General features: G+C 36.5%; 59 protein-coding genes, 2 pseudogenes and 1 other annotated feature (1 of these 62 only partly in view). Of the genes and pseudogenes, 7 read left to right on the top strand and 54 right to left on the bottom strand.

Annotated features, from left to right (window positions below; translation table 11 throughout):
* Window positions 1-15: 15 nt before the first annotated feature.
* Genes remA through F9U64_RS03415 form a run of 3 tightly spaced genes read right to left on the bottom strand, consistent with a single transcriptional unit; the run spans window position 16 to window position 1,204 of the window.
* Window positions 16-276 (bottom strand): extracellular matrix/biofilm regulator RemA, encoded by a 261-nt coding sequence (remA, locus tag F9U64_RS03425; protein ID WP_153401616.1) that lies wholly within the window; start codon window positions 274-276, stop codon window positions 16-18.
* Window positions 277-325: 49 nt separating this feature from the next.
* Window positions 326-646, bottom strand: a complete 321-nt coding sequence (locus F9U64_RS03420; protein WP_153401961.1) for a DUF1732 domain-containing protein — start codon at window positions 644-646, stop codon at window positions 326-328.
* 3 nt (window positions 647-649) lie between these two features.
* The gene (locus tag F9U64_RS03415) at window positions 650-1,204 is read right to left on the bottom strand and encodes a YicC/YloC family endoribonuclease (RefSeq protein WP_153401615.1); all 555 of its coding nucleotides are present in this window, start codon (window positions 1,202-1,204) and stop codon (window positions 650-652) included.
* A 258-nt stretch (window positions 1,205-1,462) separates the two neighbouring features.
* On the opposite strand from F9U64_RS03415, the gene F9U64_RS03410 reads away from it, so the two are divergent.
* Window positions 1,463-3,178, top strand: coding sequence for an Rqc2 family fibronectin-binding protein (locus F9U64_RS03410; protein ID WP_153401960.1), 1,716 nt, complete (start codon window positions 1,463-1,465; stop codon window positions 3,176-3,178).
* 59 nt (window positions 3,179-3,237) lie between these two features.
* On the opposite strand, the gene F9U64_RS03405 is transcribed toward F9U64_RS03410, so the two are convergent.
* Complete coding sequence (locus F9U64_RS03405; protein ID WP_153401614.1) at window positions 3,238-3,585, bottom strand: hypothetical protein; 348 nt, start codon at window positions 3,583-3,585, stop codon at window positions 3,238-3,240.
* A 153-nt stretch (window positions 3,586-3,738) separates the two neighbouring features.
* Here F9U64_RS03405 and F9U64_RS03400 point away from each other — a divergent pair, with 153 nt between their 5' ends.
* Window positions 3,739-5,031: a DUF2254 domain-containing protein gene (locus F9U64_RS03400; RefSeq protein WP_153401613.1), complete on the top strand. Its 1,293-nt coding sequence runs from the start codon at window positions 3,739-3,741 to the stop codon at window positions 5,029-5,031.
* A 125-nt stretch (window positions 5,032-5,156) separates the two neighbouring features.
* On the opposite strand, the gene pyrE is transcribed toward F9U64_RS03400, so the two are convergent.
* The 20 genes and pseudogenes from pyrE to F9U64_RS03300 form a co-directional block, all read right to left on the bottom strand.
* Window positions 5,157-5,744: an orotate phosphoribosyltransferase gene (gene pyrE, locus F9U64_RS03395; RefSeq protein ID WP_153401612.1), complete on the bottom strand. Its 588-nt coding sequence runs from the start codon at window positions 5,742-5,744 to the stop codon at window positions 5,157-5,159.
* Window positions 5,737-6,441 carry an orotidine-5'-phosphate decarboxylase gene (pyrF, locus tag F9U64_RS03390; RefSeq protein WP_153401611.1) on the bottom strand — a complete coding sequence of 235 codons (705 nt, stop codon included), beginning with the start codon at window positions 6,439-6,441 and terminating at the stop codon, window positions 5,737-5,739. Before pyrF ends, pyrE begins: the two co-directional genes overlap by 8 nt.
* Window positions 6,434-7,351 (bottom strand): dihydroorotate dehydrogenase, encoded by a 918-nt coding sequence (locus F9U64_RS03385; RefSeq protein ID WP_153401610.1) that lies wholly within the window; start codon window positions 7,349-7,351, stop codon window positions 6,434-6,436. Before F9U64_RS03385 ends, pyrF begins: the two co-directional genes overlap by 8 nt.
* Complete coding sequence (locus F9U64_RS03380; protein WP_153401609.1) at window positions 7,348-8,109, bottom strand: dihydroorotate dehydrogenase electron transfer subunit; 762 nt, start codon at window positions 8,107-8,109, stop codon at window positions 7,348-7,350. Before F9U64_RS03380 ends, F9U64_RS03385 begins: the two co-directional genes overlap by 4 nt.
* Window positions 8,106-11,262, bottom strand: a pseudogene (gene carB, locus F9U64_RS03375) (carbamoyl-phosphate synthase large subunit). The gene F9U64_RS03380 and the pseudogene carB overlap by 4 nt, the downstream one beginning before the upstream one ends.
* Window positions 11,262-12,359, bottom strand: coding sequence for a carbamoyl phosphate synthase small subunit (locus tag F9U64_RS03370; protein WP_153401608.1), 1,098 nt, complete (start codon window positions 12,357-12,359; stop codon window positions 11,262-11,264). Before F9U64_RS03370 ends, carB begins: the two are co-directional and overlap by 1 nt.
* Window positions 12,356-13,636, bottom strand: a complete 1,281-nt coding sequence (locus tag F9U64_RS03365; RefSeq protein ID WP_153401607.1) for a dihydroorotase — start codon at window positions 13,634-13,636, stop codon at window positions 12,356-12,358. The genes F9U64_RS03370 and F9U64_RS03365 overlap by 4 nt, the downstream gene beginning before the upstream one ends.
* On the bottom strand, window positions 13,596-14,525 hold the full coding sequence (locus F9U64_RS03360; RefSeq protein WP_153401606.1) for an aspartate carbamoyltransferase catalytic subunit: 930 nt from the start codon (window positions 14,523-14,525) through the stop codon (window positions 13,596-13,598). The genes F9U64_RS03365 and F9U64_RS03360 overlap by 41 nt, the downstream gene beginning before the upstream one ends.
* A 44-nt stretch (window positions 14,526-14,569) precedes the next feature.
* Complete coding sequence (locus F9U64_RS03355; protein WP_153401605.1) at window positions 14,570-15,952, bottom strand: solute carrier family 23 protein; 1,383 nt, start codon at window positions 15,950-15,952, stop codon at window positions 14,570-14,572.
* A gap of 175 nt (window positions 15,953-16,127) precedes the next feature.
* Window positions 16,128-16,673, bottom strand: a complete 546-nt coding sequence (pyrR, locus tag F9U64_RS03350) for a bifunctional pyr operon transcriptional regulator/uracil phosphoribosyltransferase PyrR (protein WP_153401604.1) — start codon at window positions 16,671-16,673, stop codon at window positions 16,128-16,130.
* 169 nt (window positions 16,674-16,842) lie between these two features.
* Window positions 16,843-17,757 carry an RluA family pseudouridine synthase gene (locus F9U64_RS03345; RefSeq protein WP_153401603.1) on the bottom strand — a complete coding sequence of 305 codons (915 nt, stop codon included), beginning with the start codon at window positions 17,755-17,757 and terminating at the stop codon, window positions 16,843-16,845.
* On the bottom strand, window positions 17,754-18,227 hold the full coding sequence (gene lspA / locus F9U64_RS03340) for a signal peptidase II (RefSeq protein ID WP_153401602.1): 474 nt from the start codon (window positions 18,225-18,227) through the stop codon (window positions 17,754-17,756). The genes F9U64_RS03345 and lspA overlap by 4 nt, the downstream gene beginning before the upstream one ends.
* Before the next feature lie 330 nt (window positions 18,228-18,557).
* Window positions 18,558-21,320, bottom strand: a complete 2,763-nt coding sequence (ileS, locus tag F9U64_RS03335) for an isoleucine--tRNA ligase (protein WP_153401601.1) — start codon at window positions 21,318-21,320, stop codon at window positions 18,558-18,560.
* Between the two features lie 64 nt (window positions 21,321-21,384).
* Window positions 21,385-21,606, bottom strand: a binding site (T-box leader).
* Between the two features lie 102 nt (window positions 21,607-21,708).
* Complete coding sequence (locus F9U64_RS03330) at window positions 21,709-22,218, bottom strand: DivIVA domain-containing protein (RefSeq protein WP_153401600.1); 510 nt, start codon at window positions 22,216-22,218, stop codon at window positions 21,709-21,711.
* Window positions 22,219-22,301: 83 nt separating this feature from the next.
* A complete protein-coding gene (locus tag F9U64_RS03325; RefSeq protein WP_153401599.1) occupies window positions 22,302-23,075 on the bottom strand; it encodes a YlmH family RNA-binding protein in 774 nt (257 codons plus the stop codon).
* Between the two features lie 18 nt (window positions 23,076-23,093).
* Window positions 23,094-23,360, bottom strand: coding sequence for a YggT family protein (locus tag F9U64_RS03320; protein WP_153401598.1), 267 nt, complete (start codon window positions 23,358-23,360; stop codon window positions 23,094-23,096).
* A gap of 4 nt (window positions 23,361-23,364) precedes the next feature.
* Window positions 23,365-23,784 (bottom strand): cell division protein SepF, encoded by a 420-nt coding sequence (locus F9U64_RS03315; protein WP_153401597.1) that lies wholly within the window; start codon window positions 23,782-23,784, stop codon window positions 23,365-23,367.
* 12 nt (window positions 23,785-23,796) lie between these two features.
* The gene (locus F9U64_RS03310) at window positions 23,797-24,474 is read right to left on the bottom strand and encodes a YggS family pyridoxal phosphate-dependent enzyme (RefSeq protein ID WP_153401596.1); all 678 of its coding nucleotides are present in this window, start codon (window positions 24,472-24,474) and stop codon (window positions 23,797-23,799) included.
* 21 nt (window positions 24,475-24,495) lie between these two features.
* The gene (gene pgeF, locus F9U64_RS03305; protein ID WP_153401595.1) at window positions 24,496-25,287 is read right to left on the bottom strand and encodes a peptidoglycan editing factor PgeF; all 792 of its coding nucleotides are present in this window, start codon (window positions 25,285-25,287) and stop codon (window positions 24,496-24,498) included.
* A gap of 85 nt (window positions 25,288-25,372) precedes the next feature.
* Entirely contained in the window at window positions 25,373-25,648 is a 276-nt protein-coding gene (locus F9U64_RS03300; RefSeq protein ID WP_153401594.1) for a YlmC/YmxH family sporulation protein, read from the bottom strand.
* Between the two features lie 158 nt (window positions 25,649-25,806).
* Between F9U64_RS03300 and F9U64_RS03295 the strand changes: the two genes are divergently transcribed.
* Complete coding sequence (locus F9U64_RS03295; RefSeq protein ID WP_153401593.1) at window positions 25,807-25,983, top strand: YfhD family protein; 177 nt, start codon at window positions 25,807-25,809, stop codon at window positions 25,981-25,983.
* A 35-nt stretch (window positions 25,984-26,018) separates the two neighbouring features.
* Here F9U64_RS03295 and sigG read toward each other — a convergent pair whose 3' ends face one another.
* The 22 genes from sigG to F9U64_RS03185 all read right to left on the bottom strand — a co-directional run bounded on the left by sigG (window position 26,019) and on the right by F9U64_RS03185 (window position 49,292).
* Entirely contained in the window at window positions 26,019-26,861 is an 843-nt protein-coding gene (gene sigG, locus F9U64_RS03290; RefSeq protein WP_407647287.1) for an RNA polymerase sporulation sigma factor SigG, read from the bottom strand.
* Between the two features lie 21 nt (window positions 26,862-26,882).
* A complete protein-coding gene (sigE, locus tag F9U64_RS03285) occupies window positions 26,883-27,602 on the bottom strand; it encodes an RNA polymerase sporulation sigma factor SigE (protein ID WP_153401591.1) in 720 nt (239 codons plus the stop codon).
* A gap of 20 nt (window positions 27,603-27,622) precedes the next feature.
* Window positions 27,623-28,519: a sigma-E processing peptidase SpoIIGA gene (gene spoIIGA, locus F9U64_RS03280; protein WP_153401590.1), complete on the bottom strand. Its 897-nt coding sequence runs from the start codon at window positions 28,517-28,519 to the stop codon at window positions 27,623-27,625.
* 307 nt (window positions 28,520-28,826) lie between these two features.
* Window positions 28,827-29,966, bottom strand: a complete 1,140-nt coding sequence (ftsZ, locus tag F9U64_RS03275; protein WP_153401589.1) for a cell division protein FtsZ — start codon at window positions 29,964-29,966, stop codon at window positions 28,827-28,829.
* A gap of 70 nt (window positions 29,967-30,036) precedes the next feature.
* Complete coding sequence (gene ftsA, locus F9U64_RS03270; RefSeq protein ID WP_153401588.1) at window positions 30,037-31,329, bottom strand: cell division protein FtsA; 1,293 nt, start codon at window positions 31,327-31,329, stop codon at window positions 30,037-30,039.
* A gap of 160 nt (window positions 31,330-31,489) precedes the next feature.
* The gene (locus tag F9U64_RS03265; protein WP_153401587.1) at window positions 31,490-31,843 is read right to left on the bottom strand and encodes a small basic family protein; all 354 of its coding nucleotides are present in this window, start codon (window positions 31,841-31,843) and stop codon (window positions 31,490-31,492) included.
* Window positions 31,843-32,568, bottom strand: coding sequence for a DUF881 domain-containing protein (locus F9U64_RS03260; protein WP_153401586.1), 726 nt, complete (start codon window positions 32,566-32,568; stop codon window positions 31,843-31,845). The genes F9U64_RS03265 and F9U64_RS03260 overlap by 1 nt, the downstream gene beginning before the upstream one ends.
* A 5-nt stretch (window positions 32,569-32,573) precedes the next feature.
* Complete coding sequence (locus F9U64_RS03255; RefSeq protein WP_153401585.1) at window positions 32,574-33,260, bottom strand: DUF881 domain-containing protein; 687 nt, start codon at window positions 33,258-33,260, stop codon at window positions 32,574-32,576.
* Window positions 33,257-34,045 (bottom strand): cell division protein FtsQ/DivIB, encoded by a 789-nt coding sequence (locus F9U64_RS03250; RefSeq protein WP_153401584.1) that lies wholly within the window; start codon window positions 34,043-34,045, stop codon window positions 33,257-33,259. The genes F9U64_RS03255 and F9U64_RS03250 overlap by 4 nt, the downstream gene beginning before the upstream one ends.
* A gap of 272 nt (window positions 34,046-34,317) precedes the next feature.
* On the bottom strand, window positions 34,318-35,421 hold the full coding sequence (gene spoVE, locus F9U64_RS03245) for a stage V sporulation protein E (RefSeq protein WP_153401583.1): 1,104 nt from the start codon (window positions 35,419-35,421) through the stop codon (window positions 34,318-34,320).
* Window positions 35,422-35,519: 98 nt separating this feature from the next.
* On the bottom strand, window positions 35,520-36,866 hold the full coding sequence (murD, locus tag F9U64_RS03240; RefSeq protein WP_153401582.1) for a UDP-N-acetylmuramoyl-L-alanine--D-glutamate ligase: 1,347 nt from the start codon (window positions 36,864-36,866) through the stop codon (window positions 35,520-35,522).
* Window positions 36,863-37,849 carry a phospho-N-acetylmuramoyl-pentapeptide-transferase gene (gene mraY / locus F9U64_RS03235; RefSeq protein WP_153401581.1) on the bottom strand — a complete coding sequence of 329 codons (987 nt, stop codon included), beginning with the start codon at window positions 37,847-37,849 and terminating at the stop codon, window positions 36,863-36,865. Before mraY ends, murD begins: the two co-directional genes overlap by 4 nt.
* 184 nt (window positions 37,850-38,033) lie before the next feature.
* Window positions 38,034-39,491, bottom strand: a complete 1,458-nt coding sequence (locus F9U64_RS03230) for a UDP-N-acetylmuramoyl-L-alanyl-D-glutamate--2,6-diaminopimelate ligase (RefSeq protein WP_153401580.1) — start codon at window positions 39,489-39,491, stop codon at window positions 38,034-38,036.
* Between the two features lie 99 nt (window positions 39,492-39,590).
* Window positions 39,591-41,516: a stage V sporulation protein D gene (locus F9U64_RS03225; RefSeq protein ID WP_153401579.1), complete on the bottom strand. Its 1,926-nt coding sequence runs from the start codon at window positions 41,514-41,516 to the stop codon at window positions 39,591-39,593.
* A gap of 76 nt (window positions 41,517-41,592) precedes the next feature.
* Entirely contained in the window at window positions 41,593-43,743 is a 2,151-nt protein-coding gene (locus F9U64_RS03220) for a penicillin-binding protein (protein WP_153401578.1), read from the bottom strand.
* A gap of 10 nt (window positions 43,744-43,753) precedes the next feature.
* Entirely contained in the window at window positions 43,754-44,137 is a 384-nt protein-coding gene (gene ftsL / locus F9U64_RS03215; protein ID WP_153401577.1) for a cell division protein FtsL, read from the bottom strand.
* The gene (rsmH, locus tag F9U64_RS03210) at window positions 44,137-45,114 is read right to left on the bottom strand and encodes a 16S rRNA (cytosine(1402)-N(4))-methyltransferase RsmH (protein WP_194287270.1); all 978 of its coding nucleotides are present in this window, start codon (window positions 45,112-45,114) and stop codon (window positions 44,137-44,139) included. Before rsmH ends, ftsL begins: the two co-directional genes overlap by 1 nt.
* A 38-nt stretch (window positions 45,115-45,152) precedes the next feature.
* On the bottom strand, window positions 45,153-45,584 hold the full coding sequence (gene mraZ, locus F9U64_RS03205) for a division/cell wall cluster transcriptional repressor MraZ (protein WP_153401575.1): 432 nt from the start codon (window positions 45,582-45,584) through the stop codon (window positions 45,153-45,155).
* A gap of 234 nt (window positions 45,585-45,818) precedes the next feature.
* On the bottom strand, window positions 45,819-47,441 hold the full coding sequence (bshC, locus tag F9U64_RS03200) for a bacillithiol biosynthesis cysteine-adding enzyme BshC (protein ID WP_153401574.1): 1,623 nt from the start codon (window positions 47,439-47,441) through the stop codon (window positions 45,819-45,821).
* 391 nt (window positions 47,442-47,832) lie between these two features.
* Entirely contained in the window at window positions 47,833-48,285 is a 453-nt protein-coding gene (locus F9U64_RS03195; RefSeq protein ID WP_153401573.1) for an RsfA family transcriptional regulator, read from the bottom strand.
* 297 nt (window positions 48,286-48,582) lie between these two features.
* Entirely contained in the window at window positions 48,583-48,756 is a 174-nt protein-coding gene (rpmF, locus tag F9U64_RS03190; RefSeq protein WP_153401572.1) for a 50S ribosomal protein L32, read from the bottom strand.
* Window positions 48,757-48,779: 23 nt separating this feature from the next.
* Window positions 48,780-49,292 (bottom strand): YceD family protein, encoded by a 513-nt coding sequence (locus F9U64_RS03185; protein WP_153401571.1) that lies wholly within the window; start codon window positions 49,290-49,292, stop codon window positions 48,780-48,782.
* Between the two features lie 184 nt (window positions 49,293-49,476).
* Between F9U64_RS03185 and F9U64_RS03180 the strand changes: the two genes are divergently transcribed.
* Window positions 49,477-50,676 (top strand): nucleotidyltransferase, encoded by a 1,200-nt coding sequence (locus F9U64_RS03180; RefSeq protein WP_153401570.1) that lies wholly within the window; start codon window positions 49,477-49,479, stop codon window positions 50,674-50,676.
* A 17-nt stretch (window positions 50,677-50,693) separates the two neighbouring features.
* On the opposite strand, the gene F9U64_RS03175 is transcribed toward F9U64_RS03180, so the two are convergent.
* A complete protein-coding gene (locus F9U64_RS03175; protein WP_153401569.1) occupies window positions 50,694-51,716 on the bottom strand; it encodes a SepM family pheromone-processing serine protease in 1,023 nt (340 codons plus the stop codon).
* Between the two features lie 140 nt (window positions 51,717-51,856).
* On the opposite strand from F9U64_RS03175, the gene ylbJ reads away from it, so the two are divergent.
* Window positions 51,857-53,050, top strand: coding sequence for a sporulation integral membrane protein YlbJ (gene ylbJ / locus F9U64_RS03170; RefSeq protein WP_228275576.1), 1,194 nt, complete (start codon window positions 51,857-51,859; stop codon window positions 53,048-53,050).
* On the opposite strand, the gene coaD is transcribed toward ylbJ, so the two are convergent.
* From coaD to F9U64_RS03135, 7 genes and pseudogenes are all read right to left on the bottom strand, one after another.
* A complete protein-coding gene (coaD, locus tag F9U64_RS03165) occupies window positions 53,041-53,526 on the bottom strand; it encodes a pantetheine-phosphate adenylyltransferase (protein WP_153401568.1) in 486 nt (161 codons plus the stop codon). The two genes, ylbJ and coaD, sit on opposite strands and share 10 nt — an antisense overlap.
* A gap of 6 nt (window positions 53,527-53,532) precedes the next feature.
* Window positions 53,533-54,090: pseudogene (gene rsmD, locus F9U64_RS03160) on the bottom strand (16S rRNA (guanine(966)-N(2))-methyltransferase RsmD); the annotation flags it as partial.
* A 250-nt stretch (window positions 54,091-54,340) separates the two neighbouring features.
* On the bottom strand, window positions 54,341-54,616 hold the full coding sequence (locus tag F9U64_RS03155; protein ID WP_153401566.1) for a YlbG family protein: 276 nt from the start codon (window positions 54,614-54,616) through the stop codon (window positions 54,341-54,343).
* A 24-nt stretch (window positions 54,617-54,640) separates the two neighbouring features.
* Window positions 54,641-55,081 (bottom strand): YlbF/YmcA family competence regulator, encoded by a 441-nt coding sequence (locus F9U64_RS03150; RefSeq protein WP_153401565.1) that lies wholly within the window; start codon window positions 55,079-55,081, stop codon window positions 54,641-54,643.
* A 64-nt stretch (window positions 55,082-55,145) separates the two neighbouring features.
* Window positions 55,146-55,379, bottom strand: a complete 234-nt coding sequence (locus F9U64_RS03145; protein WP_153401564.1) for a YlbE-like family protein — start codon at window positions 55,377-55,379, stop codon at window positions 55,146-55,148.
* Between the two features lie 10 nt (window positions 55,380-55,389).
* Window positions 55,390-55,800 carry a spore coat protein YlbD gene (ylbD, locus tag F9U64_RS03140; protein WP_194287269.1) on the bottom strand — a complete coding sequence of 137 codons (411 nt, stop codon included), beginning with the start codon at window positions 55,798-55,800 and terminating at the stop codon, window positions 55,390-55,392.
* Between the two features lie 92 nt (window positions 55,801-55,892).
* Window positions 55,893-56,918: a CAP domain-containing protein gene (locus F9U64_RS03135; RefSeq protein ID WP_194287268.1), complete on the bottom strand. Its 1,026-nt coding sequence runs from the start codon at window positions 56,916-56,918 to the stop codon at window positions 55,893-55,895.
* A gap of 151 nt (window positions 56,919-57,069) precedes the next feature.
* On the opposite strand from F9U64_RS03135, the gene F9U64_RS03130 reads away from it, so the two are divergent.
* The gene (locus tag F9U64_RS03130; RefSeq protein WP_153401561.1) at window positions 57,070-57,435 is read left to right on the top strand and encodes a YugN family protein; all 366 of its coding nucleotides are present in this window, start codon (window positions 57,070-57,072) and stop codon (window positions 57,433-57,435) included.
* Window positions 57,436-57,529: 94 nt separating this feature from the next.
* Window positions 57,530-57,671, top strand: the start of a protein-coding gene (gene ytvI / locus F9U64_RS03125) for a sporulation integral membrane protein YtvI (RefSeq protein ID WP_153401560.1). 908 nt of this gene lie beyond the right edge of the window; the window shows 142 of its 1,050 coding nt (coding positions 1-142); it begins with the start codon at window positions 57,530-57,532; the stop codon falls past the right edge of the window.

Raw genomic sequence — 57,671 nt, 5'->3', positions numbered from 1 at the left:
AGCATTTCCTCCTACTTATTCTTCACTAATCTCTTCATGACTTATTACACGCTGACCAACAGTTTCCGGCTGAACTGCCGACAGGACAACATGGTCACTATCGGTAATGATAACGGCGCGTGTTCTTCTTCCATATGTTGCATCAACTAATTTATTATTATCTCTCGCCACGGTAATAATTCTTTTGATTGGTGCAGATTCTGGTGACACAATCGAGATAATTCGATTGGCAGAAACTACATTCCCAAAACCAATATTGATTAACTTTAAACTCATTCAGAGTTCCCCCTTAGTGATTTAAAAGAACATTCTCTATGTAAGACATCTATTCTATGTTTTGCACTTGTTCTTTTAATTTTTCTACATAGCTCTTTAGTGGAATGACTTGTGTATTTATAGCTGCATCATTTGATTTTGAACCAATAGTATTGCTTTCCCGATGCATTTCCTGAACCACAAAGTCTAACTTTCTCCCAATTGCACCTGATTCCATCATAATGGACCGGAATTGAGAAATATGGCTATGTAATCTTGTTAATTCTTCTGTAATATCACCTTTTTCAGCTAAGATAGCAATATCCTGTTGTAATTTCGTCTGGTCAAAAATTGGATTATCCTCGAGATAATCCCTGATCCGTGCTGTTATTCTCTACTGATACTCTATTATAACAATATTTCGTCTTTCACCCAACCATTTTAATATATTTTCTATCTTTTGCAGATTATCTTCTAAATCTGTCTGGAGGTTAGCCCCTTCTTGTGCACGCATATTTATTACATGGTCCAATGCGTCCTCAATCAAGGTTATGATAACACCCTCGATTTCTGAAGGATCATTCACTTCTTGCACAATTTCCATAATAAGAGGATTTTGAGCAATCATCTCCATTGCTATATCTCCAGATAAATTATATTTCGTTTTTATCTCTTTAAGATTAGCAATATATTGCTCAACTACATTCCAATTAGTCTGCAGTTTCTTTTGCTCCACTTCTTTACTATTAATATAAATCGTAATCTCTGCTTTGCCGCGATAAAGATATTGTTTCACAGATTTCTTCACTGCATCTTCTTTATACAGCATATAGGAAGGAATTTGTGTGGTAATATCAAGAAAACGATGATTAACTGTACGAATTTGAACAGTAATTAACAGATCATCAGATTTATACTCGGCCTTACCAAAGCCGGTCATACTTCTCATAGGATCACATCCAATTACATTTCAAGTATTAACTTGTTATAGAGTCATTAAACACGTGGAGATAAGAACAACCGTATATATAATTATATGTCATTCCTATAGTATAGCAAATGACAGTATTTAATCACAAGCTATTTTCCATTAGAAAGCAAAAAGCCATCCGTCCTCCTTTGTAATTTCAGTAAGATTTCGCCTTAATTTATTCTGTTTAATAAATATATGTATTCCGTGTTATAATGGGGAAACGAGGTGATTAAGATGGTTTTTGATGGTATTGTAACAAGAGCGGTTGCTCATGAATTAAACACAAATCTTTCCTCTGGAAGGATAATAAAAATATATCAGCCAACTGATTCGGAACTTTTGTTTACAGTGAGACAATATGGTGAGAATAAACAGCTGTTAATTTCCGCTCACTCCAGTTATGCACGGATTCATCTTACCAATGACCGCTATGAGAATCCGACAGAACCAACCATGTTTTGTATGATGTTAAGAAAATATTTAAACGGAAGTTTTATTAAATCTGTTCAACAATTGGAAAATGAGCGTATTTTGCATATACATTTCCAAACAAAAAACGAAATCGGTGATGTAAGTTTAAAGACACTTATCATTGAACTAATGGGGAAACACAGCAATATTATCTTAGTTGATGATGAAAGACAAGTTATTCTGGACAGCATTAAACATGTGTCACATGCACAAAACAGACACCGCTCCATTTTACCTGGCAGCAGTTACATCTCCCCGCCTAATCAGGATAAAATCAATCCATTAACAATCGACGGAGACACTTTTATCAGAAAACTGGACTTTAATGCAGGGAAACTGGATCAGCAAATGGTGAGAACGTTTATGGGTGTTTCTCCGCTTCTAGCTAAAGAGATTATCCATTTAGCAGGTCTCAGCAATTCAACTGCATATAAAAATGCATTTGAAACAATACAGACAACGATTAATGCTAACAAATTTGAACCCCATATTATTCAAGGGAAAAAGAGCTTATTTTATGTTCTGCCTCTTAACACAATAGCTGGAGAAAGAGATGTATTTAATACGATAAGTGAAATGCTGGATACATTTTATTCTGGTAAGGCTGAGCGCGACAGAGTTAAACAAAGAGCAGGTGACCTGCTAAGATTTTTAACAAATGAAGTAAAGAAAAACCAGCGAAAGTTAACGAAACTTGACAAGACATTGGAAGAAGCAAAAGATGCAGATAAATTTCAACGGAATGGTGAGTTATTAACTGCACATATGCATCTGGTAAAACAAGGCGATAAGCAGGTAGAAGTGATCGATTATTATGATCCTGAACAAAGCACAAGGATAATTAAGCTAAATGAAAACAAATCTCCTAGTGACAATGCTCAAGCATTCTTTAAAAAATATCATAAATTAAAGAAATCCAAACAAATGGTAGAAGCAGAAAAAAAGAAGGCAAATGAAGAAATCAAGTATCTTGAAGAAATTATTGAGCAGATTGAGAGTGCCAGAGAACAAGATATTGAAGAGATACGAGAAGAATTACAAGAGCAAGGTTACTTAAAGAAAAAGGTTGGGAAAGGAAAACAAAAGAAAAAGGTTTCCAAACCAGAACCTGAAACATTTTATGCAACAGATGGAACGATCATCCTTGTTGGCAAAAACAATAAGCAAAACGAATTTTTAACAAATCGTTTGGCCAGAAAGGACGAAATATGGCTTCATACCAAAGATATTCCCGGATCTCATGTTGTTATACGGTCCACTGAGCCGAGTGAAGAAACGTTGTTAGAAGCAGCACAGCTTTCAGCTAATTTTAGTAAATTTAAGAACTCCTCATCTGTGCCTGTTGATTATACACTGATCCGACATGTCAGAAAGCCAAATGGTGCCAAACCAGGGTTTGTGACGTATGATAATCAAAAAACGTTATTTGTTACACCTGATGAGAATTATGTGACGAAATTAAAGAGAGAACCTGAATAGGTCCTCTCTTTTTAATTGTAAAAATGCTCTTTTGATGAAAGTGTCCGTTCCAGCCTTTATTACGATAAATGCCATGCGGGTATAAGGGAATGAAATTGAAAAAAATAACTGACAATAATATGGATAATCGTATATAAAAACAAAATAAACAAATATGTTCCTAACCACCTGATCAGGGTAGTTTTCAAAAATATGTAAGACAATATCATCCCGACTGGAAATGGCATTAATACAATTAACCAGATTTGCGCTCCTAAAAATTCAGTTAGTGCCCCTACGGAGACCACTGAGGTCCCAATGATAAGGGCTTGCAAGACAGTCATTTCTTTTTTCACTATTTTACTTCCAGTATAGTAAGACAGAGCTGTTAAGAGAATTGCAATAATATAACTGATCCAATAGTACATATAATCACCTTTAGTATTTATTGATTAGTAAATTATAGCATAAGAATTGTAAATAAAGACGAGGGAATTTGTTAATTTATTGTTAAGTATTAATGCTTGATTTCAAAACTTTTGGGTATATGTAATAGAAATGCTTTCCAACGGGGGATCAAGATGAAAAATAAGATTCGGTTAAAAACACGAGACAGCTTTTGGTTTCTTCCGGCAGTTTACATTACTTGCTCAATTTCCGCTGTTCTGATAATAGTTTTGATTGAACAAAGTATTGTAGATACTTTCCAGAATAATATCCCATCTATTTTATTAACTGAAAAGAAAATTGCGATAGAATTATACGCTTCGTTGGTTACAGCGATCCTCACAATGACAACACTCAGTTTCTCTGTCATTATGGTTGTATTGACTACTTTCAGCACACAGTTTTCACCGAGAACATTACAAGATTTTATGAGAAGCAGGACTACTCAGCATATTTTAGGTGTATATTGCTTTGGTTTTATTTTCGCCTTACTGAATTTAATCATTACCGGAAAAGAAAATTTATTACTTGGACCAAATCTGATGACTATCATTGCCATTATCGAATTGGCTTCCTTTGTTTATTTTATCCATCATTCAGCAAGGTGGATTCAGGTTAATAATCTAATCACCTGGATTGAAGAAGACGGAATTAAAATTATAAAAAAATACAAAAAGAGGGCACATTACCAAAGTTTAAGGACAATAAATAAAGATCAGCTGAATTTTGAGAGGAAAAGAGAAATTTATCCACTGAAATTGAAAAAATCCGGTTACGTTCAGGATATTAACTGGGATCTATTAGTGGAATGGGCAAAAACGAATAATGCTGTTATTGAGATGGATATACAAGTTGGTGACTATGTCCAAAAGAACATAAGCATTCTGGCTATCTACACAGATAATAAATTAGACAGTTATGATAATCTGACTGAATTTATTTTTATCGGAAATGAACGTACAGACCTCCAGGATGTAGAATTTACGATTCAGAAATTGGTCGAAATTGCCTTGCGTGCTATCTCACCAGCTATAAATGATCCTCATACAGCAATAAATTCGCTATATCGTATCGGAAGCCTGTTAACAGATGTAGCAAATATAAATCAGAACGGGACATATATCATTGACAATAGGAAACAGTTAAGAATTGTGAAAAGGATTAAGACTTTTTCGAACTATCTGTTTAAAAGCTTTTATCAGATCAGACATTATGGAAAAAATGATCTGTCAATTATATACAGCATGATAGAAGTTTTGGCAAATGTCGCAATGGCAAGTGATAAAGAAATCAGAAAAGAAATATGGCAATTTCATTTCTATATTTTAGAAATAGTAGTTTGGGATGAGCTTTCCGGTATAGAAAGAGATTACTTATCATCCATTTATGATAGACTTAAGTCAAGTTGTTCAATTAATGAGTCGTGAAAAAAATAAAGTCAGGTTTGCAACTTATTTCGTTTGTAAACCTGACTTTTCATCAAAAATTTCCTAACTCACGGTCGATTTATAGCGAAAAAATAAAAATTCTGCGGTTGCCCGGGAAATAGTAGTTATTTATTACCCAATTCATCGCGCCATTCTAACAGGCTCAACTTCTCTTCACTTGTTATTTCTTTCTTTTCTACCAAGGCTTCTGCCAAAATATCAAAATTAGTAATTGTAGAAAAAGGAATATTTGCATCGTTAAATTGCAGATCTGCTTTTTTCAGACCATAGCTGAAAATTGCCAGAACACTTAATACTTCAGCACCTGCTTCACGTAAAACTAAAGCACTGTCAAGGGAAGATCCGCCAGTAGAAATCAAGTCTTCAATGACAATTACTTTGTCTCCTTGTTCAATCTTTCCTTCAATTTGGTTCTGTTTCCCATGTCCTTTTGGTTTGGAGCGTACATACACCATTGGTAAACCTAAATATTCTGCAAGCCAAGCTGCATGAGGGATTCCTGCAGTAGCACAACCCGCAATCACGTCAGGTTTTTTTTCACTTGCTTTTATTATCTCAGCAAATTGTTGTACAATTTTCTTCCTCACATCCGGATAAGACATTGTCAGACGATTATCACAATAAATCGGTGACTGAATACCTGATGTCCACACAAATGAACGATCTGGACGAATTTGAATTGCATTATGCATTGTTCCACTCCTCTAGTACACGATAGTAATTATGTTTCGGATTGTCGGCTTTAGTAATACTGCGGCCGATAACTAAATAGTCAGCACCATTTTGTTTGGCAAATGCAGGAGTTGCAATTCGCTTTTGATCATCTGCTTTACTGTCAGCTAATCTTATTCCAGGTGTTACTGTTAGAAAGTCTTTTCCACAAACTTCTTTAATCATTGCTGCTTCATGTGCTGAACAGACAACACCATCCGCTCCACTATTTTTAGATAGTTTCGCTAAACGATTGGCAGCTTGATTTATTTTTTGTTTAACATATATTTCTTCTTCTAATACCTGTTGATCCATTGAAGTTAATATAGTTACAGCGATCAATTTAGGCAGATAATCCTTTGCGCCAGCTTCTAATCCTCTCTTCGCTGCACGAATCATTTCACTTCCTCCACTTGCATGAACATTAACAATATCTACACCTAAATCAGCAAGATTATACATTGCTTTTTCCACTGTTGTAGGAATATCATGTAATTTCAAATCAAGAAAAATCGGATGATGATGATCCTTCAGCCATGAAATCATCTCTTTACCTTCTCGATAAAATAACTCCATTCCTACCTTTACTGGGACACCGTAAAAATCATTTTGTTCAATAAAATGCTTAACATCTTCACTTGTACGAAAATCAAGTGCTAAAAAAAATGGTTTATCCATGAACATGCCCCTTTCCAATCGCTTCTTCGACAGATTCAAATCCATATTTCGACAATATTCCAGGCAATTCTGCAATTATTTCCGGACATGCATGAGGATTTTGAAAATTAGCTGTTCCTACAGCTACCGCATTTGCACCAGCAAGTAAAAATTCGAGTACATCCTCTGCCGTCATGATTCCTCCCATTCCTATGATAGGAATATCACTTAACGCTTGACGCACTTCATAAATCATTCGAATTGCGACTGGTTTTATCGCAGGGCCAGACAATCCCCCTGTTTTATTAGCAATAATTGGTGCACGCTTTTTTAGATTTATTTGCATACCTGTTAATGTATTAATCATTGATAAGCCGTCGGCACCGGCATCAACAACCGCTTTTGCCATTGTAGTGATATTGGTGACATTTGGAGATAATTTTACATAGACAGGATAATTACTTGCCTGCTTTACTTTATAGGTTACTTCTTTTGCTAATTCGGGATCTGTTCCAAACTGGACGCCACCCTCTTTTACATTAGGACAAGATATGTTCAATTCAATTGCCGAAAGATCATTTGATTTGTTGAGCGTTTCGGCAACTTTTACATATTCCTCTACCGTACTTCCGGCTATGTTTGCGATCACTGGTGTATCAAATCGGGACAGGAATGGTAATTCATCTGCAATGATGTTATCAACACCAGGATTCTGCAGACCAATAGCATTTAGCATCCCGCTTGATGTTTCTGCAACCCTTGGTGTGGGATTTCCATACCTAGCCTCACCTGTTGCAGCTTTAACAATAATCGCCCCCAGCTCATTTAAATCGAAAAACTGGCTGTATTCTTTGCCAAAACCAAAGCATCCTGATGCTGGCATAACTGGATTTTTTAATGCTAATCCAGGTAAAGTCACTGCTAAACTCATGCTAGATTCACCTCGTTCGCTGGGAAAACTGGTCCATCCTTACAAATTTTCTTATTTTTTGAAGGGTCTGCTTTTAATGGAACAACACACGCATAACAAGTACCTACACCGCAGCCCATCCGCTCTTCTAATGAAATATAACCTTTCTGATCTGCTAATTGGCTTGTCACCGCTTGAAGCATTGGGGTTGGCCCACAAGAAAAGTAATAATCAATTGGTTTATCTAACTTGCTAATAATATCTGTAACAAAACCTTTTTGGCCGTATGTCCCGTCATTAGTAGCAATAAATGTCTCACCTAACTGCTGGAATTTTTCCTCATAAAAGACATGGGAAGCTGATTGAAATCCTAGTACACTGGTCACTTTTACCCCTTTTTCCTTTAACTTGGTCCCAAGGTAGTAAAGGGGAGGAACTCCAATTCCTCCACCAACTAACAGAGCGTGTTCAAGTGATAAATCTTCAATTGGATAATGAGTTCCACAAGGTAAGATCACATCAAGAAACTCTCCAGCTTGATATTTACTAAGATTGCGAGTCCCTTCACCAAAAATCTTGAAGATCATTGTAAATGTTTCTGCTTCCGGATTAACATTTGCAATAGAGACCGGACGTCGCAGCATATGTCCAGGTAACTGGATATGGACAAATTGTCCAGGTTTCAATTCCTTGCTTAATGAAGATTGTAATACAACTTCAAAAGTATCCTCCGCAATCTGGATATGGCTATTGATTTCTAATGATTGTTTGGTAATCATAGCACAACTGCCTTCCCTGATACTGCTGGTCTTGCTGTAAATGTAGTCGAATCAATTACATTGACAATGGCTTCTGCCGTGTCAAGGCTTGTTAAACAAGCAATTCCGTGTTCTACTGCTTCACGGCGAATTCTAAATCCGTCAGAACGTGGTTTTTTACCAGAAGTAAGCGAGTTGACAACAACCTGCACTTCCCCTTTTTCGATGATTGAAAGAACATTCTTACCTTCTGCATCAATTTTGCCCACAGTTGTAACAGGTAACTCTAAACCTTGTAAATATTCTGCTGTTCCTTCTGTAGCATATAAGTGGAAGCCCAGTTCAAAGAATCGTTTGGCAATTTCTCCTGCTTCCTGTTTATCTTTATCGGCAACTGTAATTAGAACAGCACCTTCCATTGGAATTTTGAGACCAGAAGCTGTAAGACCTTTATACAATGCTTTCTCTAATGTACGGTCGCGACCAATTGCTTCTCCTGTTGATTTCATTTCAGGTCCAAGCATCGTATCAACACTGCGTAACTTTTCAAAAGAGAACACCGGTACTTTTACAGAGACTGTTTTCGGTTCAGGTAATAATCCCCTTTGATAACCCATCTCCTGTAAGGATTGGCCAATAATACAGCGTGTAGCTAAATTTGCCATCGTTACACCTGTAATTTTACTCAGGAATGGGATTGTACGGCTCGCTCTTGGATTCACTTCCAAAACATACACTTCATTGTTGTGGACAACAAATTGGATATTGATTAATCCTTTCACACCTAATTTCTCAGCAATTTTTATCGTAATATCCACACACTTTTGTTTGATTTCTGCTGAAAGGCGCTGTGTCGGATAGACAGCAATGGAATCACCTGAGTGAACACCAGCACGTTCAATATGCTCCATTACACCAGGAATGATCGTTGTCTCACCATCACTGATTGCATCAACTTCCACTTCAATCCCTGTTAAATATTTATCAATTAATACAGGGTGTTTATGTTGAATATGATTCGTCTTAGCTAAATAATTTTCTAATTCCTCTTCACTATAGACAATTTCCATCTGGCTTCCGCCGATAACATAGGACGGGCGGACAAGTACAGGGTAACCAATCGATTCAGCAGCTTCTTTCGCCTGGTCCAGTTTGCGGACACTTTTTCCTTTTGGCTGCGGAATATTCAATTCTTGTAATAATTGTTCAAATTTATCTCGGTTTTCTGCAGTATCAATTGCTTCTAATGATGTACCAAGAATTTGGACGCCTCTTCTTTCTAAACCTTCTGCCAGATTAATTGCTGTCTGTCCGCCAAACTGTACAATTACCCCTTCAGGCTTCTCTAATTCCACGACATGCATAACATCTTCTAACGTTAATGGCTCAAAGTACAATTTATCTGAGACACTAAAATCTGTTGAGACTGTTTCCGGGTTACTGTTCATTATAATAGCTTCATAGCCTGCTTCCTTTAATGCCAGAACTGAGTGAACTGTTGCATAATCAAATTCAATCCCCTGCCCGATCCGTATCGGTCCTGATCCAATAACGATAACTTTCTTACGGTCAGTAACGACTGACTCATTTTCTTCTTCATAAGCACTATAGAAATATGGTGTTTCTGATTCAAATTCAGCTGCACAGGTATCTACCATTTTGTATACAGGTAATAATCCATTGTCTTTTCTTGTCTGATAAACTGTATCAACTTCTGAACCCCAAGCTCTGGCGATTTGGGTATCTGATAATCCTAACCATTTTGCCTCTTTTAGGATCTCTAGATCTCCGCGATTTTCAGCCAGTTTTGTTTCAAAATCGATTATTTTCTTTAATTTGTTCAAGAAAAAGCGATCAATCTTGGTTAGTTCATGAATTTGTTCTACTGTCATACCTTTACGCATTACTTCTGCCAACACATAAATTCTCTCATCATCAGGTTTTACTAGTCTTTCGGTTAATTCTTCGATCGTATTTTCTGTTAATTTCGGTAAATAGAAATCCTCACCACTTATATCTAGTGAACGAATTCCTTTTAACATGGATTCTTCAAAGTTCCGTCCAATCGCCATTACTTCCCCTGTTGCTTTCATTTGGGTACCTAATTGGCGATTTCCAAGTACAAATTTATCAAATGGGAACCTTGGAAACTTTGTTACCACATAATCCAGGGCTGGTTCATACATAGCATAAGTTGTACCTGTTATTGGGTTCATAATCTCATCAAGTGTCATACCGATCGCAATTTTGGCAGCAATTTTCGCAATTGGGTAGCCAGTTGCTTTCGAAGCTAATGCTGATGAACGGCTAACACGCGGATTTACTTCAATAATGTAATACTGGAAACTATCTGCATCTAAGGCAAGCTGCACATTGCAACCACCTTCAATTTTCAGTGCACGGATAATTTTTAATGAAGCAGAACGCAGCATCTGGTATTCCCTGTCACTTAAAGTTTGTGATGGAGCAACAACAATCGAATCGCCTGTATGAATACCGACAGGGTCAATGTTCTCCATATTACAGACAACAATTGCCTGATCATTTTTATCACGCATAACCTCATATTCAATTTCTTTGAAGCCTGCGATATTTCGTTCAATTAAGCATTAAGTCCTGCTCATTGTAACACATACCCCCGCCAGTACCACCTAGCGTATAAGCAGGTCGTACAATCAGTGGATATCCAATATCATCAGCAAATTCCAGCGCTTGATCTACTGTGTTGACGATTTGGCTTTCTGGCACAGGTTCATTGATTTCGTTCATTAAGGTACGGAATTTTTCTCTGTCTTCTGCTTGCTGAATCGCATCTAATTTTGTACCAAGTAGTTCTGTTTTTGTTTCTTCTAAAATGCCGGACTCATCAAGTGCTACTGCTAAGTTAAGCCCAGTTTGACCGCCCAGTGTTGGAAGTATAGCATCAGGGCGTTCTTTACGAATAATTTTTGATAAAAATTCTACTGTAAGTGGCTCCATGTATACTGTATCTGCAATGGTATGGTCTGTCATAATTGTCGCTGGATTGGAGTTAGCCAAAATAACAGTATAACCTTCCTCTTTTAACGATTGACACGCTTGTGTACCTGAGTAGTCAAATTCAGCTGCTTGCCCAATTACAATTGGTCCTGAACCAATTACTAGTATTTTTTGAATATCCGTTCTTTTTGGCATTATGCTTCCTCATTTAATGCTGCTTTATATGTTGCAATAATATCAATAAATTTATCGAACAAATAATTCGTGTCATCAGGTCCAGGAGATGCTTCTGGATGATATTGAACCGAAAATGCCGGATAGTTCGTATGTTTGACACCTTCCACCGTTTTATCATTTAATGCAATTTGCGTTAATTCTAATTCTGTTGACTGGATTGACTCTTCCGTTACCGCATATCCGTGATTTTGTGATGTTAAATATGCTCTTTCTGTTTCAAAATCATAGACAGGGTGGTTTGAACCCCGATGGCCGAACTTTAATTTTTCCGTATCAGCTCCACAAGCCAGTGCTAATAACTGATGTCCCAAACAAATTCCGAAAGTTGGAACTGTTGGAATTACTTCTTTAATCATTTCAATTGATTCTGGAACACTTTTCGGATTACCTGGACCATTTGTTAACATGATTCCGTCAGGCTTAAGACGCAAAATGTTCTCAGCGCCATAGTTATAAGGAACAACTGTTACATGACAATCACGTTTTGTTAGTTCCCTCAGAATGCCGTGCTTCATACCGAAGTCTACTAAAACTATGCGATACCCTCGGCCTGGAGCAACATATGGCTTTATTGTAGATACTCTTGCCACCTGATCTGTCAATGGTTCTCTCGCTTCCAGTTTAGCCAGACCCTCTTCCAGTGACAGCTCTTCATCCGCTTTTGTTAATATGCCACGCATTGTCCCATGTTTACGAAGTATTTTCGTTAATTTACGTGTATCAATTCCTGAAATGCCGGGAATATTGTTTGCTTTTAAGAAGGAATCTAAGCTTTCGTCACTTCTAAAATTGGAAGGAGTTTCGCAATATTCTTTTACGACAAATCCAAAGATTGCTGGATTAATTGTTTCAAAGTCATCCTTATTAATCCCATAGTTTCCAATCAGCGGATACGTCATTGTCACGATCTGCCCACAGTAAGAAGGATCAGATAATGTTTCCTGATATCCTGTCATTCCTGTATTAAATACTACCTCTCCAATGTTTTCTTCAGTGGAACCGAATGCCTGTCCCTTAAAAATAGTGCCGTCCTCTAAAATTAGTAGTCTCTTCATTGTGCTGCCTCCTCAAATACTACTTCCCCTTGATAGATTGTTACGACTGGTCTGCCTGTAACATCCCAGCCATCAAATGGTGTATTTTTTCCTTTTGACAGGAAAGTACTTTTATCAATCTTTTCATTTGCTTTCAGATCAATTAAGGTAATATCTGCACTTTTGCCAATCGCTAATCTGCCATATGGTAATCCGAAAACATCTGACGGTTTTACTGTCATCCAGTCAATTAGCTGTTTTAATGTAAAAATGCCTTTTTCAACAAAGTGTGTGTGCAACAATGAGAATGCTGTTTCAAATCCAACAATACCGAATGGCGCTTCTTCCATACCATTTTTCTTTTCTTCCTCTGTATGTGGAGCATGATCTGTTGCAATAAAATCAATTGTTCCGTCAAGCAATCCTTCAATCAATGCTTGCTGATCATCTACTCCTCTCAACGGCGGATTCATTTTAAGATTTGCATCATTTTCTGTAATTGCCGTATCATTCAACAGTAAATGATGTGGGGTTACTTCTGCTGTCACATGGATTCCAGCCTTCTTTGCATCACGTATTACCCTGACAGATTCTTTTGTACTAACATGGCAGACATGATAATGACATCCTGCTGCTTCTGCCAGTAATACGTCTCTGGCAATCTGGACAGACTCACAAACAGACGGGATACCTGGTAATCCTAATTGTTTGTTTACTTGTCCATCATGCATGACTCCTCCATGAATCAGTGTATTATCTTCACAATGTGCAACAATTGGCATGTTAACAGCTGCCGCCTGCATCATAGCTTGTAACATCATATCCGCTGATTGGACACCTACACCATCATCTGTAAATGCAAATGCCCCTTCTTCTTTTAATGCCTTCATATCTGTTAATTGCTCTCCAATCAGTCGCTGTGTTATGGAGGCATATGGCAATACTCGAACTTTTGCTGTTTCCTTTATTCTTTGATTTATCTCTTTCAAAATATCAACAGAGTCTGGTGTTGGCTGGGTATTCGGCATCGCACAAACTGTTGTATAACCACCTCTCGCTGCCGCATCAGTACCTGTCGCAATCGTTTCTTTCGCCTCCCCGCCAGGTTCTCGTAAGTGAACGTGAACATCAACAAACCCTGGAGAGACGAGACGATTTTTTCCATCTATAATTTCTGCACCATCTCGATCAAACGATGTACCGATTGCTTCAATCAACCCATTGTTTATTACTATCTCACATGCTTGAAGCTCTCCATTATCCGATAAATGCATGACGTTGGTTAAAATCTTCTTCATTATAATTTCCCCCTTGGTTTAGTAATGTTTGTATTACTGCCATTCTTGCTGCAACCCCGTTTTTCATTTGTTTAAATATTCTGGAACGTTCGCATTCCACAAGGCTGCTGTCAATTTCTACACCGCGATTTACTGGTGCAGGATGCAGGATTACTGCATGCTTCTTCATTTTTCTCTCGCGTTCTATTGTTAAACCATATGTTTGAAGATAGCTGTTTTGGTCAAATGCTAAATGATCTTGATGTCTTTCATGCTGAATTCTCAATAGCATCAGAACATCTGCCATTTCTACTGCTTCATCCATCGATATATATGGAAAACGAAGGGATGAATCTTGCCAGGTTTCCATTCCAGTGAGATATATTTCACAGCCCAGTGTAGAAAGGGCAATTGCATTAGATCTAGCCACTCGACTATGTTTGATATCACCGGCAATTACAACCTTAAGACCTTTAAACTGTTCAAATTCCTGATAAATAGTTACGAGGTCGAGCAATGATTGAGTAGGATGTTCGCCTGTGCCATCACCTGCATTAATCACTGGAGTTTGAATAGCATCTGCTAATTTACGTGCAATGTTTTCCTCTTGGTGTCTCAGTACAATTAAATCCGCTCCAATTGATTCAAATGTTCTTGCTGTATCATAAATACTTTCCCCTTTGGTTACACTGGAGACTTCAGCCATAAAGTCAAGCACTTCGATTCCTAATCGCCTTTGTGCCACAACAAAACTCATCTTCGTTCTTGTACTTGGTTCAAAGAATAAATTAGCTGCAAAGTATTGCCTGTTTAGTGGCCTCGCACCACCACGACTGATTTGATCCGCTTTTTTTATCAATTTATACATTTCCTGTTCAGATAAATCTTGCATTGACACAAAATGTTTCATTTGTTTAGCCTCCTTAAAAGGGTTGATGTTGATGTTGATCTATGTTACTTATCTTCCTCTGGCGCTTCAAACATCTGTCCATTTCCAAAACCTGACTCTTTCCCTGGTAAAACTAAGTTTAATACAAGACCGATTATAGCTGCCAAAGCCATACCGGAAATATTTAATATTTGATCATCCGGTATAGGTATCTCCACATACGCTCCACCTATTCCGATGACTAAAATAACGGATGAAATGATAAGATTTCGTTTGTTTCCTAAATCAATTTGATTATCGATTAACATTCGCAGCCCGCTTGATGCAATGATACCAAAAAGTAAAATTGAAATACCGCCCATTACTGCTGTCGGGATGGATGCAATGATTTCCGTTATGATACCGATAAATCCGAAAAAGATTGCTAAAACTGCTGCTCCGCCTATGACAAACACACTAAACACTCGAGTAATCGCAAGAACGCCAATATTCTCTCCATAAGTTGTATTTGGCGGCCCTCCCAGAAGGGAAGCAATCATTGTTGCGACACCGTCACCCATGATTGATCTGTGTAATCCGGGTTTTTCCAAAAAGTTTCTTCCAGCAACTTTTGATAATACCATTTGATCTCCAATGTGCTCTGCAACTGTTACAATCGCAACAGGAACCATAATAAGCACAATACTTAAGTTAAATATCTCTGCAGGATTGTAATGAACAAATGGGATGACAAACTCTGGCATCACAAAGATTGCACTCATCGCCTCGGAAAATGATTGACTATCTGCAATCTTCTGCCATGCTGCTGATACTCCACTTGTCTGAAGAACATGTACACCTGTTATTGCACTAATAATCATACTGTATAGATAACCACCAATGATTCCGATTAAAATGGGAATGAGTCCGAAAAATCCGCGAAACATTAATGTTCCAACTACTGTAATCAGTAAGGTTACAATTGCTGCACTAAAGTGAGTACCACTATACTCCCCGTCTACATTCATTGCCATATCTATTGCTGTTGGTGCTAAACCTAATCCGATAACAATGATTACTGGTCCTACAACAATCGGAGGCAGAATTTTCATTAACCACTGTGTTCCAAAAGCTTTAATTAAAACCGATAATATACCGTAAACGATCCCCGCTAAAAAGCTCCCAATCATTACACCGCCAGTTCCGCTTATTGCCATTGCACTTGTTATTGGTGTAATAAAAGCAAAACTTGATCCTAAATAGGCAGGAATACGTCCTTTTGTTATTAATATATAGGCAAGCGTCCCAAGCCCACTGGATATTAACGCAACAGCTTGTGACAAATCTGTCAGAAATGGTACTAAAATTGTTGAGCCGAACATTGCAAATAAATGCTGAATGCTAAAAACTAACCATTTTGAAGCTTTTGGTACATCTCTTACATCTAATACCATATTTTTATTTGTCATACTTTCCAGTCCCCTTTTTATTTCTGTTAGAAAAACTCGCATTCTCTCATCTTTTAGCGAATTTCCTACTGTATAAAAAAAACCTCTTTGCAAAATCGCAAAGAGGTACACGTGTCGCCAAAGCAGCACGTATCAATGCGACCTTGCAAGTCTCTCTGTACTCACTTAAAGGTCTTTATTCTTTTTCAAAAATGCTAACACTGTCTTTTTGATCAATTTCCTGAAGTTCAACAGTAATAATTTCATTTTGAGATGTAGGAATGTTCTTCCCGATAAAATCAGCGCGAATAGGTAATTCTCTATGACCGCGGTCCACTAATACAGCAAGCTGTATCTGTGAAGGTCTGCCATGATCCATGATTGCATCCATAGCTGCACGGACAGTTCTGCCAGTGTACAAAACATCATCTACAAGGACAACATTTTTACCAGATACTTGTTCCCGTAACTTCGCGTCGTTCAATTGTGGTTCCTGAGCTTCATCTACATGTGTTAAATCATCACGATATAATGTAATGTCTAATTCACCTGTAGGAACTTCGACACCTTCAATTTCTTTAATACGGTCCCTGAGTCTGTATGCAATTGGTACCCCTCTTGTTTTGATTCCAACCAACATCAATCCGTCTACGCCTTTATTACGTTCTAATATTTCATGGGCAATTCTGGTTAATGCTCGTTTCATCGCATTCGTATCAAGAACATTTGCTTTTTTATTCATCATAATTTCCCCTTTTAAAATGAAAAACCCTTTATTCTCCGAGAGGGAATAAAGGGTTCTGGATACACGTATACCGACCACATGTATCTTCATCCTTTTTCAGCCTCACGGGACTGTATTAAAAGGTTTTATGATATTACAATTATTATCCCAAAAAAAATCTTTATAGTCAATAGCTTTTTCGAATATTTTCTAGGACTTCCTCGAATTTTGTCGGTAAGCCTGCTTCAAAGCTCATCTCCTCATTTGTTATGGGATGATTGAATGTCAGACGATAGGCATGTAACGCTTGTCCATCAACATCGATCGATTTTCTTTGTCCATATTTTGGATCCCCTACGATCGGGAAACCAATATACTTCATATGTACCCGAATTTGATGTGTACGACCAGTATCTAATATACATTTAATTAACGTATATTTACTATGAAGCCGTTCTAACACTTCAAAATGAGTGATAGCTTGCTTTCCATTTTCCACAACATCCATTAATTGGCGGTTTTTCTCACTTCGGCCAATTGGGGCATCAATGGTTCCATATTCATGAGGAATATCCCCATGCACCAATGCTTTATATTCACGTTTGATATGTTTTTCTTTCATTTGTTCCGCAAGCTGTTCATGTGCTTTATCATTTTTGGCTACAACCAGTAAACCACTTGTATCTTTATCTATCCGGTGAACGATTCCCGGTCTTGCTACACCATTAATGCCAGATAAATCATCACAGTGATATAAAAGTGCATTTACAAGTGTATCATCCTGATGACCTGCCGACGGATGAACAACCATTCCACTTTCTTTATTAACAACTAATATATCTTGATCTTCATAAACGATATTAATGGGAATATTTTTAGCTTCCACTTCTAATGGCTCCACCTCTGGAATCTCCCATTCAATCAGATCATCTGGCTGGCATTTATAATTTTGCTTTACCCTTTGGCCATTCACGTTAATTAGCTGTTTATCAAACCATGTTTTAATTTGAGACCTTGAATATTCTTCCGTAACATCCACTAATAACTTATCTATTCTTATACCTTTTTCGTCTTGCTGTACGATATATTGCTCTACACTCATGCATGTTTACTCCTTTTCTTGTTACGTTCATCAACTATTGTTCCGATAAAAATCAGGATTACTCCAACTACAAGGGCTGAATCTGCAATGTTAAAGATCGGATAATCATATGAACCGATATAGATATCAAAGAAATCAACTACTTCCTTGCGAAATAACCTGTCAATGAAATTACCGATAGCTCCACCTAAAACTAATGCTAATGACAATCCTAACAATTTACTATCTTTTGCATGTTTCTGAATATAATAAATGACAAATCCGATGACAATGGCGGTTATTATATAAAAGAATGTCATTTCACCTGCAAGGATTCCCCAAGCAGCACCTGTATTTCTGTGAGAAGTTAAGTAAAACACATTCTCAATTACTGTAATTTGTTCACCCAATTCCATATTTCTAACAATCCATAATTTTGTCAACTGGTCCAAGCCGATGATCACAACTGCAACAACATAAACCCACCACATAACAAACACCAACCTCTATAATCATTAATATCTTTTCACACTAGTAAACATTATAGCATGTTTTTTCCTAAAAAGTCTTGAGACAAGAAAAATATAACGAGACTGGGAATTAATATTCAATCATAAGGTCATCACTCCTGTACTCTTGTATACATTGGTTATATATAAGAAATACTTTAATTTTTGAAAGAGCATGGTGAAACCTTTTTTATACGAAAAATCCGAACAACTTTTCAAGAAAAATTGTTCGGATAATCATCTGACTAAACTTATTTTGAATTATTCTCTTACAATTTCTTAAGAAGGTAAACCGAAAAATAACTTTCGCTTTTACCCTTCCACTACATCTGCATAGTGTTCTCTCACTACTGCTGCACATCGAGAACATAATGTTGGATACTCTTTATCTTCTCCAACTGTACTTGAAATAACCCAGCATCGTTCACATGTTTCGCCTTGATGTTTTGAGATGTCTAATGTAACAAATTCATATTGTTTATCAGAATCCAGGTTATCTGCTAACTCTACATGGGAGACAATTAATAACTGGTGCAAGTGATCAATATTTTTGAGTAATTGGGCAACTTGCTCGTTCTTTGGCTGAATTTTCACGGACGCTTCTAATGATTTTCCGATTACTTTTTCTGCACGGGCTTCTTCTAATCCTTTGAGTATATCATCGCGAACATCCATAAATGCATCCCACTTCTCTTCTAACTGAGCTGCATTGGCAATCTCCCGTGCTTCCGGCATATCTGATAATTGGACTCGCTCTTCTGTTACATCTGGAATATATGCCCATACTTCTTCCATTGTATGTGTCAAGATTGGAGTTAACAGCTTAACAAGCGATGTCACAATTTCATAATAAACGGTCTGAATACTGCGTCTTCTCGGATTGTCTTCTGCCTCAATGTAGACAACATCTTTGGCAAAATCCAAGTAGAACGAACTTAATTCAATACTGCAGAAGTTATGGATTGTCTGATAAACGGTTGAGAAATCATAATTATCATAAGCCTGAAGTACCTTTGCAATAACCTTTTGCAGTTTTAACAGCATATATTGATCAATTTCTTCCAGATCTGTATCTGCCACTTTATTTTCTAAACGGAAATCATCTAAATTCCCTAATAAGAAGCGGAAAGTGTTACGAATCTTCCGGTACCCTTCTGATGTTTGTTTAATAATGTCATCAGAGATCCTTACATCTGCTTGATAATCAACAGATGCTACCCACAGCCGAAGAATATCTGCACCATATTGTTTCATGATTTTTGAAGGCACCACAACATTACCAACTGATTTACTCATTTTACGTCCTTTTCCATCCAAAGCAAAACCATGAGAAATGACGGCCTCGTATGGTGCTTTACCTGTCACCGCAACAGCAGTAGAAATAGAAGAGTTAAACCAGCCGCGATATTGATCCGAACCTTCTAAATAGACATCAGCAGGTCTTTGTAATTCTTCACGTCCTTCGAGCACTCCCTGGTGGGAAGACCCTGAATCAAACCAGACATCCATAATATCTGTTTCTTTCGAGAATGTACCATTTGGACTGTATTCCGATGTGAATCCTTCCGGTAATAAATCTTTCGTTTCCCATTCAAACCAGATATTCGAACCATGTTCTTTAAATAAGTTTGCAACATGGGCAATTGTTTCATCTGTTATGATTGGTGTTTTATCCTCTCCATAGAATACAGGAATTGGAACACCCCATGTCCGTTGACGGGAAATACACCAGTCTTCACGATCACGTACCATATTATATAATCTTGTTTCCCCCCATGCCGGAACCCAGTTGACACGTTTAATTTCTGCTAGGATTTCTTCGCGGAAATCTTTAATTGAGGCAAACCACTGGTTGGTTGCACGGAATATTGTCGGTTTCTTTGTACGCCAGTCATGTGGATAAGAGTGTGTAATAAATTCCATCTTCAATAAAGCATTATTTTCTTCCAGCTTTTCTGTTACCAGCTTATTCGCTTCATCATAGAACAATCCCTCAAAGCCTGGCGCTTCGTTTGTAAAATATCCTCTTTCATCAACAGGACATAATACTTCCAAACCATACTTTTTACCAACAATAAAGTCATCTTCCCCATGGCCAGGTGCTGTATGAACAAGCCCTGTACCACTCTCTGTAGTTACATGCTCGCCTAGTACAATTAATGATTCACGATCATAAATTGGATGCTGTGCGACAATATTCTCGGCTTCCGCTCCTTTAAATGACTGGACAACTTCTGCTTCATCCCACTCTATTGTTGCTTTTACTTGTTCCAGCATATCATTAGCTACAATAAATTTATCTGCCCCTACTTTTACTACAGCATATTCTAATTCAGGGTGTAGCGAAATTGCTAAGTTTGCCGGAATTGTCCAAGGTGTTGTTGTCCAGATAATAAATTTCTCATCACCATTTAATAAACCTTTTCCATCTTTTACTTCAAAAGCGACAAAAATGGAAGCTGAACGTTTATCCTGATACTCAATTTCTGCTTCCGCTAAAGCAGACTCTGAAGACGGAGACCAGTATACTGGTTTTAAGCCTTTATAGATATAACCTTTTTTCGCCATTTCACCGAATACTTTGATTTGTTCTGCCTCATATGCTTTATCTAATGTGATATAAGGATTTTCCCAATCTCCACGTACACCCAATTGTTTAAATTGAGTTCTTTGATTATCAACCTGCTTTAAAGCATATTCGGCACATTTTTGGCGGAATTCAGCAACAGACATTTTTTTGCGATTGACTTTTTTCTTAGCAAGTGCTGATTCGATTGGCAAACCATGTGTATCCCAGCCTGGAACATATGGTGCATGAAAACCGGACATCGATTTATATTTCACAATAAAATCTTTGAGCACTTTATTCAGAGCATGCCCCATATGAATATCACCGTTCGCATATGGAGGTCCATCATGCAACACAAATAACGGTCTGTCTTTTGTTCTCTCTTGCACTTTTTCATATAATTTTTCTTCATCCCATTGTTCTTGCAATTTCGGTTCTTTATTTGGCAGATTTCCACGCATAGGAAATTCTGTTTTCGGCATTTTTAATGTTTGCTTAAAATCCATTAAAAATTTCCTCCTTTGTACTTTTGTTTTTTTCAGATAAATAAAAAAAGCCCTTCACATCCCAAAAAGGGACGAGAAGAACTCGCGGTACCACCCTTATAGATAAAAGCATTAATAGCCATATCCACTCGAACATCCGTATCGTGAATGATCCGGCTATTCTTACTTAGTTTCAGAACAGCTTCTCATGGGTGATCTTCAATTAATGGACTATGTCAGGCTTTCACCATTCCTGACTCGCTCTTATAGTTATCCACAAATTTACTGTCCCAATCAATGAATTCATCGTATAATTGAATAAAGTGAGACTCTCGCCTCGTTAGCGTAACTTATTATAACGCTTGGAGTTGTGATAAAATTATAAAAAATAATTTCGTTTTCGTCAAGACTAATAATTACTCGGTTCTGCTTCTCTTTCTTCCAGCTCATCTATTTCTGTTTGAAACAGTCCATCCCAATCATCGTTTTCAATAAGATCCAATTGGGCTTCTACTAACATTTTCAAACGAGTACGAAAGACCTTTGCCTGCTTTTTTAATTCTTCTACTTCTAAAGAAATTTTTCGTGATTTATGTAATGCTTCATTAATAATTCTATCTGCATTTTTCTCGGCTTCTTTAATAATCAATTTTGATTCTTTCTTGGCATTTTCTTTTACTTCTTCTGCCGTTTCTTGAGCAACCAGGATTGATTTGTTTAACGTTGTCTCAATATTAGAAAAATGACTTAACTTTTCATTTAACTGATTCACTTGATCTTTTAGTTCTTTTTTTTCACGGATCACTAACTCATAATCTTTAATGATTTGATCGAGAAATTCGTTTACATCATCTTCATCATAACCTCTGAACCCTTTAGCAAATTCTTTATTGTGAATATCAAGTGGTGTTAAAGGCACCTTGGCCACCTCCTAGTTCTTGTCGATCTAACTCTATAGTATCATAATTATTAGACAAAACAACGAAAATTCCTGCTTAAATATTATAATAATTTTTCGAAAGTGATTCGTACTTTGTCTTTTTTTGTTTTACCTTGTATTTCTTTCAGTCTTGACCTGCCTTTTCCCCTCACTGACAGCATGTCCCCTTCTTCTAACAAAAAGGCAGCTTGTTCAATTGTCTGGAAGTTAACTTTTACCAGCCCTTTTTTAATCAGATCTGCCGCTTGCTGTCTTGATGTCTGATACATTTCTTTGATCAGCACATCTAATCGCAAAGAAGAGCATGTTGCCGTATTTTCCACCCAACGGTTTGTGCTGTCTAATAATTGTGAAAAAGGGATGGAGTGAAACTGAACATTTGCTTTTTTTATTGATGTTACATTCGAGATTAAATATGTAGTAATATCTTTAGCAACTAATATTTGAATATACCCATCGTTTATTGTAATATCCCCTAATTTCTTACGCTCAATACCTGCAGACAGAAATGCCCCTAAAACATCCGGATGACTTATCGTAACAAACTTCTCAGGATATTTGGCTTGTAATAATTCTACCTCAAAGGATTTTGCCGTTATTTCTTCATAAAATGGTGTCAGAAGTGCACGTTTTCTTTCTGCATCTTCCCATGCTCCGAAAAACTGTAATTTTAAAGTCTCCTCATTTCCAATGAGAGATTGAAAAATCTTTTGTTCCCGAGGATGAAGAAAATCTGTTAATTTTGAGTGATAACGTTCAGTCACTTCATCCCTCCAAGATAATACCTGGTCGATATAAGGATATTCTTCTTCTCTAAAATGTTGATATAAATCCATTTGCTCACCTGTCTTACATTAAATTAGCATTCTGAATAGAGATTGTAGTCCCATCATTGCAAATCGTAATACAAAAATTGCTACGATAGGCGAAATATCAATCATCCCGCCAATTGGTGGAATAATTTTACGAAATGGTTCTAAATATGGTTCTACTATGGAGCCAAGCATTCTGCCAATTGAGGACTCTCTCGCTCCTGGAAACCATGACATTAAAATATAGATAATAATGGCATATGAATAGAATTCTAATGCCAAGCTTAAAATTTGAAACAATGTATACATTTTTTTACCACCTTTGGCCTGGATCGTAATCTTCCATTACTTCCGTTATATTCCCACTGATTTCCACATGGTCAGGTGTACAAAGAAAAGTTTGCGCACCTAACTTTCTAATATGCCCTGACATTGCATAAACAGTTCCGCTCATAAAGTCAATAATCTGCCGTGCTTGTTGTGCATCCACCCGTTGTAGGTTCATGACGACTGAACGCCGATTCACAACATGGTCAGCTATTTCCTGCACTTCATTATACGAACGAGGTTCACAAAGCACTACTTTGGAGCTTGATTGAACTGATTTTAAACTAACAACATTATTTTTCTCTTCAGGCTCTTTCGGCTCATTCTGTTCCTGAATTTCTTCATGAATAATTTCGTATTCATCTTCTAATCCAAATAAATTTTTAAACTTCCCTTTCATGCTCATTTTAACTCACCCCTATTCCTCGTATGGTCCTACAAGGTCTGATCCAATTCGGATATGTGTAGCACCCTCTTCAATTGCCAGCATGTAATCATTGCTCATTCCCATTGAAAGGTAATGACACGGAGCATGTTCCCAACCCTTAGCTTCTATTTCATCTCGAAGATTTCTTAATCTGCCAAAAATATCTCTTAGTTTTCCTTCATCTTCTATATATGGTGCCATTGTCATTAAACCAGCTACTCGGATATTTTCAAATTGGGCTAACTCTGTTACAAAAGTTGGGACATTATCTGGTGAAATACCATGTTTTGATTCTTCCCCACTCACATTTACTTGCAGGAAGCAATCAATAACTTTATTTGCTCGTTTATTAATTTCTTTTGCAAGGGACATTCGATCCAGAGAATGGATGAAATCAACTTCATCAATCATTTCTTTCACTTTTCTCGATTGCAGAGAGCCGATAAAATGCCAAACAGCATTGTTAATCTCAGCTTTTTTTGCTAATAATCCCTCTATCCGGTTTTCGCCTAGATGAGTGACACCAGCATGGACTGCTTCATTCGCTCTCTCTATTGTAACATATTTTGTTACGCCAATTAGAGTGATATCTTGTTCATTTCTGTTTGCATTTTCACATGCTTTTTGAATATTTGCTTGTATTGCTGCTAAGTTTTCTGCTACTTTCATTCCCAGAATTACTCCTTCCATTTACACTGATCCAATAAATCCAAGCATTCTCCCTGTTTTTTGCTGGTCTCTTCTATGTGAGAAAAAAAGTTCATCATGAAAAGTGCAATAATTCGTTAGATAGATATTAGCTGGTGTAATTCCTGCATCTACTAACTGCAGATAATTTAATTGTTTAAGATCCAGATAGTAATGTGCTTGTTCCCTGCGATATACTTGATTGTATCTTTGCGGGATTTGTTCAATAACTTCCTTACTCACCTGGTAACAGCCAGGACATATAGATGGGCCTATTGCTACCTCAAGTTGTTCTGCTGCAATTCCTGATTGTATAAAATGGTTAACAGTTTTTCCAGCAATATTATGGACAGTCCCTCTCCAGCCGGCATGGGAGATTGCGACAGAACCACTATCTGACAGAAAATATAAAGGAACACAGTCAGCAAAAAGTAACGCGAGCATTATGCCTTTGTCTTTTGTCCATAATCCGTCCGTATCACTGATAGAGTCAGATAGACTTCTGCTTCCTTTTCCGCTGTCTCGCATTGAGACATGCTTAATATTTGGGCCGTGTGTTTGTTCTGCAAAGACCCAATTCTTTAAAGGAAAATCAATCTTATTTGCTAACCTTTCCCTGTTTTGAATCACATCACTGGCATTATCACCAACATGCAAACCTAAATTGTTGCTGTCGTAATCACCTTTACTATCTCCGTCAAATTTCGTAGTAAAACCAGCAACAATCTGATGATTCTTCATCCATTGATCAAGGAACAGAATTTGCTTAGTGGTATCATAAGAAAATGGTTCCATTTGATAACACCTCTCCTGTTTTTCCTCATTTTATCACATTTCCGACAACGTTCACAATTTTTATTGAATTACGACAAAATATTCTCTATTGTGTTTGATTACTTTCAACAGGCTCACTAATATAGAAATTGGATTTTTTCACTAAGATAACATCCTGTCCGATACGCATGACATTTTCCCAAGGTATGATTACTTCCCTTTCTTCTCCAAAAACGCCAAGCACTTTAGATTTTGTTGCAACAATCAAATTGACAATTCTGCCATAATCCACATTGATTTCAATATCTGTTAAATGCCCAAGCTTTGTTCCATCCTCAATATAAATAATATCTTTCATTTGCATAGAAGACAAAGTTATCATCTTTAAGCACCACCTTTTTATTATCAATATATGATAATAAAAGTAAATTATGGTGCAGTATTTCAATTAAAATTTTTGCATGTTACTTTACAAAACGTACAGAATATTTAATGAGAGAGGAAGATTTCTCTCCATATTGATGAAAGAGGGTGTTACAAATGGGAAGAGATCAACATAGAGATAAAAGAAATAAAAGCAACTTGCCGCAAACACCAAAAAATCAGAAAAGTGATGGAATAGATGTGGAATTTGCCGAGGAATTTGCTGATTCAGAAGATAAAGAAGCCCAAATGAGAAGCAAACGCGCCGATCAGCGTCAAAGTAATAAAAAATAATAAATAGAGCAGTGATGAAAACATCACTGCTCTATTTATTCAAACATTTCTTTATTCATCTCTTTTATGGCTGCTTTTTCAAGTCTTGAAACCTGCGCTTGTGATATACCAATCTCTTCTGCTACTTCCATCTGGGTTTTCCCTTGAAAAAAGCGCTTGTTCAGGATCATTTTTTCACGATTATTTAATCTTCTCATGCCTTCTTTAATAGATAAATAATTAATCCAATCATTATCTTTTACACTGTCATCACTTACCTGATCCATTACATAAATCGGGTCTCCTCCATCATTAAATATTGGTTCAAATAATGAGACTGGGTCTTGAATGGCGTCAAGTGCAAAGATAACATCAGTTACAGGAACATCGAGCTCATTTGCGATTTCCATAGGAGAAGGATCTTTTGAAGTTTCGCTCATAAGCTTTTCTCTCGCATGTAAAGCTTTATAAGCGATATCTCGTAATGATCTTGAAACACGAATAGGATTATTATCACGTAAGTATCTTCTTATTTCACCAATAATCATTGGTACTGCATATGTTGAGAATTTAACATTTTGACCAAGATCAAAATTATCAATTGACTTTAACAAACCAATACAGCCGACTTGAAATAAATCGTCACCATATTCTCCGCGGTTGTTGAAACGTTGAATCACACTTAATACTAATCGCAAATTCCCATTAACTAATTTCTCACGTGCAGTTTGATCTCCTGCTTGCATTTCCTTAAATAACTTTCTCATTTCATCATTTTTCAAAACAGGTAAAGTTGAAGTATCTACCCCACAAATCTCTACTTTATGTCTTGTCATATTGTACCCTCCCGATTGGAGATCCTTCTCAAATGTAAGTATCACCAATCGGAAAGTTTTTATGCATCTTCCATTAATTAGTAACTAGACCATTTTGTTAAATTCCTTTTGTAATCTTTTAATGATTTTCTTTTCTAACCTTGATATATAGGATTGCGAAATCCCCAGCATATCAGCAACGTCTTTTTGTGTTTTTTCTTCATTATTAATCAGGCCAAATCTAAGCTCCATGATTTGTTTTTCTCTGCCATTTAACTGTTCTAATGCATCTCTCAGTAAGCTTTTATCAACATCTTGCTCCAAATCTTTGAAAGTCACATCCTCATCTGTGCCTAAAACATCGGAAAGAAGCAATTCATTGCCATCCCAATCCACGTTTAAAGGTTCATCAAATGAAACCTCTGTTTTTAATTTGTTATTTTTACGTAAATACATTAAAATTTCATTCTCAATACATCGTGAAGCATATGTAGCTAATTTAATCTTTTTCTCTGGATTAAAAGTATTGATTGCTTTAATTAACCCTATTGTACCAATGCTGATTAAATCCTCAATATTAATCCCTGTATTCTCAAATTTTCTTGCAATATATACCACTAATCTTAAATTACGTTCGATTAGCATCGCTCTTGCTGCTTTATCACCAACAGGTAATTTATTAATCAATTCAAACTCTTCATCTTTCGAAAGGGGCGGTGGCAAAGCTTCACTTCCACCAATATAAAATATCTCATCTTCATGAAAGCCCATTTTTTTCAAAAGTTTATAAACAATCGTCTTATATTTCATTTTTATATCTAACATATAATCACTCCCTTGTATATTCAGCCCACTTCCTGAAAAAGTTTTGGATGAAGTAAGCAATGATAGCTATTGTCACCAACTAACTTTCCAAATCGAATACCGACAAGCACCTGTTGGACCTCCACGTTTTTCTTTTTATCGAAATGGATCATTACACTATCTGGTGAAAAGGCAATCAGCCATTCCATATTCCCGCCAACCCCGTGATATGGTACGAAACGATAAAATGAGTGTGAGTTTGTTGGAATTTCCCCATTAGAAATTTGGTTATACAATTGCTTTAATTCTTGTAATTCCTTTTGACTGAACCATTTATCTAAAAAAGTTTCATCACAAATAATAACAGGCTTCTTTGAAATGGGATCAACAAGCTGATTACCGCTATCAACATACCCTGACACTTGTACATTTCTGTGACGCCACAAAATGGTTACCATATACATAAAATCTTTTTTCAGCTGGGTGTATTTATGCTTGTCCATTCTCTGCTTTGTAAATAAATAAACAACAGGAAAGCCAATCAGCACAAACAAACCATGAATTTGTGTCGGTTCCAAATGACTGGAGAAGCTTGTCAGTTCACTTGTATTCGTCAGAAAATGGATTGCTATTAAACCACCGCCAATAGCAAAAGTCATAAAGTAAAATGTAAATAAGTTTTTAATAAACAGAGCTAAATTGGTAAAGCCAAAAGCTATAATGATGATAAAACAAGAGTGAAGAACTTTTACATACCATGCCTCTAAATAAAGCTCTGGAATTAGTAAAGATATCGGGACAATGATGGATCCTGCAAATCCGGCAAAGCATAAACGGTACCATTTTGCTCTGCTGTACAAAATGGATTGGGTTAATAACAGGATCATCCAGTCAATCGCCCAATTCAATAACCATATTAATTCAATATAAACAGTCACCAATAATCGCTCCATTAGAATACTTATATGTTGTTGTGTTTTTAGTATAGTAGAAGAGCACAAAGAAGTCTGTCACAATTAAGAAGTAGATGCCATCTAATTTTCAGATCTTTTCACAATTATTGTTGAATTATGGGAATGTCTGGACTGTGGTGGACAGCGGGATCAGTTATAACGGAATACAAAAGTTTTGATAAGAGATCCGGCAGAGGAAGAAGGAGGATAGATATGATGTTAGTTTGTTTATAAAATGTAAAAAAGCTGTTCATATCAGGAAATCCTGACATTGAACAGCTTTTTGATCATATTATCTTCTTCTGTTACGGTTTCTTAAAAATGCTGGGATGTCTAAAGTATCTTCTTGATGCTTCGTTCTTGAAGATGCTGTTGTTGCAGTAGGTTCTGGTGCTTTCTCTTCTTTATCTCTGTCACGAGAGACTGGTTTTTGCTGCAACACAGGTTTTGCTTTTCCTTGTACACTCTTTAATTGCGTCTCATCAAAGCCTGTCGCAATCACAGTAACTACAATCTCATCTTTTAGATCTTCATTAATGACAGAACCAAAAATAACGTTCACTTCCTGGTCTGCTGCGGATGTTACAATATCTGCTGCTTCCTGAACCTCATATAGACTCAGATTTGTACCACCTGTGATATTCATTAACACACCATGGGCACCATCAATTGACGTTTCCAGTAATGGCGAAGAAATTGCTTTCTTAGCAGCTTCAGCGGCCCTGTTTTCTCCAGTTGCAACACCGATACCCATTAAGGCAGAACCTTTATCAGCCATAATTGTCTTCACATCAGCAAAGTCGACATTAATTAAACCAGGAGTTGCGATTAAATCAGAAATACCCTGTACACCTTGTCTTAATACATTATCAGCTTCACGGAAAGCTTCTAACATTGGAGTATTTTTATCAATAATCTCTAGTAATCTATCATTAGGAATCACAATTAACGTATCTACATTGCTTTTTAAGCCATCTATCCCTGCAACCGCATGTGTAGCTCTTTTTCTACCTTCAAAAGTAAACGGTCTTGTTACAACACCAACTGTCAGTGCACCTAATTCTTTGGCTACTGCAGCAATAACAGGTGCAGCACCAGTTCCGGTTCCACCGCCCATTCCAGCTGTAACAAATACCATATCAGCACCTTTTAATATTTCTTCAATTTGTTCTTTGCTTTCCTCAGCAGCTTTACGGCCTACTTCTGGATTGGCACCAGCACCAAGTCCTCTGGTAAGTTTTGTACCTATTTGCATTTTAACTTCAGCTTTAGAAAGGTTAAGGGCCTGTGCATCTGTATTTACAGCAATGAAATCTACACCTTGAACACCATGTTCAATCATTCGATTTACTGCATTACTTCCGCCACCACCAACACCAATTACCTTAATCGATGCTAATTGATCTTCCATATTTGTATCAAAATCTAACATTCTCTTTCCTCCTCATTGCCAGTTTTAGAGTCTGTCTGTTTCCACATTTTTGTTTGTTGCTGTAAATATTTTAGTCGAAGAAATATTTAAACAAGTTAGCTAATTTAGGTTCCTTCTTCTCTTTTACTTTTTGTTCTTTCACTGGTTTTGTTTTTTCAGGCTTACTCTGCTCAACTGCTACTACTTCCTTCTCCCTGTTAACAGAGATAGAGCCTGAAAACTCTTTCCCTTGTATTTTCGCATTCTTGTACGCAAATTTCAAGATACCAATTCCTGCAGTATACTGAGGTTCTCTCACACCAATATAATCAGGAATCGCGATTCTTACATTTGTCTGGTATACCATTTGCGCAAGGTCTGCTGAACCTGGCATACTCATTGTTCCACCAGTTAACACAATTCCTCCTGGAAGATCATTATATCCCATTTTTTGAATTTCACGGGCACTCATTATTAATATTTCTTCAAATCTAGCTTCAATAATATCAGCTAATTCTACTTGATTAAAGAATTCTTTTTGATTGCTTCCAATAATGTTAACAGCAAATGTTTCTTCTTCATTCGCATCATTATAAAAAGCATAGCCGTGATCCAGTTTAATATTTTCCGCTTCTTCGGTTGTTGTTCTTAAACCGATGGACAAGTCTTTCGTAATATTATATCCACCGATCGGCAGAACGCTTGTCCCAGCTAAAGAGCCTTGCTCAAAAACAGATACAGTTGTACTGCCGCCACCAATATCTAATATAGCAACACCTAAGTTCTTCTCATCATTTGATAGTGCCACTTCACCTGTAGCTAATGGATGCAGACAAAGGTCCATTACTGTTAGTCCTGCTTTTTCAACACACTTCAGGATGTTATGTAACATTGTTTTGGAACACGTAATAATAGTACCCTGCATTTCCAATCGAACACCTATCATTCCACGTGGATCTCTGATCTCATCCAGACCATCGACAATAAACTGCTTTGGTATGACATCAACTATTTCTCTTTCTGGAGGGATGGACATCACCTGAGCTGCTTCCATTACTCGATGTATATCTTCTTCTTTAATTTCTTTATCCTCACTCGAAACTGCTACCACTCCATGACAAGGCTGCAATTGTACATGATTCCCATTAATTCCAACTACAACTCGATCAATATGTACATCTACCATTCTTTCAGCTTGTTCTACTGCTGTTCTTATCGAATGGACGGTTTCATCAATATCTACGATAGCACCTTTTTTCATTCCTAATGATTTAGAGGACCCGACTCCTATTATATTAAGAGAGTCCCCGATTACTTCCCCAATAATGACTTTGATTTTTGATGTACCTATATCAAGGCTGACTAAAAATTCACTGTTGTTCATGAGGCACCTCCTATTTCTATACATTTAGTAATGATTGATTGCATATAATAAAATATGTTAAGAACTATTATAATAAATGTCGCGCTATTTTCATAATTATTTATAGAAAAGATAAAAATCTCTTCAGAAGGCTATGCTTATTCCCATAAAAACTCTATGCTTATTTATTCCTTTTTCTTAATCGGAACTTCTCTAACATAATCCTTCTTATAATTGCTAAATTATGAAACAGACGAACACCAAAGGCAAAAATAGCAGCAAGGTATAAATCAATACCTAGTTGAACACCAATAAATGCTAAAAGTGCTGCTAGTGATACATTAAAAAAGAATCCAGATATAAACACACTTTGATCGAATTTCCCTTCTAACTGGGATCTTATCCCGCCAAATAAAGTATCCAGTGCAGCTAAAACTGCAATAGATAAATAATTGGCATAGATTTCCGGTATAGTGAAATTTGTTAATAAGCCTAAGATTAAACCTAAAATCAAAAACAAAGCAGGCAATAACATTATATATCACCTTCTTCTAGTGACTCAGTTATTTCAAGACCTTCCAGATTTATCGTCTGGTCATATTTTGGCAGGACTAACGCTGAAACTTGCTTTGTTTTCAGTTCAATATTTTCTAAGGCAAAATAGTCAATGGATTCACTTACCTCGATATGGTTTATCAAACGTGTCGGGTCATCAGTTATGACATGGACTTTAACCGGAAGATCTCCTATAGGACTATTATTTACATAAACTCTGCCATTGACATTTCTGATTGGTGTAATATTAATAAGCCTTTCCTGTCCTACTGCAATTTCAGTTGCCCCATAATCATTCAGCTGGTTAATCAAAAACTGCAGCAAATCGGCAGTTAATTCCGGATATATCTGATATTCATCATACTCTTGAAAAATTGGCTGCAATGTAATAACTACCCCTTCACCTTCTATAACAGTCAGGCCCGCCTGTTCTTTCAAATTCTCAATCGATTCTTTTAAGGATTCCAGCTGCTGTCTCTCAGGCTGATTTTCGTATTCTTGCAATAAAACCTCACTTGCAGCAATTTCATTATAAATATTCTGCTGAATTTCCTGCTCTTTTTGTAAGGCAGTTCGTATCTCCCATAAATCTCTCGTATCTCTTAATTCTGTTGATTGTTTCGTTTCAAATAATATAGCAATCATAAAACCAACAATGAGGCAAATGATACTAATCCATATTTTACCTTTATTCGATATTATCATTATGATCACAATTCCCTTGCAGACATATCAATATCTGATTTCTTTTCAAATGCTACTTCTACGTTGTCTTGAACTAACATATCAATAACACCATTTTTTAAGTTTAGGCTGACATCCAGTATGGCTGGATCCCCTATCGCAGATATCACAAATGGTGCTGGGTAACTGCTTCCATCAACTGTAATAACCGGACCAGTACAAGTAATATAGCTATCCCTGAAAATTCGTTGACCATTAATTGCTATCGCTTTTGCTCCCGCACTATAAAGTTCGTTGATCACTTGATGAATGTGTCTGTCATGAACAATATATTGATTGGCATGTTGATTACTTGGTATGTAACTAGAATCACTTAAAGTAATTACAATTCCATTTCCTCTTACCGGTAATTCTCCTGTTAATTTTTGCAACTTTGTTTTCGTTTCAACTAAATCATGAAGATCATCTGCACTCGAAGCAAAATTTTGCTCTATTTCCTGGATTTGCTCTCTTATACTGTTTAATTCTGCTCTAAGCTGTTTGTTAGTATCCTCCAGCTCTATAAGCTGCTTTCGATAAAAATAGTCGCGTTCCCATTCATTTTCATTTAATTGGACAACATTACTGCTCGACCGCGTTTGTTGAAAACTGAATGTAATGAGAAAACCTAACACAAAAAATACGAACGCAAAAATCAGTTTTTTACTTTTCATTCTGTGCCTCCGTCAATTTTCACAGGTTGATCGGAATTAAAAGGTGTGAAAACAGCGCCGCCTTCATCTATTTTGATCACTCCATCAATTCCATTGTCTAACTGACTGACAATAGAAGGATATGTCGTTAACAATTCCGAGAAATTTCTTGCTGTCAATTCTACTTCATAGCCATCTGTCATAAATAGTATCAGCTTTTGCGAATTAGTTGAAGTTGGAGCCCATTTGATTTCTGAGATTAAGGCATGGACGTAATCCGGTAACTCATTCAATTCTACAGCTAACTGCTGCAGATTTGGATAATCTGTAAAATTATTCAACAAAGGGGCAGACCCGCTTACATCAGCTAAAGGAATTCCATCTAATTTGTTCCCATTTTCAAGTAAGGGAACAGCTAGATCACTTTGTTTTAGATAACCGACATAATTTAATTCATCTATTTCAATTGTAATTTTGTTAGCAGGAAATTTCTTATTAATTGTTGCACTGTTAATCAGCTGATGTTCTTCTAGTAATTTTTCTAATTCTCCTGCTTGTACTCCCCAGAAATTCGTATATTTATCTAATTCAGTAATTTCCAGTATCTCTTCTTCAGGTACCAGCCTCTCTCCATTAATTTCAATACTGTTCACATGACTCAAAGGAGACTGGACATATACCACAATGAAAACAAGCAAGAAAAAAACAGTTAAATAGATCGCTAACCTTCGATTGGTACGCTTTCTACGTTCTTTTTTTAACTTTGGTATTCTATCTTCAATTGAGACAACTCTTTTTTGCTCCATTAACAAACTTCCCTTTTAGAGGATATTCCAAAAGTCACCAAATGATAAGCAGCGAATCTCTTCGTTGGTTTGCGAGTCCGCTTCTCACGTAGTCAAGACTAGCGTTCCGATGCTCTTCACTGCAGCGCTTCGACCTTCTTGCTAATAATTTGCCGACTTTTTGGACACGCACTTTTATAATATGAAACACTTTTGCTTTAATGATGATAATAGACTTCCAATTAATTATAGCATATTTAAAGTCAACACGGCACTATGAAGAAAGTTATATTTCATTTCCTATATTTACTAATATTTAATAAAATTCCAACAGAGCAAAGAGTTAATGTCAAGGAAGAACCACCATAACTTAAAAATGGCAACGTAATACCAGTAACAGGGATCAGACCGATTACAACACTTATATTAATCATCACCTGGATGGCAATCATCCCGACAATCCCTATTGATAATAATTTTGCAAACAAATCTGGTGCATGCAGTGAAACAAGAACCCCCCGCCATACAAACAGAAAAAATAATCCAATTACAAAGAAACCTCCAATAAAACCTAGTTCTTCTGCTATAATAGCGAAAATAAAATCATTATGCGGTTCTGGTAAATAGAAATATTTTTGCAAACTGTTGCCATAACCGACACCAAATAAACCTCCAGGTCCGATAGCATATAGTGATTGAATAATTTGAAAACCATTCCCTAACGGATCCTGCCATGGGTCTAAAAATGCAGTTATCCTGTTTATACGATAGGGAGCTGATATGATTAATAATAAGAAGCCTAATACACCAAAACCACCTAAAATTAAGAAATGGCCCCAGCGCGCCCCTGCAACGAAAAGGAGTAAAAAACTTGTAAGGATAAATACCATACCTGTTCCCAAGTCTGGTTGAAGCATAATCAGAAGGAATATGCTGACAATAATGAGAAGCGGTGGAACAAACCCTCTTCTGAATTCTGTTAATTTCTCCTGTGCATTAACAAGGTAACCACTTAAAAATAAAATCATTCCCAATTTCATAAATTCTGCTGGCTGAATGCTGAATGCCCCAATTCCAATCCAGCTTCTTGCCCCGCCCCTCACCATCCCGACACCTGGAATGAGGACAGCAATTAGTAATACAATACAGCCAATAAAAATCCATTTCCGGTATTTTATCCATTGAAAATATGGCACGTTTGCCACAATAAACATGGCAACTACACCGACTCCAGCAAATAAAAGCTGGCGCTTCAAAAAGTAAAAGGAATCGTCAAATTTATATTCTGCCCATATATAAGAAGCGCTGTATACCATTAATGAACCAATTAGTAAAATCATTAAGATCAGGATAACTAACAGCCGATCTACTCCATCTGTACGAAATCGATTTTGCATAAAAAAAGCCCCCTTATTTATTAGAAAAAAGGGGCTTTTACTACTGAACATATTATTCTCTTGAAAATCTGCTACCGATTATAATAGACAAGCCCCTATTATAATCTATGCACAGACTCCATAAAAATGTTTCCTCTCTCTTCAAAAGTTGTGTACTGATCCCAGCTGGCGCAAGCTGGAGATAGCAGGATAACATCACCTTTGTCAGAAACCTGATAAGCATTTTTAACAGCTTCGTTCATATCTTCTACTAAAGAGATATTTGCTATGCCAGCACTCTGACCAATCTGCTGTATCTTTTCGGCTGTTTCGCCAAACAACACCATTGCTTTTACGTTTTGGAGGTATGGCAGCAAATCATCAAAGCCATTTCCTCTATCCAAACCGCCAGCTAATAAAATGGTCGGTTGATCAAAGGATTGCAGAGCTTTTGATGTTGCCAGGATGTTAGTAGCTTTTGAATCATTATAAAATAACCGTTCTTCCTTTTTTGCAACGAATTGCATCCTATGCGTAACACCGTTAAATACAGATAATACTGATTTAATCGCACTTGTCGGGATGGAGGAAACTTTAGCTGCAGCTACAGCAGCGAGTATATTCTCCAAATTATGAGTACCAACTAATGCAATGTCAGCAATATCTATAATATATTCCTCATTGAAATAGATTACCCCATTATCTACGTATGCTCCGCGGTCCAGCTTTTTCATTCTGCTAAATGGTACTTTCCTGCTTTTAGCAGAATGAATCATCTGAACAACTTTTTGGTCATCGGCATTATAAACTAAAAAGTCTTCCGAAGTGTGATTTTGAAAAATATTTGCCTTGGCATTCTGGTAATTTTCCAAATTTTTATGAAAATCCAAGTGTGCTTCAAATATATTTAGCAGAACAGAAATGTGTGGTCTGAATTGTCTCGTACCTTGTAATTGAAAGGAAGATAATTCAACAACCATTGACCGTTCATTTCCCATCGTTTCTGCAACTTGTGAGGCAACATGCCCGATATTTCCAGCGATCTCCACAGCAAATTCTGCTTGTTTGTACATTTCATAAATTAGGGTTGTAGTAGTTGTCTTTCCGTTCGAACCTGTTATTCCTACAAGATTCCTGATATCGAAATAATATAATAACTCAATTTCTGTTATGATCGGTATTTCTTCTTCCACTGCCTGCTGTAAAAGAATATTCTCATATGGAATACCCGGGTTTTTAATTATAAGATCGATTCCTTCAAGTAAAGAAACTGGATGGGAACCTGTAACTACTTCTATTCCGAGTTTTTCTAACTCTATTACACTGTCATCTTGTTTTGATGCTTTTAAATCATTGACAATAACGTTCTTATTATTCCGGTGTAAGATTTTGCTGACAGCTGTTCCGCTTTTTGCTAAACCTAACACTAATATATTGTTATAGGGGAAATTTCTCAATTTTCTCATGCTGACCACACCTCAATGTAAATTCCTAAAATGGCGAATAAGACGCCAACAAGCCAAAAAGTTGTTACAACTCGCCATTCACTCCACCCTTTTAATTCATAGTGGTGATGTAAAGGACTCATTCGAAAAACTCTTTTTCCAGTAGTTTTAAAAGAAATAACCTGAATAATAACAGATAAAGTCTCAATAACAAATACTCCACCGATAATTACCAGCAGGATTTCTAGTTTAAGTAAAATTGCTATAGCACCAATTGTCCCTCCTAAGGCGAGGGAACCAGTATCTCCCATAAAAACTTTTGCAGGGTGGGCATTAAAAACTAAAAAGCCTAACAATGCACCTACGACACATAATGAAAATAATGTAATATTCAGATTAGGCAACCCATACCATGCCAAAATGGCAAAAGCACCAAATGCAATTGCCGCAGTACCAGCCAAAAGACCATCCAGGCCATCTGTTAAATTAACAGCATTGGAAGCACCTACGAGCATTACAATAATGAAAACGGCATAAAACCAGCCTAATTCCATACTCCAATCAGTGCCTGGTATCGCGATACTTGTATCAAATTGTTGTTGTCTTAATACAACGTAAAAAATAATCGAAATAATAATTTGACCAAGCAATTTCTGTTTGGAATTCAAACCTAAATTTCGTTTCATCACAACTTTAATAAAATCATCTAAAAATCCTAAAAGACCGAACCCTAATAATACTAAAAGCAATAACCATATTTCGTAATTTAAGATACCACCATTTACTTTTGCGATAACAATAATACTTGTAATCGTAATACTTAGGATGATCATTAATCCGCCCATTGTAGGCGTACCAGATTTTTTCTGATGGGATTTTGGTCCTTCTTCACGTATACTCTGTCCAAATTTCAATCTTTTAAGAAAAGGAATAAAAATTGGGGATAGTAAGACGGTTATTAAGAATGCAATGGCGATTGTTATTAAAAAAGTGTATTGACTCATAAATGTCCTCTCCTATCTTCTTACATATCCTTAAATAAAGTGAGACTTTGGTCAGTGAGGGTCTTCCCCCCACTGGCCGTTACAAAAACTTATCAGGATGCTTAATGTCTATCCACCACTATCTTTCTGTTCTCCGGGAAATTTGATGTGGAGGGTATGACAGACGTTTAGCACTGTTGAATTGTTAATCTTGCAATAATTGGTTTGCAACTTTTACATCATCAAATTCTAAGACTTGATCACCGATAATTTGATATGTTTCATGACCTTTTCCTGCTATCAGAATGACGTCCCCTTCTTTCGCTTGTTCAACAGCAGACTTTATTGCTTCTTTACGGTCAATTACAATTTGAAAATTATCTTTTTCCAACGGACGAATCATGTCTTCAATAATATCCTCTGGAGATTCTGATCTTGGATTATCGGAAGTGAAAATTGCTTTATCTGCATACTCGCATGCGATATGAGCCATTTGTGGCCGTTTTGTCTTATCACGATCTCCACCACAGCCAACTACAACCGAAATCTCGCCATTGCAAAATTTCTTCACTGTTTTCAGGACATTTTCCAGCGAATCGGGAGTATGCGCATAATCAACAATTACTCCCAGACCGCGATCATTGGCTACAGGCTGGAATCTTCCCTTCACTCCATTGGTATTGTTTAATACTTTCTGCACAATTGCAAGATCAATATTACAATAATATGCAGAAGCAGCTGCTGCTAGCATATTATATACACTAAATAATCCCATTAAATTACTGTTAATTTTTAATGATTGTGTTGGAGTGTGAAGATCGAAACTAACACCATCTGCTTTTAGCTCAATATTTGCTGCATAAAAATCAGCTTCATCAGTTAGTCCATATGTAATAATAGGCTGTGCCGTTGCACGCATAATAAATAAACTGCTGGGATCATCGATATTTAAGATCGCATATTTTTTCTCCTTATAGTCATTGCCAAGCTGAGCAAATAACAAACTCTTCGCAAATAAATAGTGATCCATGGAAACATGGTAATCCAGATGATCTTGAGACAAATTGGTGAATACAGCAATATCAAAATCACAGCCATGTACTCTGCCTTGCTCTAAAGCATGGGAGGAGACCTCCATTATGGCAGCATCTACTTTTTCCTCTTCCATTCTCTTAAAGCTCTTTTGTAAGAATAATGCATCAGGTGTTGTATTTTTCACTGGTGTTACTTGATCATTTATTCTCATTTCTATGGTTCCAATAATACCGGTTTTTTGTTGATTTCCTTGGAACATTTCCTCAATTAAATGAGTGACACTCGTCTTTCCGTTAGTTCCCGTTACACCAATTAGCGGAAAATTAGTTGTTGGCGAATCAAAAAAGGCATTTGCAAGAATAGGAAGCACATGAGAAGTATCTTTTACAACAATCACTGGTACAGCTAAATCTAAATCTCTTTCAGCAATCACTGCCACTGCTCCATTATCACACGCAGCTTTTGCATATTGATGACCGTCTACCGTAAAACCTTTAATGCAGATAAATAAAGAACCTTGCTTTACTTCTCGATGGTCTATCTCCATACTATTTATCACTACATTATCCAATACTACACTGTGTTTAAAATTCGGAATATGTTTTATTAAATTCTCTAACCTTTTCACATTACATCACCTGTACTTTCTAGCTTCTCTGGGATTATCTCATTTTACAACTATCCTATTATACCAAAAGTGGGTGAACATATCGATAAATCTTTCTAACTATTTATCGCCAAGCACGATTCTGATTTTACTTCCTTCTTCAACCTTTTCTCCAGGAGCAGGGGCTTGATCTATAATGTAATCCCCTTCACCTAATGTCTCAATTTGCAATGAAATCATATATTCAGGCAAATCAGATTTGGAAGCACCAATGAGATTTGGCACCTCAATTGCAGGAGTGTCTGGCCACTGGTATGCTTTTTCAATGCCACCGTCCTGTTTCTCCACACCAAGCGCTCGCAAACTATCTCCTATAACAGTTCCAACAATTGGAGCAGCTACCGTTCCCCCAAATTGCACGGTTCCTTTTGGATTATCCACAGCAACATACACCACAATCTCCGGATCATTTGCCGGAGCAAATCCTATAAAAGATACCACATAATTATTTTCCATGTATCTGCCGTCTTTACCTACTTTTTGGGCTGTACCTGTTTTTCCGCCAACTCGGTAGCCCTCTACATATGCATTTCGTCCAGTACCAAGAGCAACAACATGCTCCAGTGCATTTCTTACTTGTTCAGAAGTATCTTTCGAGATTACCCTTCTTTTCAATTCAGGCTCTTTCTTATCCACAACTTCCCCGGTAACTGGATCAAGTAATGCTTGCACAATGTATGGCTCGTATAAATTCCCGCCATTAACTGCTGCGGATACTGCCATAACTTGTTGAATAGGTGTTACGGAAACGCCCTGCCCGAAAGAAGTTGTTGCAAGCTCAACAGGCCCTACTCTTTCAAGGTTGAATAAAATACCATTCGCTTCGCCTTGCAAATCAATGCCCGTCTTTGAACCAAAACCGAAATTTTCGATATAAGAAAACAGTTTTTCTTTTCCTAATTTCTGTCCCATTACGATAAACCCTGGGTTACATGAATTCTGGACAACCTCCAGAAAAGTCTGATGGCCATGTCCACCCCTTTTCCAGCAATGAAGCTGTGTTCCTCCTACTTCTATTGATCCGTCATCAACATATTCATCTTCTAATAAGTCTACTTTATTTTCTTCCAAAGCAGCTGCCAGGGTAATAATTTTAAAAGTAGAACCAGGCTCATAAGTACTCCAAATCGGCAGATTACGATTGTATACTTCTGCAGCAATTTCCTGATAATTGCCTGGATTAAAAGTAGGTCTTGATGACATACCAAGAACACTGCCATTATCAGGATCTACTGCAATGGCAACAACACTATCAGGGTTGTATTTTTCTACTGCAATATCTAATTCACGTTCAATAATAGTCTGAACTTTATGATCAATGGTTAATTGAAGATTCATCCCATCCTGAGGAGGCGTATACTTATCAGCTTTCTGTGCTAACTTTTTTCCTTTGGCATCACTATAGAATGATAAACTTCCTTCCGTTCCGCTTAATTGTTCATCATAAGATAACTCCAGGCCTGTCAATCCCTGGTTATCTATTCCACTAAAACCTAATACATGGGACAAATAAGGACCTTTCGGATAGTATCTTTTCGAATCCTCGGCGATATAAACCCCATCTAAATTTAAATTCTGGACAGCTATTGCTTTCTCTTCTGAAATCTTTCTGCCTTCTGGCTGCAATATAACAATTCTCTCATTCTTCTTAATCGTTTCCAGTGCAGCATCATATGGCATATCAAGTGCATCAGCAAGTGATTTGGCTGTTTGTTCATGGGATGTTACTTGTCGCGGTACGACCATTACAGTAGGAGCAGATACATTCTCTGCAAGTACTTCTCCATTACGGTCAACAATCTTTCCTCTCTCAGGTTCAAAAACAATATCCCGACTCCATAATTCTTCCGCTTGTCCAATTAAGAAGTCTGACCATATTAATTGGACATACCCTAAACGAAATAGAATAATTCCAATAATAATCACTGCAAAAAGAAACACAGTGACAATTCTCTTCTGAATAACCATATTGGTGATCCGTTTCATATCATAACTCCTTTTAGTAAAGAAACATTTGTCCCAATATATGATTATTTCGAACAGAATAGAACACTGTGGTTATTTATTCTACTTCACTTGATAGTTCAATTGTTAATGTGTCATTACTGGAAATACTGGCTCCCTGTTGTAAACTCTGTGAAATCACATACCCTTCACCAGACCAGTCCATCTTAAAACCGACTAAACTTTGTAATAACATGATATCTCTTAAAGCCCATCCTTTTATATCCGGCATTTTAGGAGAATCTGTTAATATAAGAGTTTTCTGATGTGATGTTACTTCACTGCCAGCTTCCACGCTGACATTCACAACATTTTGGCCATCCCCTATGACTACAGGATTTATCCCTTTTGCTTCAAATTGCTTGACAACCTCTTTTGTTGTTTTATTTTTCCATTCAGGCACTTGAACGATTGGGATTTCTTTTGTTTTCTCTTGATCTGTTTCAATATTCATATAACGCAAACTATTTTCCATTACATTATTAAAAATAAAAGAAACGGGGGCAGAATCTGGCTCAGATGGTTTTAATTCTGGCTGTTTAACTGAAACATACATAATTAATTCCGGATCTTCCGCAGGAGCCATACCTAAAAAGGAGAATACATAGTTATTTCGGCCATACATATATCCTCTTGTTTCCGGGTCAGGTATCTGGGCTGTACCTGTCTTTCCTGCAAGAGAGTAACCATCTAATTTATACCTGTTAAAACCAGTTCCATTCTCTGAAGTTACAACAGTTTCTAACACTTCTAATGCTTCATTAGCAGTTTCAGCGGAAATTGGTTCGCCAACAACTTCCGGCTGCCCTTCTTGAAGCACTTTTCCTGTATTTGCATCAATTATTTCCTTAATGATATATGGTTTTAGCATTTTTCCTTCATTAGCAATAGCAGTTGCTGCCTTCATCAGCTGAATAGGAGTTGTTGTAGTTCCTTGTCCAAAAGATGTCGTTATTTGCTCAATTGCGTAATTGTACTGAATCACTCCTGCCACTTCTCCTGACAAATCAACACCTGTAAGTTTATCAAAATCAAATGCTTGTAAATATTCCAAAAACTTCTCTGGACCAATTTTCTCATAGGCAAGCTTGGCTGCAGCTACATTGGATGACCGTTGAATACCTTCCAAATAAGTGATCGGTCCCCAACCTTTACCATTGTTATGGTCATCAATTCTTGAAATATTTTCACCCGCTTTATAGCTACCAGATTGAAACGTCTCGGCAGGATTCCAGACACCTTCTTCAATCGCTGCGGCCAATGTAAATATTTTCATAGTAGAACCCGGCTCAAACGGCGTTGAAATAGCATCATTAAACCAATTAGTTACAGATCCTATATTATTAGGGTTATAGCTTGGTCGATTACTCATTGCCAGAATCTCACCAGTTTTTGCATTCATCACAACTGCAGAAATACGGTTTGGATTATAGTTTTCTACTACTTCTGACATGGAATCTTCCAGCAATGTCTGAATTTTTTGATCAAGTGTTAAAATGACATTATCACCGTTTTCCGGTTCCTGGACAATTTCATGTGGATCTAACAGCTTTACGTTAAACTTATCTCTTTGATAAGAAATGTGACCATCAACACCTGTTAATTCCTCATTATAATAACTTTCAATACCACTTATTCCGGTGATCAGTCCATCAGTCTTATTCGTTAAACCGAGTGTACGTGAAGCAAACATACCATTAGGATAGAACCGGATAGCTTCCTCTTCAAAATATAAACCAGGCAATTGCAAATCCTCGATTTCTTCTTTTTGCTGCTGAGTAAGCTCCTTGCCGCTTTCACCAAACTCCACCTGCCATCTGTCTTCATTAATACCTTTGTTCAAAGTTTCTGCAATCGCACTCTGGTCCATGTCAAGGACAGGTGCTAATTGCCTTGCTGTTTTCTCAACATCTTTTACGTGTCTCGGAGTTTGCGGGTCACTTGTATACTCTTCATCAAGAACAGCGTATAAACGGTAAACAGTATGCTCCTGAACCAGTGGCATACTGTTTCGGTCATATATCGTTCCGCGTTGTGCCGGTATGCTGTATTCATTTGTTCTTTTTTCATCAGCTAATTTATTTATATCCACACCAGCCACTTCACCTGTTATTTGAATAACCAGAAACCGACCAACAATAATTAAAAAGGCAATGGCAAATACTACAATCCAGACTATTGGTAATACTTTGTCTATCTTTACTTTCATTTTTCTCACCTTACTCTGCTACTTCATCTGCTTGCTTAACTTGGGAGTTCTTCAACTCTAATCCATGTTCCTTAGCATTGGCAATAATTCGTTCAGGCTGACTTAATTCCTTCACTTTATAGGAGAGATTTTTATTCATTGTTTCCTGACTCGATATATCTGTGTTTATTTTCTGAATATCACGATTTAATTGATCTAAGGTAGAACTAAAGTGAACCATATATGTAAGTGTGGCAATTAGAATACCTGCACATACAGTATATATGAACTTTTCCCCGCGGGTTACCCAGCGCTTATGAACAACAACCTGCTTTTTAACAACTTTCTGGTTTTCTTGTGCTTTGCCCTGCAAGTCTTCCTGCATTTGCCAATTTTTCGCATGTTGCGTACTCATCATTCTCGTCCACCTTTCTCCTCACCAAAATTGTCGTTCCATTCTTTCACTTTTTCAATTACTCTTAATTTGGCAGACCGTGATCTGCGATTTTCCTCTAACTCATCATCTGAAGCAATAATTGGCTTCTTGTTAATCAATTTAAATGGTGGTTGAAATTCTTCTGGAATAACAGGTAGATTCTTGGGTAATGGAGGGGTTGTACTCCATTTTTTGAAAGCCTGTTTACAAATCCGATCCTCTAATGAGTGGAAAGTTATTACAGATAATCTTCCTCCAATATTCAACATAGATGCTGCTTGATAGATTGCTTCATGAAATGCTGATAATTCATCATTAACTGCAATCCTTATCGCTTGAAAAATTCTTTTTGCCGGATGTCCACCTTTCCTTCTCGCAGGGGCAGGTATAGCTTCTTTTATAATATCGACAAGTTCAAAGGTTGTTTCAATTGATTTTTGCTTTCTTTCTGCTTCAATCTTTCGCGCTATTTGTTTGGAAAATTTCTCTTCACCATATCGGAAGAAAATGGATACAAGCTCTTCATAAGTCCATTCATTAACAACGTGGTATGCACTAAGTTCGCGTTCCGTATCCATCCTCATATCCAATGGAGCATCATGCTGGTAACTGAAACCTCTCTCACCACGGTCTAATTGCGGGGAAGACACTCCTAGGTCAAATAAGAAACCATCTACTGTTTCAACTTCTCTACTGTGTAATTCATCCTCTAAATGTCTGAAATTGCTTCTTACAAATGTCACTTGTCCACTGTACTGATCCAGGCGTTGCTTTGCCGCCTCGATTGCATCATCATCTTGATCAAATGCAAATAAATGACCATCTTTATCCAGCTGATCTAGTATGTAAGAAGAATGCCCCCCACCGCCTAACGTACAATCAACATAAATTCCATCTGGTTTAATATTTAATCCATCTACTGTTTCTTTTTTCAGTACTGTATAATGCTCAAACAAGAGGCCACCTCCATTCTTGTTGTTTCCTGTGATCATTTCTACAAATCAAAATCCAATAAGTTTTCTGCCAATTCTGCAAAAGAATCCTCTGAGTCATCCACAAAATCACTCCACTTATCAGCAGACCAAAATTCGACTCTATTCGACACACCTATGACCGAACATTCCTTTTCAATCAATTCGTATTTTCGAAGTGTTTGCGGGATGTTTATTCTTCCCTGTTTATCTAATTCACATTCAACTGCTCCAGAAAAGAAAAAACGGGTAAATGCTCTAGCATCTTTTTTAGTTAACGGTAATTTTTTTAATTTTTCTTCAAGCAGGTGCCATTCGTCCATCGGGTATGCAAACAAACACTGATCTAAGCCGCGGGTTAGCACAAACTGGGATCCTAAGTTCTCACGAAATTTTGAAGGAACAATTATGCGGCCTTTATCATCAATATTATGCTGATATTCACCCATGAACATACTAGCGCACCCCACTTTCTCCCATTATCGTACCACATACCCCCACTTCACTCCACTAAAAAATTGCAGATTATAAATAGTTGGTAAAATAGTCCTGCTTTTAGGGTAGTATTACCTATTTTCATATCATTGTTAGTGATTATTCGCAACACAAAGAAATCCATTTGTGAAAAAACTCCACAAAAAAAAGAGACCTAGTTTTTACTAGATCTCAGTCAGTGGATCAATACATTATCATAAATAGACTACTTGATGGCCACCCTCCATTTTATAATCCTGAGAAATGATTTCCTTCATAAATTCCGGCCCGTAATTGTTTAAGTAATATATGATGTTCCAGGTTCTCTCCTGCAATCCTTCTTCTGGTTTGAAATGCATTGAAATATTATTAAAATGATTGAGCTCTTTATCATACTTGGATTCAATTTCTTTTTTCATCCTTTTTGTTAACTGCTCGACATGATCCAAGATATATTGTAAATTTTTCTCTGCATACTGCCCTACATCTGGTTTCAATTGTTTTGCATGTACAACTAATGGATTGTGAGCTGATGCAATCATTTGTTTCACTTGGGCAGTTAACAAATCAACAGGTGGTTCCGATTGTGATTCCAACCAGTATTGTTTCTGATTTGTCACTCCATGTGTTATGACTTCTTCTAACTTTATCGCAAAATGATCCATCAGTTTTTGAATTTTTCTCTCCACAATCGTTATCGACATGCGTGGTAGTACTGGAGGCATTTTCATATTTAAGCTCTGAAATACTGGTTTTAGAATAGACCAATATGCCACTTCACTTGTTCCGCCCAAAAATGCTAATGTCGGAAAAAGACTTTCTTGCATCACCGGTCTTGTCACTACATTATTACTAAGTAACTGTGGCTGTTTATCGGCAATTTCCAACATATCCTTATGAGAAAGACGGCACTCCTCATTCTTGCCTACCCAATCAGTTCCATCTCGTTTCAATAAAATTCTCTGACCGTTATGGTGATAAAATAAATGACCATCATCTTCTTCTACATCTACGGAAACGTGATACCGCTTCATCCTCATACTCTGTAAACATTGAAAAACGCCTTTGCTGAATTCAGCTTGATTTTCAATTAGCGCTTTAAAATATTTCTTCTCCAGCTGTCTCACTTGCTGATCTCCTGAATCAATTAAAACAATTCCTGTATCTCTGAAAAGTTCATGAATAAATCGAGCAAAAAAATCGACTATTGTATCAGATTCATTCATTATATGCTTAACTTTCTGATACAAAGCTTTACTATAAGAAGTTTCTTCCAAGTTTGAAAATATGTTATTAAGCCAGGTCATTCCTTGATCCAATTTTAATTCACGTCCCGAAATAGACATTTTTTCATTCCATTTATCTTTCCATATCAGTTTTTGCATTTTCGTCTCTTCCGGCAAGTATATATGATTAATTTCATCATAATCATGGTCTTCCCCGGCAATCCAAAATACGGGTATGACTGGGATATTCAGTTTTGACTCTTGCTCTTTGGCTAAATGAAGAATCGAAATAATTTTATGTATAGTATATAATGGACCGCCTAAAAGACCAGCTTGCTGACCGCCAATTACCACAACACTTTCAGGCTCTTTTAATCTGATGATATTTTCCAGAGTTTTTGGTGAGGCTCCCCACTTGTAATTTAATTTCTCTAATACATCTGCTAAATCTTCTCTTTCAAAATCCATTTCTTTTAGATCACTGACTCTTTGCTTAAATACATTATCGGAATAAGGTTTATAATCAAAATGATCCATTAATTCAGATTTGTGGCTATAATAATCTGTTAGAAATTTATTAGATGAATTGAGTGTTATTTGTTCAACATGCATCAATAACAGGCTCCTTTATTTTTCGTATAAAATATGTATTAGTTCATTAGTATTTTACATAATTCAGAACCTAAACGCACACATTTTGTTTGCAGCCTTTTATTCTAGTATCAAATGAACCCTTTTAAAAAACCCGCATTCACTCATCTGTATGCGAATGGGTTAGTTTTTCTTATACTTGTAACTTCCAAATTTCTACTAGGGTGATCAAAACATCCTTGCAGAAATTTTAAATTCCTTGTGTAAAGAAGAAAACTCCATCAGAAGATGAAGTTTCATTTATCTAATTATCTCAGCGCTATGTGGTTGTATTTCTTTTGGGGAGATCGATAAATAATCTGATAAGTTTCGCTAATGATCATTCGCAACATCCACTGCCCAAAATTTTCCTTTATCGTTGTTCTTCCCATTTGGATAGTATTTTTTTAATTTCTTCCAATAAATGATTAGATAATTGCAGTTTCTCAATTAAATCTCTGTTCTCTTCTTCTAACTCTTTACATTTTTTTGCCTGATCGATTGTCTGATAGTATTGGGATATTTTCTCAAGGGATTGAATCACCTCTGTGAAGTTCGGCTGACCTGAATCTTGCAACACCTCCACCTCTGCATAAGTACTAGCTTTCTTTCGATTGCTTTTCGCTAACTGTATTGCCTGTTCATAGTGTTTTCTGAGAGTTGCATTCCACCTGAACCCACATGCAGCTGAAGTTCTGGATAATTTGTTCCCTGCTTCTTTAAATGCCTCTAACTGTGTTTTTCCTTCCCTGATATAATGCAATACCGTTTCAGCTAGTATAATATCTTCATCTTTTGTCCAAGCATCCTGGCGATGTCCTTGCATCTAGCCACCTCCTCTATTTCCTGCTATCAATGTATGCAAATAATAGATGAGATAGAATTTTTTTATAATAAAAATAGCAATCAAGTAAGAAAGAAACACAATCAGACAGATTCCACCATTATAATTTAGGCCAACTCTTCTTAAAAATAATATTCTGACAATTACACAGACTAACCTTGTGAAGGATGTTCGATATGTAAATATACTGATTTCAGCTTTCTGTTCTCTTTATATAAATAAAAAAATAGTGGGAACAGATTATCTGCTCCCACTATTTCTTAGTACACGTTATATAAATTATTGAGCCACTACTTCTTTTCCATCATAGTGTCCACAAGATTTACATACATGGTGCGGCTTTGTTAAGTCACCACAATTTGAACATTCTACCATTCCAGGTACATGTAACTTTTTATGTGTACGTCTTTGTCTTTTTACTTTTTTTGAAGTTCTTTGCTTAGGTACTGCCATGCATTACACCTCCTTTAAAGAGATCAATTATTGTTGTCATCTAATAAGGCTTTTAACTTTTCAAGACGAGGATCAACTTTCTGCTCGTTTTGTTCCTCTGTCATTAGTGTCCAACCTTCACCTTCAGCAATGGTGTTTGCTTCTAATACTTCATCATCAGCAAACACACGGAAAGGTATCTCTAAGATTATATTTTCCTTGATATAAGGGTCTAAGTCAAGCACCTCTGAATCAACTTTATGGACATCTCCCTCATTACTCATATAAGAAGACGTTGTAAAGGTCTCAACAGCATGTATCGTAAATGGATACGGTACATCAACTAAAGTTCTTGCACAAGGTAAAATCATTTGACCGGAAATGTCGAAATCACAAGTGATATCCGTGCCATCAATTCTGGCAGTTCCTTTCACCTGAACTGGATCAATTTTCCTGATATCATTGTCTAACTGTTCCAATTCTGAAACATCTACACTTTCATCAAATGATAATGGATTACCATGGGATTGTTTTAATTTTTGTAATGAAATTTTCATAAGAATCACCTCAAGGCAACAAGAAATATTTTAAAAGGAAATTAGCTTTTTGTCAACATATTTTCTTTACAGTAACAGAAAAAAGCAGGATATATGCTATAATTTATTACAAGACCATATAAATATACCTTTATCATCACTTTAACAAGTGTATCATAATTTTGCAATGTTTGGAGGTTAAATCATGCGAGGATGTGGATTAATTGTAGAATACAATCCATTTCACAATGGACATAAATACCATTTAGATCAGTCACAACAAGCATCAAATGCAGATTGTATGATTGCTGTTATGAGCGGAAACTTCCTGCAAAGAGGAGAACCAGCCATTATTGATAAACATCACCGAGCAAAGCTTGCAGTCTCTCAAGGGGCTGATTTAGTTATTGAACTGCCTTATTATTATGCTGTTCAGCACAGTGAATTATTTGCTGAAGGTGCAATTAAGCTTCTAAGTACATTAAAGGCCGATCATATTTGTTTTGGCAGCGAGCATGGGGATATAACAGGCTTTTTGGAAATGATAAATTTGTTAAAAAACAACTTCACGGAGTTTCATTATCATTTGAAGCAAGCTTTAAACAAAGGAAACTCCTATCCAAGGGCAAATGAACTTGCATTCAGACAAATTGGCGGAGAACATTTATCATTAGATTTCACACAACCAAATAACATATTAGGCACACAATATGTAAGTAAAATTTTACAGATTGATCCAGCAATCCAACCGTTAACGGTTAAGAGACAGCAAAACAACTATCACGACAGGCAAATATCTATACCTTTCGCCAGTGCTACCAGTATTCGCAAAGAATTATTGACAGTTGACAAGGAATCAGACCTTTCAGAAACAGTTCCCGCAGAAACAACAGAAATACTCAATCAATATAAAAGTGCTTTTGGCTGCTGGCACGAATGGGAACAGTATTATTCTTATTTATATTATCGAATATTGACAATGGAAACAGATGATTTAAAAAAGATCCACGGGATAAAAGAAGGGCTTGAGAACAGAATAATATCTTCGATAAGAGAAGCTACTGATTTTCAGCAGTTGATGAGAAAAATGAAAACAAAGCGTTATACGTGGACAAGCCTGCAAAGAATTTTTGCAAATATCCTGACAAATACAACGAAAGATGAGATAGAAGCTAAATTACATGTACCTCCTCCACTCCGGATTCTGGCTATGTCTCCTACTGGAATAAAGTACTTAAATTATTTAAAACAATATGATCAGAAATTTTTCACAAGCAATAAGAAGCCTTATCCTGATCACGACTTTGATAACAGGATCGCGTCTGCTTACTACAGTATACTATCAATAGAGAAGCAGCATACTGCTAAAAAACAAGACTTTAAGCCACCTTATATGATGGCTTAAAGTCTCTCTAATCAATTTCATCCTTCCGGTAATGCCTGCAGGTGTTCCAATGCGTCATAGAATGTATCAACAGGGACTATTTCCATATCACTATTAATATCCTCTGCTACTTGTTTTGCTACGTGATAATTTGAATCTTCCCTTCCTCCTTCATTTGGAGCAAAAAAGATTTTATTATCAGCCTTATCTGCAGCAATTACCTTTTTATCAATCCCGCCAATTCTGCCAACATTCCCTTCATAATCGACTTCTCCTGTACCGGCAATTTGATAACCTTTAGTTATATCTTCTTCTGTTAATTGGTCATAAATTTCCAAGGCAAACATTAATCCAGCACTTGGTCCGCCAATTTCTCCGCTGGAAAATGTGATTTCGGGATTTTCAGAAACTTTTCGATCAGTTACGAGTTTTATCCCTATTCCAGGCATTCCATTAAGCTGTTGTAATGGAACTAATGTTATTTGTTCTGCTATCGGCTCCTCATCTCTTATAATCGATAAATGAATCTGATCACCCGCTTCTTTCGTCTGAACATAATCGATCAGGTCGTTTGCTTCTGCAATAGCCTTACCATCAATCTTAGTAATCCGGTCACCTGGCCTTAGAACACCCTCTGCTGGCATATCATCTACAACTGAAACAACATAGACACCGGCGTATTGTATCTCTATATCCGCCTGTGCCGCTTCATACGCAACAACAGTAGACGCCTCCTGAGAGTTCTCCATCGCCATTAAATTCATCTGCAAGTATTCTTCTTCAGAAATTCCATCATAATATACATCTTCTATTGGTACAATTTGATGATAATCTCTTATTTTTGCCAAAAGATAATAAAAAGGAGTAGCCTGTCCACCTTGAATTGTCACAAGGTGCATCTCTCCCTCGCTTTCATATCCGTTTTCTACAGCTACGATCGGATTTAAAGGATCAGCACTTCCCGGCTTATAAATATAATAGGGAAGTTGATATGTAAAGAATAACCCTACAAGTAATATCGCTGTTAAAAAAGAACCAAATTTAATCCATTGTAATTTCATGCCATCGCCCTCTCTGAGTTACGATAATGTATATATTCAGCCATGCCATCATATATTTGAAAAAGACAAGCTATCACCATAATCATTGTACTACTTCTTTTACTAATCGTACAGAAATGTATTAAACAAGGAGGATACGTGTGAAATTTAGAGCCATTTCTATTATGTATGCCCTATTTGCCCTTTTTATTGCTTCTTCTATCATTATTTTCCCTCAATCCGTATTAGAAGCAAGCAAAAGAGGTATTGAAATGTGGGCATCTGTTGTTTTTCCATCACTTCTTCCATTTTTTATTGTGGCAGAATTATTTATTGCATTTGGTGTGGTACATTTTATTGGGGTATTATTTGAACCGGTCATGAGGCCTTTATTTAATGTACCGGGGGTGGGAGGATTTGTATGGGCAATGGGCATGGCGAGTGGATATCCTTCTGGTGCGAAATTTACCGTTCGTTTACGACAAGAAAACCAATTATCAAAGATAGAAGCAGAGCGATTGGTTTCGTTTACAAATGCCTCGAACCCCTTATTTATTATCGGGGCTGTTTCGATTGGTTTTTTTCATAACCAGCAGCTAGGTATATTGTTAGCCATCACCCATTACTTCAGCAACTTTCTTGTAGGAATATGTATGAGATTCTACAAACGAGATATAAGATCAACAAGAAAAAAAGAACCCTTTTCGATTAAAAAGGCCTTTCAAAAATTGTATGAGACAAGAATGAATGATAATAGACCATTAGGAAAAATACTCGGTGATGCTATCATTCATTCCATCAATACTTTACTTTTAATTGGTGGTTTTATCACATTATTTTCTGTTCTTACCCGTATTTTTCAAGAAGTAAACATACTGGCAGTCTTTGCTAAGTTTATTGCATTTATTCTGCAGTTCTTCCAATTGCCGACAGAACTGGCTCCATCTTTCTTATCAGGATTATTTGAAATTACTCTGGGTGCACAAGAGATAGCACTTGCTGAAAATGATAGTATTCTTATTCAGGCAATTTTGTTATCATTTATTCTTGCTTTCAATGGTTTATCCGTACAGGCCCAAGTCGCAAGCCTGTTAGCTGAGACTGACATAAGATTTTTCCCTTATTTTTGTGCAAGGCTGCTCCATGGTCTATTTGCATCGATTCTTGTTATTTTATTATATAAACCAGTATATGTAACAACTTCAAGCCAAACTGCATTTCCTGTCTGGAGCCAGCACATAGCTGACCAGGCAAATAACCTTTATGTAATATTTCAGAATACCGGTATCATCATAACCATCATCAGCTTAATGCTGTTCCTTGTGCTGGTTATCAATAAAAAAACTTACTCATAATGAAATTTCTTACGTAAAGCATTTTCTACGATAGATGGTACGAGATCAGAGACATTTGCATTATATTTGGCAACTTCTTTCACCATACTAGAACTTAAAAAGGAGTACTGGTTATTTGTCATCATAAAAAATGTCTCAATCTCTTCATTTAATTTCCGGTTCATGGAAGTAATTTGCATTTCATATTCAAAATCAGTAACAGCCCGAAGTCCTCTTAAAACTGCTTGGGCGTTTTGACTTCTGGCATAATCCATCAACAAGCCGTTGCAAGAATCCACCCTGACATTCCCTATGTCTTTTGTTGATTCTTCTAAAAGTTTTACTCTCTCTTCCACTGTAAATAATGGTGATTTAGATTGATTATTAAAAACTGCTACAATAACTTCATCGAAAATTTTTGCCCCTCTCTGAATAATATCGAGATGGCCATATGTAACTGGATCAAAGCTTCCTGGACAAATAGCTAATCTTGTCATTGTATGTCACCCTTTCTGAAAGATCGTGATCCCTGTTGTATTTCCAAGCTTTTCTTGTTTTAATATATGATAATGAGAAAGCGTAACATCTAAATCATATGCAGTATCATGCTCACACACAATTAATCCATCCTTTACCAGCAAATCATATTCATGAATGGTTTCCAGCAATTTTTCATAAGATGTCTTATAGTATGGAGGATCAAGAAAAATAATATCAAATTTCAGCTCTCTTTTTTTAATTGCTTTAAGTGCTCTTACTGCATCATTCCGGTATACTTCCACTTGCTCCTCCAGCCGAAGAAGACTCACATTTGATTTGATTGTTGTGATTGCTTTTGGCTGTTTATCAACTAAGATAGCTTTCTCCATACCACGGCTTAACGCCTCAATTGCCAGCGAGCCGCTTCCTGCAAACAAATCTAAACAAACCCCTCCATCAAAAAATGGACCGATCATATGAAAAAGAGACTCTTTTACTTTATCCGTTGTTGGTCTGGTTAGTTTGTTCGGAACAGCTTGAATACGATGCCCTTTATATTTTCCTGCGATAATTCTCAATTTATACCCTTCTTTCCGCGAGTAAAATCTACCTTACTATAGCACGGAAATTCTATTTCCTCAAATTTTGATGTATAAAGTAAATCAATATAGTACAAACTCTATGTAGAGCAACAAATTGTTGCTTATATTCGGAGAAGACTTACCATTCCCCATAAGTTCTTCCTCCGGTTTCTCCTCTCCCTTTATTCTTTTTATTTTCGAAAGTGAAAATAAAAAGAAACCTGCAGCTCATATGAGTTGCAGGTATTTTTTATATTCCCATTTTATAATCGTATTCTTTTGCCTTATCCACCGAAGCATTTTCGTAATCCGTTTTGATAAATGGTTTATAGGATTGATCTACTTTCGTCACATAAGGTAATCGATTAAACATACGAACCGCTTCATCATAATTATTCTGATTAACATAAATTACCGCATACTTTAACTTTTTGGAAACATGAATAAGATGACCATGTCTTTTAAGTTGTTTCACATTTTTCATATGATGAAACCATACAATAATTGCTTGTCGTTTTGTTAACATTCTTCTTCCTTCCTTTTTCCAAAGTTACGACGCTTTGCAGCCACAGCCTCCGCCAGATCCACAACCGCAGCCTCCATCTGTGAATACTGCACCGTCTTTCGGCACTTTTACTTTATCACTTACACTAAAAGCGATAATCTCACTTACCTCATCTAATAAACTCTGCAGTTGTGTTTCAGCTGCTTTATACGCTGCAATTGTTTCATGCATATCCATTTCCCGCTTTGCTGTACGAATCTCTTTCATTATTGTACTATAATCAGGATGATAACGTCCAAACCTCTCCACTTCTTCATACAAATCCTTTATCTTATTGAAGTTTTTGATCAAAGCTTGTGCTTGTTGATCTTTCTCCATCTTTTCCTTCGCTTCGTCAAACGCTTGTTTTACATCTGATTGTAATACAATTTGACCTAATGTTTCTGATTTATCTATAATATCAACAATTTCCATCGTTGCTAACATATTAACACCTCCACTATGTATCATATCAACAATTTGGAAAAAATAAAAGAGGCAGGGTTTTTTCTTAATCGCGAAATGCCCCTGCCATATCTATTAACATTCTTACTAATTGTATGTTATGTTGTGCTTTTTCCAATCTTTGCGGAACAGTTCTTCCATAATATTGCTTCGCTAACTGCTCCATTTCACTGATCCTGCTGGCATCCCTTGATAAATTGCGATACCATTCCGGGTTTTTTCGAATAAAATTCCACAAATCCTGTCGTTTTTCTAAAAAGTAATAGATTTCCGGCTCCACCGTAAACCCCCTAATCTCTCATACGAAATGAGAACGGATCTCTCACTGGTGATGATTGCTCATTATTTCCACTAGTGAATTGCTTATATTGATCAATAACTTTCACTACTTGGTCAATTGCACCATTCAGATCATGAATATGCTTCTCTACACTGTTCAAATCTAATGAATTTATCTTAGCCATCCACTTACTAAATGTCTTATCATCAGTCCTTGCTTTTTTTTCATCTTCTTCGTCATCTTTATTTGTTTTTCTTTCTTTATACTGTTCCCAAATATGGTCTTCTTCCCCTAATAATATAAATTGTTCATAGCAGTCCTGAAGATCTACCTCTTTAGAACGGATAGCTTTGATAACGTGTGGATTACTTTGTAAAAAAACTTTAAATTGACGTATAGAAGGGGAAAGTTCTTTCGTCACGATATCACTCCCTTTTTCCTCCAACTTCACTAAATACTTTTCTCTATTTAGCTTATGATGATTCTTTAAATCATGTTAATAGCACAGTCAATTTATTTTTCGAGGAAATTTTGAGTATAATATAATTTAAATGTCCCTGTCCCCAAATGGGTATATTCCTTTTTCAACAATGCTTCCCTATGCCCTTCACTGTTTAGCCAGCCATGCATAACTGCTGGAACGTCAACATAATTTGCTGCAATATTTTCCCCGGCTGATAAGTAATAAGCACCAGCTTCCATTAATCTTTCTTGTAAACCATCCCCATTTAATCGGTAATGTGAGAAATAATTTTGCTGTTCCATATCTTTACTGTGTGCTTTGGCAGCTGTACTAGCTTTATCATCCCATTTTAATAAACCAAAACCATAACTTTTTCTTACTTCGTTTGTTAAATCAAATATCTGCTGATCCATCCCTGCTTCAATCTTTTTCCATTTGTCCCCGACAGGATTTGTACTTTCCTTGATATTTCCATAATAATAAACCTCATATGGCTTTTGCATTTCGAACACATCTTTATTCATAAATCTTATACCTGCAATTTGTTCCGTATAAATATCGATGTATATCTGTGCAAATTTATTTTCGTCTAACTTAACAACAGGTCGTTCCTTTATATCTTCTTCAGTAAGTTTAAATCTTAAATGATCAAACTCAATTGTATTATTCAGGTCATGATTGCCTTTTAATTCCTCATAAGTTTGCCCAATTGCAAACGGTCTTAAATCCATTTCCTGTGTGTTCGTGTATAATGTAACAATTTTTTTATCCATTACTCCTACCTGAACATAATAATTTTGATTATGATATATTTTCCATTCATATCCATATATGGTTGGGTCTGTTCGGACAGCTTTACCGAATTCTATTTCAAATTCTTCTATATTATTTCCAAGATAATTCCAAAGTGAATTACTGTACCTGATACTAGGATGATCTTCATTCACCTCTTCTTTTTTTGCTATTTCTGTCACTTTACTTAATTGAGTTTTCCCCAGTAACAGTTCCTCTCTGCTAAGTAAAAAGAAGAAAACGATTGTGATAGAGACTAGCAAAAAAATTAATATCTTTTTCATATATTCACACACCATCCTTTAGAAAAATAGGTTATACTAGAATATATAGCTTTAAGGAGTTTTTTAATACAGATTGTTGAATATAAATTGCATCTTTCAACAATTCATACTATTATAGTTTTAGTAATAATATTAGATGGGGTGAAATATTGTGGAGATTTTAGACACAGGAATAGAAGATCTATTAGTTGATTTGAAACCGTTAAACAAAGCCTTGGAGAATGCTAATTTCGTCTTAGCGTCACAATGGGATTATGAACGTGTAACTTATGATTATAAAGTAGGTTCACCAGAGAAAAATATTACCTATTATATTCGTATACAAGGTTATGCCGTAGAAGGTGATGTGGACAGAGGAGATGCTGTAATAAAATTAATGAGACCTTTACTAGGTAAACATTACTATCCACATGGTATTGAATATGGAGAAAATGAAGAATTTCCTGAAACACTTGTTAAGCGTTCAACAAATATTATTGAAAATATAAAAGCAAACATAGAGCCTTTTGCTAAATAATTTGTTTATATACATACTTACTTCGGCTGTTACTTTACAGCCGTTTTTTTAAAAAATACCTTTATGAAATTGGAAGGAGCTCTTACATTACTTAATGAAGAATTTTACAAAGAAATATTGGAAAATATTTTTGATCATTTTAGTAACAATCATTATCGGTTACTTTGTATTACCAGTGTCTATTCCTTTGATTTTAGCATTTTTTACTGCATTAGTGTTAAATCCTCTTATTAGAT

It is taken from the genome of Gracilibacillus oryzae (assembly GCF_009498735.1).
Taxonomy (GTDB): domain Bacteria; phylum Bacillota; class Bacilli; order Bacillales; family Amphibacillaceae; genus Gracilibacillus; species Gracilibacillus oryzae.
The sequence above is the reverse complement of the archived record's forward strand: the minus strand, read 5'-3'. Positions and strand labels throughout refer to the sequence as shown.

Excerpts from the sequence above, each read along its gene's own strand:
- remA (WP_153401616.1), bottom strand. The coding sequence starts at position 276 with ATGAGTTTAAAGTTAATCAATATTGGTTTTGGGAATGTAGTTTCTGCC.
- F9U64_RS03415 (WP_153401615.1), bottom strand. The coding sequence starts at position 1,204 with ATGAGAAGTATGACCGGCTTTGGTAAGGCCGAGTATAAATCTGATGAT.
- F9U64_RS03410 (WP_153401960.1), top strand. The coding sequence starts at position 1,463 with ATGGTTTTTGATGGTATTGTAACAAGAGCGGTTGCTCATGAATTAAAC.
- F9U64_RS03405 (WP_153401614.1), bottom strand. The coding sequence starts at position 3,585 with ATGTACTATTGGATCAGTTATATTATTGCAATTCTCTTAACAGCTCTG.
- F9U64_RS03400 (WP_153401613.1), top strand. The coding sequence starts at position 3,739 with ATGAAAAATAAGATTCGGTTAAAAACACGAGACAGCTTTTGGTTTCTT.
- pyrE (WP_153401612.1), bottom strand. The coding sequence starts at position 5,744 with ATGCATAATGCAATTCAAATTCGTCCAGATCGTTCATTTGTGTGGACA.
- pyrF (WP_153401611.1), bottom strand. The coding sequence starts at position 6,441 with ATGGATAAACCATTTTTTTTAGCACTTGATTTTCGTACAAGTGAAGAT.
- F9U64_RS03385 (WP_153401610.1), bottom strand. The coding sequence starts at position 7,351 with ATGAGTTTAGCAGTGACTTTACCTGGATTAGCATTAAAAAATCCAGTT.
- F9U64_RS03380 (WP_153401609.1), bottom strand. The coding sequence starts at position 8,109 with ATGATTACCAAACAATCATTAGAAATCAATAGCCATATCCAGATTGCG.
- F9U64_RS03370 (WP_153401608.1), bottom strand. The coding sequence starts at position 12,359 with ATGAAGAGACTACTAATTTTAGAGGACGGCACTATTTTTAAGGGACAG.
- F9U64_RS03365 (WP_153401607.1), bottom strand. The coding sequence starts at position 13,636 with ATGAAGAAGATTTTAACCAACGTCATGCATTTATCGGATAATGGAGAG.
- F9U64_RS03360 (WP_153401606.1), bottom strand. The coding sequence starts at position 14,525 with ATGAAACATTTTGTGTCAATGCAAGATTTATCTGAACAGGAAATGTAT.
- F9U64_RS03355 (WP_153401605.1), bottom strand. The coding sequence starts at position 15,952 with ATGACAAATAAAAATATGGTATTAGATGTAAGAGATGTACCAAAAGCT.
- pyrR (WP_153401604.1), bottom strand. The coding sequence starts at position 16,673 with ATGAATAAAAAAGCAAATGTTCTTGATACGAATGCGATGAAACGAGCA.
- F9U64_RS03345 (WP_153401603.1), bottom strand. The coding sequence starts at position 17,757 with ATGAGTGTAGAGCAATATATCGTACAGCAAGACGAAAAAGGTATAAGA.
- lspA (WP_153401602.1), bottom strand. The coding sequence starts at position 18,227 with ATGTGGTGGGTTTATGTTGTTGCAGTTGTGATCATCGGCTTGGACCAG.
- ileS (WP_153401601.1), bottom strand. The coding sequence starts at position 21,320 with ATGGATTTTAAGCAAACATTAAAAATGCCGAAAACAGAATTTCCTATG.
- F9U64_RS03325 (WP_153401599.1), bottom strand. The coding sequence starts at position 23,075 with ATGGATTTATATCAACATTTTAGAGAAGAAGAATATCCTTATATCGAC.
- F9U64_RS03320 (WP_153401598.1), bottom strand. The coding sequence starts at position 23,360 with ATGTATACATTGTTTCAAATTTTAAGCTTGGCATTAGAATTCTATTCA.
- F9U64_RS03315 (WP_153401597.1), bottom strand. The coding sequence starts at position 23,784 with ATGAGCATGAAAGGGAAGTTTAAAAATTTATTTGGATTAGAAGATGAA.
- F9U64_RS03310 (WP_153401596.1), bottom strand. The coding sequence starts at position 24,474 with ATGAAAGTAGCAGAAAACTTAGCAGCAATACAAGCAAATATTCAAAAA.
- pgeF (WP_153401595.1), bottom strand. The coding sequence starts at position 25,287 with ATGGAACCATTTTCTTATGATACCACTAAGCAAATTCTGTTCCTTGAT.
- F9U64_RS03300 (WP_153401594.1), bottom strand. The coding sequence starts at position 25,648 with ATGATAACTTTGTCTTCTATGCAAATGAAAGATATTATTTATATTGAG.
- F9U64_RS03295 (WP_153401593.1), top strand. The coding sequence starts at position 25,807 with ATGGGAAGAGATCAACATAGAGATAAAAGAAATAAAAGCAACTTGCCG.
- sigE (WP_153401591.1), bottom strand. The coding sequence starts at position 27,602 with ATGTTAGATATAAAAATGAAATATAAGACGATTGTTTATAAACTTTTG.
- ftsZ (WP_153401589.1), bottom strand. The coding sequence starts at position 29,966 with ATGTTAGATTTTGATACAAATATGGAAGATCAATTAGCATCGATTAAG.
- ftsA (WP_153401588.1), bottom strand. The coding sequence starts at position 31,329 with ATGAACAACAGTGAATTTTTAGTCAGCCTTGATATAGGTACATCAAAA.
- F9U64_RS03265 (WP_153401587.1), bottom strand. The coding sequence starts at position 31,843 with ATGTTATTGCCTGCTTTGTTTTTGATTTTAGGTTTAATCTTAGGCTTA.
- F9U64_RS03260 (WP_153401586.1), bottom strand. The coding sequence starts at position 32,568 with ATGATAATATCGAATAAAGGTAAAATATGGATTAGTATCATTTGCCTC.
- F9U64_RS03255 (WP_153401585.1), bottom strand. The coding sequence starts at position 33,260 with ATGAAAAGTAAAAAACTGATTTTTGCGTTCGTATTTTTTGTGTTAGGT.
- F9U64_RS03250 (WP_153401584.1), bottom strand. The coding sequence starts at position 34,045 with ATGGAGCAAAAAAGAGTTGTCTCAATTGAAGATAGAATACCAAAGTTA.
- spoVE (WP_153401583.1), bottom strand. The coding sequence starts at position 35,421 with ATGCAAAATCGATTTCGTACAGATGGAGTAGATCGGCTGTTAGTTATC.
- murD (WP_153401582.1), bottom strand. The coding sequence starts at position 36,866 with ATGAGAAAATTGAGAAATTTCCCCTATAACAATATATTAGTGTTAGGT.
- mraY (WP_153401581.1), bottom strand. The coding sequence starts at position 37,849 with ATGAGTCAATACACTTTTTTAATAACAATCGCCATTGCATTCTTAATA.
- F9U64_RS03225 (WP_153401579.1), bottom strand. The coding sequence starts at position 41,516 with ATGAAACGGATCACCAATATGGTTATTCAGAAGAGAATTGTCACTGTG.
- F9U64_RS03220 (WP_153401578.1), bottom strand. The coding sequence starts at position 43,743 with ATGAAAGTAAAGATAGACAAAGTATTACCAATAGTCTGGATTGTAGTA.
- ftsL (WP_153401577.1), bottom strand. The coding sequence starts at position 44,137 with ATGAGTACGCAACATGCGAAAAATTGGCAAATGCAGGAAGACTTGCAG.
- mraZ (WP_153401575.1), bottom strand. The coding sequence starts at position 45,584 with ATGTTCATGGGTGAATATCAGCATAATATTGATGATAAAGGCCGCATA.
- bshC (WP_153401574.1), bottom strand. The coding sequence starts at position 47,441 with ATGCATGTTGAACAAATAACACTCAATTCATCTAATAAATTTCTAACA.
- F9U64_RS03195 (WP_153401573.1), bottom strand. The coding sequence starts at position 48,285 with ATGCAAGGACATCGCCAGGATGCTTGGACAAAAGATGAAGATATTATA.
- rpmF (WP_153401572.1), bottom strand. The coding sequence starts at position 48,756 with ATGGCAGTACCTAAGCAAAGAACTTCAAAAAAAGTAAAAAGACAAAGA.
- F9U64_RS03185 (WP_153401571.1), bottom strand. The coding sequence starts at position 49,292 with ATGAAAATTTCATTACAAAAATTAAAACAATCCCATGGTAATCCATTA.
- F9U64_RS03180 (WP_153401570.1), top strand. The coding sequence starts at position 49,477 with ATGCGAGGATGTGGATTAATTGTAGAATACAATCCATTTCACAATGGA.
- F9U64_RS03175 (WP_153401569.1), bottom strand. The coding sequence starts at position 51,716 with ATGAAATTACAATGGATTAAATTTGGTTCTTTTTTAACAGCGATATTA.
- coaD (WP_153401568.1), bottom strand. The coding sequence starts at position 53,526 with ATGACAAGATTAGCTATTTGTCCAGGAAGCTTTGATCCAGTTACATAT.
- F9U64_RS03155 (WP_153401566.1), bottom strand. The coding sequence starts at position 54,616 with ATGTTAACAAAACGACAAGCAATTATTGTATGGTTTCATCATATGAAA.
- F9U64_RS03150 (WP_153401565.1), bottom strand. The coding sequence starts at position 55,081 with ATGTTAGCAACGATGGAAATTGTTGATATTATAGATAAATCAGAAACA.
- F9U64_RS03135 (WP_194287268.1), bottom strand. The coding sequence starts at position 56,918 with ATGAAAAAGATATTAATTTTTTTGCTAGTCTCTATCACAATCGTTTTC.